This is a genomic window from Collinsella sp. TM10-22 (assembly GCF_003466125.1).
GTDB lineage: Bacteria > Actinomycetota > Coriobacteriia > Coriobacteriales > Coriobacteriaceae > Collinsella.
The window spans coordinates 57,362-111,621 of the sequence record NZ_QSOC01000001.1; the positions used below are offsets into that span (position 1 = coordinate 57,362).

48 protein-coding genes, 4 tRNA genes, 1 other RNA gene and 1 pseudogene (1 of these 54 cut by a window edge) are annotated in these 54,260 nt (G+C 62.0%); 41 read left to right on the forward strand and 13 right to left on the reverse strand.

Features of this window, described 5'->3' with window-relative positions; translation table 11 throughout:
• Nucleotides 1-90: the 5' end (the start) of an Arc family DNA binding domain-containing protein gene (locus tag DXD94_RS00265; protein WP_117734980.1), read on the reverse strand. Its footprint begins 102 nt before the window's first position; the window shows 90 of its 192 coding nt (coding positions 1-90); its start codon is at nt 88-90; its stop codon lies off the left edge, out of view.
• Nucleotides 91-154: 64 nt separating this feature from the next.
• Nucleotides 155-1,174 carry an SPFH domain-containing protein gene (locus tag DXD94_RS00270; protein ID WP_117762864.1) on the reverse strand — a complete coding sequence of 340 codons (1,020 nt, stop codon included), beginning with the start codon at nt 1,172-1,174 and terminating at the stop codon, nt 155-157.
• Between the two features lie 394 nt (nt 1,175-1,568).
• Here DXD94_RS00270 and DXD94_RS00275 point away from each other — a divergent pair, with 394 nt between their 5' ends.
• Entirely contained in the window at nt 1,569-2,819 is a 1,251-nt protein-coding gene (locus DXD94_RS00275; RefSeq protein WP_117734982.1) for an MFS transporter, read from the forward strand.
• A 1,407-nt stretch (nt 2,820-4,226) separates the two neighbouring features.
• Here the strand turns inward: DXD94_RS00275 and DXD94_RS00285 are convergent.
• From DXD94_RS00285 to trpS, 3 genes are all read right to left on the reverse strand, one after another.
• Nucleotides 4,227-4,589: an MGMT family protein gene (locus DXD94_RS00285; protein WP_195838530.1), complete on the reverse strand. Its 363-nt coding sequence runs from the start codon at nt 4,587-4,589 to the stop codon at nt 4,227-4,229.
• Between the two features lie 194 nt (nt 4,590-4,783).
• On the reverse strand, nt 4,784-5,647 hold the full coding sequence (locus DXD94_RS00290; RefSeq protein ID WP_233540280.1) for an HAD-IIB family hydrolase: 864 nt from the start codon (nt 5,645-5,647) through the stop codon (nt 4,784-4,786).
• Between the two features lie 136 nt (nt 5,648-5,783).
• Nucleotides 5,784-6,833 carry a tryptophan--tRNA ligase gene (gene trpS / locus DXD94_RS00295; RefSeq protein ID WP_117762865.1) on the reverse strand — a complete coding sequence of 350 codons (1,050 nt, stop codon included), beginning with the start codon at nt 6,831-6,833 and terminating at the stop codon, nt 5,784-5,786.
• Nucleotides 6,834-6,988: 155 nt separating this feature from the next.
• On the opposite strand from trpS, the gene DXD94_RS00300 reads away from it, so the two are divergent.
• Nucleotides 6,989-7,519, forward strand: a complete 531-nt coding sequence (locus tag DXD94_RS00300; RefSeq protein WP_158564760.1) for a hypothetical protein — start codon at nt 6,989-6,991, stop codon at nt 7,517-7,519.
• 87 nt (nt 7,520-7,606) lie between these two features.
• Here the strand turns inward: DXD94_RS00300 and DXD94_RS00305 are convergent, their stop codons facing one another.
• A complete protein-coding gene (locus DXD94_RS00305) occupies nt 7,607-8,365 on the reverse strand; it encodes an HAD family hydrolase (protein WP_117762867.1) in 759 nt (252 codons plus the stop codon).
• 315 nt (nt 8,366-8,680) lie between these two features.
• Here DXD94_RS00305 and rpsA point away from each other — a divergent pair, with 315 nt between their 5' ends.
• The 3 genes from rpsA (at nt 8,681) to DXD94_RS00320 (ending at nt 11,521) form a co-directional block, all read left to right on the forward strand.
• Nucleotides 8,681-9,847, forward strand: coding sequence for a 30S ribosomal protein S1 (gene rpsA, locus DXD94_RS00310; protein ID WP_022095232.1), 1,167 nt, complete (start codon nt 8,681-8,683; stop codon nt 9,845-9,847).
• 343 nt (nt 9,848-10,190) lie between these two features.
• An RNA gene (gene rnpB, locus DXD94_RS00315) (RNase P RNA component class A) lies at nt 10,191-10,552 on the forward strand.
• Nucleotides 10,553-10,882: 330 nt separating this feature from the next.
• Nucleotides 10,883-11,521: a YigZ family protein gene (locus DXD94_RS00320; protein WP_199407141.1), complete on the forward strand. Its 639-nt coding sequence runs from the start codon at nt 10,883-10,885 to the stop codon at nt 11,519-11,521.
• Nucleotides 11,522-11,588: 67 nt separating this feature from the next.
• Here DXD94_RS00320 and DXD94_RS00325 read toward each other — a convergent pair whose 3' ends face one another.
• Nucleotides 11,589-12,035 carry a C-GCAxxG-C-C family protein gene (locus DXD94_RS00325; RefSeq protein ID WP_117734986.1) on the reverse strand — a complete coding sequence of 149 codons (447 nt, stop codon included), beginning with the start codon at nt 12,033-12,035 and terminating at the stop codon, nt 11,589-11,591.
• 233 nt (nt 12,036-12,268) lie between these two features.
• Here DXD94_RS00325 and DXD94_RS00330 point away from each other — a divergent pair, with 233 nt between their 5' ends.
• The 4 genes and pseudogenes from DXD94_RS00330 to DXD94_RS00345 all read left to right on the forward strand — a co-directional run.
• Complete coding sequence (locus DXD94_RS00330; protein WP_117762868.1) at nt 12,269-13,552, forward strand: O-acetylhomoserine aminocarboxypropyltransferase/cysteine synthase family protein; 1,284 nt, start codon at nt 12,269-12,271, stop codon at nt 13,550-13,552.
• Between the two features lie 141 nt (nt 13,553-13,693).
• Entirely contained in the window at nt 13,694-14,998 is a 1,305-nt protein-coding gene (locus tag DXD94_RS00335) for an MFS transporter (RefSeq protein WP_117762869.1), read from the forward strand.
• A 180-nt stretch (nt 14,999-15,178) separates the two neighbouring features.
• Nucleotides 15,179-15,757, forward strand: coding sequence for a xanthine phosphoribosyltransferase (locus DXD94_RS00340; protein ID WP_117762870.1), 579 nt, complete (start codon nt 15,179-15,181; stop codon nt 15,755-15,757).
• 156 nt (nt 15,758-15,913) lie between these two features.
• Nucleotides 15,914-16,222, forward strand: a pseudogene (locus tag DXD94_RS00345) (peptide chain release factor-like protein); the annotation flags it as partial.
• Between the two features lie 21 nt (nt 16,223-16,243).
• Here DXD94_RS00345 and DXD94_RS00350 read toward each other — a convergent pair.
• Together DXD94_RS00350 and DXD94_RS00355 are read right to left on the reverse strand one after the other, a co-directional pair.
• Nucleotides 16,244-17,206, reverse strand: a complete 963-nt coding sequence (locus tag DXD94_RS00350) for a diacylglycerol kinase family protein (RefSeq protein ID WP_117762871.1) — start codon at nt 17,204-17,206, stop codon at nt 16,244-16,246.
• An 87-nt stretch (nt 17,207-17,293) separates the two neighbouring features.
• Nucleotides 17,294-18,715, reverse strand: coding sequence for a chloride channel protein (locus DXD94_RS00355; protein ID WP_117762872.1), 1,422 nt, complete (start codon nt 18,713-18,715; stop codon nt 17,294-17,296).
• Between the two features lie 217 nt (nt 18,716-18,932).
• Between DXD94_RS00355 and DXD94_RS00360 the strand changes: the two genes are divergently transcribed.
• From DXD94_RS00360 to DXD94_RS00440, 19 genes are all read left to right on the forward strand, one after another.
• A complete protein-coding gene (locus DXD94_RS00360; RefSeq protein ID WP_233505256.1) occupies nt 18,933-19,340 on the forward strand; it encodes a hypothetical protein in 408 nt (135 codons plus the stop codon).
• Between the two features lie 10 nt (nt 19,341-19,350).
• Nucleotides 19,351-19,689, forward strand: coding sequence for a molybdenum cofactor biosynthesis protein B (locus DXD94_RS09765; RefSeq protein WP_233502172.1), 339 nt, complete (start codon nt 19,351-19,353; stop codon nt 19,687-19,689).
• A gap of 5 nt (nt 19,690-19,694) precedes the next feature.
• Nucleotides 19,695-20,195 (forward strand): MBG domain-containing protein, encoded by a 501-nt coding sequence (locus DXD94_RS00370; RefSeq protein WP_117762873.1) that lies wholly within the window; start codon nt 19,695-19,697, stop codon nt 20,193-20,195.
• Nucleotides 20,196-20,313: 118 nt separating this feature from the next.
• A complete protein-coding gene (brnQ, locus tag DXD94_RS00375; RefSeq protein WP_117762874.1) occupies nt 20,314-21,672 on the forward strand; it encodes a branched-chain amino acid transport system II carrier protein in 1,359 nt (452 codons plus the stop codon).
• Nucleotides 21,673-21,763: 91 nt separating this feature from the next.
• Nucleotides 21,764-21,840 (forward strand) — tRNA-Pro (locus DXD94_RS00380).
• A gap of 6 nt (nt 21,841-21,846) precedes the next feature.
• Nucleotides 21,847-21,920: transfer RNA gene (locus DXD94_RS00385), tRNA-Gly, on the forward strand.
• A gap of 317 nt (nt 21,921-22,237) precedes the next feature.
• Nucleotides 22,238-23,074, forward strand: coding sequence for a formate/nitrite transporter family protein (locus tag DXD94_RS00390; RefSeq protein WP_117763064.1), 837 nt, complete (start codon nt 22,238-22,240; stop codon nt 23,072-23,074).
• 240 nt (nt 23,075-23,314) lie between these two features.
• On the forward strand, nt 23,315-23,827 hold the full coding sequence (locus DXD94_RS00395; RefSeq protein WP_117762875.1) for a hypothetical protein: 513 nt from the start codon (nt 23,315-23,317) through the stop codon (nt 23,825-23,827).
• A gap of 17 nt (nt 23,828-23,844) precedes the next feature.
• Nucleotides 23,845-24,336 carry a hypothetical protein gene (locus tag DXD94_RS09610; RefSeq protein WP_158564761.1) on the forward strand — a complete coding sequence of 164 codons (492 nt, stop codon included), beginning with the start codon at nt 23,845-23,847 and terminating at the stop codon, nt 24,334-24,336.
• Complete coding sequence (locus DXD94_RS09615; RefSeq protein WP_158553171.1) at nt 24,281-24,655, forward strand: SelB C-terminal domain-containing protein; 375 nt, start codon at nt 24,281-24,283, stop codon at nt 24,653-24,655. The genes DXD94_RS09610 and DXD94_RS09615 overlap by 56 nt, the downstream gene beginning before the upstream one ends.
• Before the next feature lie 63 nt (nt 24,656-24,718).
• A tRNA-Sec gene (locus tag DXD94_RS09620) sits at nt 24,719-24,805 on the forward strand.
• A 263-nt stretch (nt 24,806-25,068) separates the two neighbouring features.
• Entirely contained in the window at nt 25,069-26,424 is a 1,356-nt protein-coding gene (gene gdhA, locus DXD94_RS00405) for an NADP-specific glutamate dehydrogenase (RefSeq protein WP_117743617.1), read from the forward strand.
• A gap of 408 nt (nt 26,425-26,832) precedes the next feature.
• A complete protein-coding gene (locus DXD94_RS09690; RefSeq protein WP_233540281.1) occupies nt 26,833-27,255 on the forward strand; it encodes an FAD binding domain-containing protein in 423 nt (140 codons plus the stop codon).
• A 13-nt stretch (nt 27,256-27,268) separates the two neighbouring features.
• Nucleotides 27,269-27,352: transfer RNA gene (locus DXD94_RS00415), tRNA-Leu, on the forward strand.
• An 89-nt stretch (nt 27,353-27,441) separates the two neighbouring features.
• The gene (gene tig, locus DXD94_RS00420) at nt 27,442-28,743 is read left to right on the forward strand and encodes a trigger factor (RefSeq protein WP_233540282.1); all 1,302 of its coding nucleotides are present in this window, start codon (nt 27,442-27,444) and stop codon (nt 28,741-28,743) included.
• A 163-nt stretch (nt 28,744-28,906) separates the two neighbouring features.
• Nucleotides 28,907-29,527, forward strand: a complete 621-nt coding sequence (locus tag DXD94_RS00425) for an ATP-dependent Clp protease proteolytic subunit (protein ID WP_022095182.1) — start codon at nt 28,907-28,909, stop codon at nt 29,525-29,527.
• A 1-nt stretch (nt 29,528) separates the two neighbouring features.
• The gene (gene clpX / locus DXD94_RS00430; RefSeq protein WP_117762878.1) at nt 29,529-30,938 is read left to right on the forward strand and encodes an ATP-dependent Clp protease ATP-binding subunit ClpX; all 1,410 of its coding nucleotides are present in this window, start codon (nt 29,529-29,531) and stop codon (nt 30,936-30,938) included.
• A gap of 287 nt (nt 30,939-31,225) precedes the next feature.
• A complete protein-coding gene (locus DXD94_RS00435) occupies nt 31,226-33,922 on the forward strand; it encodes a valine--tRNA ligase (protein ID WP_117762879.1) in 2,697 nt (898 codons plus the stop codon).
• A 246-nt stretch (nt 33,923-34,168) separates the two neighbouring features.
• Nucleotides 34,169-35,512: a folylpolyglutamate synthase/dihydrofolate synthase family protein gene (locus tag DXD94_RS00440; protein ID WP_117762880.1), complete on the forward strand. Its 1,344-nt coding sequence runs from the start codon at nt 34,169-34,171 to the stop codon at nt 35,510-35,512.
• A gap of 151 nt (nt 35,513-35,663) precedes the next feature.
• Here the strand turns inward: DXD94_RS00440 and DXD94_RS00445 are convergent, their stop codons facing one another.
• The 4 genes from DXD94_RS00445 to DXD94_RS00460 all read right to left on the reverse strand — a co-directional run bounded on the left by DXD94_RS00445 (nt 35,664) and on the right by DXD94_RS00460 (nt 40,457).
• Nucleotides 35,664-36,752: a Xaa-Pro peptidase family protein gene (locus DXD94_RS00445; protein WP_199568313.1), complete on the reverse strand. Its 1,089-nt coding sequence runs from the start codon at nt 36,750-36,752 to the stop codon at nt 35,664-35,666.
• Nucleotides 36,753-37,252: 500 nt separating this feature from the next.
• On the reverse strand, nt 37,253-37,645 hold the full coding sequence (locus DXD94_RS00450) for a DUF1667 domain-containing protein (RefSeq protein WP_117762881.1): 393 nt from the start codon (nt 37,643-37,645) through the stop codon (nt 37,253-37,255).
• Between the two features lie 3 nt (nt 37,646-37,648).
• On the reverse strand, nt 37,649-39,001 hold the full coding sequence (locus DXD94_RS00455) for an NAD(P)/FAD-dependent oxidoreductase (RefSeq protein WP_233540283.1): 1,353 nt from the start codon (nt 38,999-39,001) through the stop codon (nt 37,649-37,651).
• 1 nt (nt 39,002) lies between these two features.
• The gene (locus DXD94_RS00460; protein ID WP_117762882.1) at nt 39,003-40,457 is read right to left on the reverse strand and encodes an NAD(P)/FAD-dependent oxidoreductase; all 1,455 of its coding nucleotides are present in this window, start codon (nt 40,455-40,457) and stop codon (nt 39,003-39,005) included.
• 405 nt (nt 40,458-40,862) lie between these two features.
• Here DXD94_RS00460 and DXD94_RS00465 point away from each other — a divergent pair, with 405 nt between their 5' ends.
• From DXD94_RS00465 to DXD94_RS00525, 13 genes are all read left to right on the forward strand, one after another.
• Nucleotides 40,863-41,294, forward strand: coding sequence for a zinc ribbon domain-containing protein (locus DXD94_RS00465; RefSeq protein ID WP_055251579.1), 432 nt, complete (start codon nt 40,863-40,865; stop codon nt 41,292-41,294).
• Nucleotides 41,295-41,523: 229 nt separating this feature from the next.
• The gene (thrS, locus tag DXD94_RS00470) at nt 41,524-43,287 is read left to right on the forward strand and encodes a threonine--tRNA ligase (RefSeq protein ID WP_117743626.1); all 1,764 of its coding nucleotides are present in this window, start codon (nt 41,524-41,526) and stop codon (nt 43,285-43,287) included.
• 326 nt (nt 43,288-43,613) lie between these two features.
• Nucleotides 43,614-44,204, forward strand: a complete 591-nt coding sequence (locus DXD94_RS00475; RefSeq protein ID WP_117743627.1) for a hypothetical protein — start codon at nt 43,614-43,616, stop codon at nt 44,202-44,204.
• 99 nt (nt 44,205-44,303) lie between these two features.
• Nucleotides 44,304-45,077 carry a sugar transferase gene (locus DXD94_RS00480; protein WP_233540284.1) on the forward strand — a complete coding sequence of 258 codons (774 nt, stop codon included), beginning with the start codon at nt 44,304-44,306 and terminating at the stop codon, nt 45,075-45,077.
• Nucleotides 45,078-45,080: 3 nt separating this feature from the next.
• The gene (locus DXD94_RS00485) at nt 45,081-45,725 is read left to right on the forward strand and encodes a sugar transferase (protein WP_117743629.1); all 645 of its coding nucleotides are present in this window, start codon (nt 45,081-45,083) and stop codon (nt 45,723-45,725) included.
• Nucleotides 45,722-46,495 (forward strand): glycosyltransferase family 2 protein, encoded by a 774-nt coding sequence (locus DXD94_RS00490; protein ID WP_199407145.1) that lies wholly within the window; start codon nt 45,722-45,724, stop codon nt 46,493-46,495. Before DXD94_RS00485 ends, DXD94_RS00490 begins: the two co-directional genes overlap by 4 nt.
• Nucleotides 46,496-47,815, forward strand: a complete 1,320-nt coding sequence (locus DXD94_RS00495; RefSeq protein ID WP_117762884.1) for a nucleotide sugar dehydrogenase — start codon at nt 46,496-46,498, stop codon at nt 47,813-47,815.
• Nucleotides 47,815-48,933 carry a glycosyltransferase gene (locus tag DXD94_RS00500; protein WP_117743632.1) on the forward strand — a complete coding sequence of 373 codons (1,119 nt, stop codon included), beginning with the start codon at nt 47,815-47,817 and terminating at the stop codon, nt 48,931-48,933. Before DXD94_RS00495 ends, DXD94_RS00500 begins: the two co-directional genes overlap by 1 nt.
• Nucleotides 48,930-49,454 carry a DapH/DapD/GlmU-related protein gene (locus DXD94_RS00505; RefSeq protein WP_117743633.1) on the forward strand — a complete coding sequence of 175 codons (525 nt, stop codon included), beginning with the start codon at nt 48,930-48,932 and terminating at the stop codon, nt 49,452-49,454. The genes DXD94_RS00500 and DXD94_RS00505 overlap by 4 nt, the downstream gene beginning before the upstream one ends.
• Before the next feature lie 64 nt (nt 49,455-49,518).
• The gene (locus DXD94_RS00510; RefSeq protein WP_158553172.1) at nt 49,519-50,712 is read left to right on the forward strand and encodes an O-antigen ligase; all 1,194 of its coding nucleotides are present in this window, start codon (nt 49,519-49,521) and stop codon (nt 50,710-50,712) included.
• Nucleotides 50,709-52,130, forward strand: a complete 1,422-nt coding sequence (locus DXD94_RS00515; protein WP_117743635.1) for a lipopolysaccharide biosynthesis protein — start codon at nt 50,709-50,711, stop codon at nt 52,128-52,130. The genes DXD94_RS00510 and DXD94_RS00515 overlap by 4 nt, the downstream gene beginning before the upstream one ends.
• Nucleotides 52,131-52,135: 5 nt before the next feature.
• A complete protein-coding gene (locus DXD94_RS00520; protein ID WP_199407146.1) occupies nt 52,136-52,621 on the forward strand; it encodes a DapH/DapD/GlmU-related protein in 486 nt (161 codons plus the stop codon).
• A 413-nt stretch (nt 52,622-53,034) separates the two neighbouring features.
• Nucleotides 53,035-54,180: a hypothetical protein gene (locus tag DXD94_RS00525; protein ID WP_147347109.1), complete on the forward strand. Its 1,146-nt coding sequence runs from the start codon at nt 53,035-53,037 to the stop codon at nt 54,178-54,180.
• Nucleotides 54,181-54,260 lie beyond the last annotated feature (80 nt).

The window sequence follows — 54,260 nt, forward strand, 5'->3', positions numbered from 1 at the left end:
GTTGGCGCTGCGCATCTCATCGTCCGCCCAGCGTTGGACGGCCTCCCAGATAGCGGGGTCTATACGGAGTGGATACTGCTTGCGTGCCATGACGTGCCTTCTTGTCGAATGTGCAATTTTGCACCCGTCCCCAAATTACTCATTGGTGTTGGGGTTAGTACAGCGAGCCTGCGTTGAGCACCGGGTGCGCCTCGGATTCACCGCAGAGCACCACCATGAGGTTGCTGGCCATCTGCGCCTTGCGCTCGTCGTCGAGCTCGATGGTGCCGCCGGCAGCCATCTCCTTCACGGCCATGTCGACCATGGAGACCGCGCCCTCGACGATCTTCTTGCGTGCGGCGATGACGGCCTCGGCCTGCTGGCGGCGCAGCATCGCCTGGGCGATCTCGGGGGAGTAGGCAAGATGGGTGAGGCGGGCGTCGTCGACATCCACGCCGGCGGGTGCCAGGCGCATCGCGAGCTCGCGGCGCAGGGCTTCGGAGACCTCTTCCACATTGGCGCGCAGCGTGATGGCGCCGGCGGCATCGGACTCGTCCTCCAGGTGGTCGTAGGCGTACACGCTCGCCACGTGGCGCAGCGCCGTCTCGGCCTGCATGGCGACATAGCTCTGGTAGTCGTCGACGTCGAAGAGCGCCTTGGCGGTATCGGCGACGTGCCACACCACGACGGTTGCGATCTCGATGGGGTTGCCCATTTTGTCGTTGACCTTCAGGCGCTCGCCATTCAGGGTGCGCACGCGGGTGGAGATGGTGGTGGGGTTGCCCTTGGCGGCCTTCTGCGCCGCGGCCTTGGCGGCCTTGGAATCGCTCATCTCGAGCTCGATCATCTCGCCGATCCCGGCCGATCCGCCCATGCTCTTGCTAAAGAACGGGTTGGCCCAGAAGAAGCCCTCGTCGCGGACGGTGCCCACGTACTTGCCGAACAGGATGCACACGCGCGCCTGGCCGGGCTGCAGCGAGAAGAATCCGTTGAGTGGGATGAACCACAGGCAAAACGCGAGGATGCTGAGGCCGAGCCCCCATCCGTAGACTGCGGGCGCGTCGACGCCGTCGGGCGTGCTCGCGAGCCCGATGGTGCTCCAGATAAAGAGGCCGATGATGGCGATGAGCGCCACCGCCACGGCGACGAGCATGCCGTAGCCCGACTTGGCCTTGAGTTGCTTTTCCATGCTCATTGTGAGTTCCTTTCACGACTGCGTCGGCGTTTGCGTGACGTCCCCGGCGCCGCGCTCCAGATTGCGATGGGGAGGAGGCGAGTCCCCGAGCAGTCCGTGCGGCTGCTGATTGCATTGTGATATCACATTGAGACCAAGTCAAGGAGAATCGGATGCCGTCTCTCATGGCATAAGTGGTTCGGGGCGCCCGGCATCTACGCTCCGTAGAGGTCTTCCTGTTGCATCTTGGCTCGCAAGTCCCTATAATAGCCCCACTCACGGCTGAAGGTTTACCTCGAGATTTGGAAAGGGGAGCTGCACCATGCTTGCTTCCATGAGGATTTGGCTCTAGCCACGGTCGCGTGAGCGACCGGTACTTCGCTGCATACCACCGATCGCATCAAAGGATTATTCCATGACACAACCGAATCCCTGCGCTTCTTGGAAGCGCTCGCTCGCCATCGTCTGGATCGGCGAGTTCTTCTCCGTGCTCACGAGCTCCATTCTGCAGATGGGTCTCATCTGGCACGTCACCCTCACCACCGGCTCCGCGAGCGCCCTGTCGTTCGTGAGCCTGGCGGCCTTCTTGCCCATGGCGCTCCTCGGCGCCTTCGCGGGCACCATCGTGGACCGCACGTCCATCAAGCGTCTCATGATCGGCGCCGATCTCTTCATCGCGGCCGTGAGCCTCACGCTTGTCTTCGGCTCGCTTCGGGGCGACCTCTCTGTCGCCGTTGTGGCGGCGGTGCTGTTCGTCCGTGCGCTGGGCAGCACGCTCCATACGCCCGCCTTCAACGCGCTCACACCGCTCATCGCCCCGCCCGAGGTGCTCGGCAAGCTGGCGGGCATGCTGCAGTTCATGCAGTCGGGTAGCTATATCATCGGCAACGCCATCGCCGCGGTGGTCTACCCGGCGTTTGGTCTGACCTTCATGATCGCGCTCGATGTCGCCGGCGCGGTGCTCGCGAGCATCGCGGTGGCGACCTCCGGCATCAAGACGCCGGCGCCCGAGCGCCATACGCCCGAGGAGAACGCCGAGGCGTCGCACCACGCGGTGCGGGCCTTCCTATTGGAGACGGCCAACGGGTACCGCGAGCTCAAACGCCATCACGGTCTGTTCGCCATGCTCTGGATCGGCTTCGCCTTCTCGGTCCTGTTCTCGCCCATATCCGCGCTGTTCCCGCTCATGGTGTTCGACCATTTTGGGGGTACCACTACGCAGTCGGCTATCGCGGAGATCGCGTTCTCGGTCGGCATGATCGCGGCGAGCGGCTGGATCGGGGCGACGGGTGGCCTTAAGAACCGCGCGCTTTCGTGCACGCTGGCCATCGGCCTCTTCGGAGCGGGCACGCTCGCGGGCGGCCTCGTGCCCCCTTCCGCGCTCGTTGTGTTTCTGGGGCTTACGTTCGCGATGGGGGTCTCGAGTCCGCTGTACAGCGCGCCGCAGATGGCGCTCATGCAGGAGCGCGTCGATCCCGAGTGCATGGGCCGCGTCTTCGGCCTGTACGGAGCGGTCTGCAGCTGGGCCATGCCCGTGGGGCTCGTCGCATCGACCTTGTTCGCGGACGCCATCGGCGTAAGCGCGTGTTTCGTGCTCATCGGTGCTGCAATGGTGATCCTAGCAGGCATCACCTGGGCGATCCCGAGCATCCGCAAGATTGGGTAGCGCTCTGGCGGAGTGCGTTTCGTTTCGGACGGCTCGTAGGGTCGCTGCGACGTGAAGGGTGGTCGACGGTGCGCCTGCGAGGGCGCCGTCGACCACCCTTTTGTTTAATTCGTCTGGCCCGGCGCCGATCATCATCTGTTCGCCGGGCGATTGCGATGCCGCCGCTTGCCGATACGCGGCTCCTTACGTTGTGCGCATCCCATCGTTCTGGCAGCGTTTCCTGCAGTTAATCTCCAGAGCCCGAGGCGGTGGCCCCTATGAGTAATCTGCTCGAATCCATTCTGCGCGTCGGTATGACCGTGTTCATCGTCGGCCCGCTCACTGCATGGGTCGCCCGCCGCGGCGCGCGCGAGCGCAGCGAGGCAACGGACAGCCTCGATTGCTTCACGGTGCGCATGCCCGCAGCCATCCGCACGATCATCGCCTGCTGCGCCGTCGCGTTCGAACTGCTCATGCTGGGTGTCTACGTCTGGCAGGGCGTCTCGCTGGGCGAGTGGGACCACGAACTTGTGTGGTTCGGTCATGCCATGGCGCTCGCGGGTATGGCTATCTGGGCCTTGCTGAGCATCCCGCGTATCGACGTGGACGGTGGGCGCATTCTCTCGCGTAACGCCGTCGGCATCCGCAAGGAGACGACGTTTGGCAACATCACCCGTGCAACGCTTCACGCGCAGATGATGAGGATCGACCTGTTTGAGGGCGACCGGAAGTTCTGCTCGATAAGCCTCGAGGGGGTGTGCTCGCTCAACCTCCTCGCCCGTCTGGAGGAAGAGGGCATCGAAGTCTCGGACGCCGTCGACGGTCCCATGACCAAGGCGGGCCTGTGTTGGTCTGCCATCAAGCCGTTGACGATTGTTTTCAACGGCATGGCCCTCGTCTTCTCGCTCGTCCTCGCCTTCATGGCGGTCTTCACCGACGAGGGTGCGCGTCTGCTCGTGCTCATCCCGTTCCTGTTCCTGTTCATAGGGGGGTTCCTGCCCCTGCTCATGCTCGGCATGCCGGCCCGCGGCATCCTCGAGATCGGCAGGCAGGAGCGCGCGCTCGGTTTCTCCTTCTCCGAGGAGATGGCAAGCCGAGGTGCCACGGGTACTTCGCTTGTCGATGACGATTGGTTCATCGAGATCAGCAACGCCCGCGTCGTGGCGTTTCGCCGCGATTACCTCAAGAAGATCACGGCGCACGAGAACAGCGAGAGCGGCGACCGCTGCACGGTGACCACGAGGGGTGGTCGCAAAATCAAGGTGTATGCAAGCGGGCAGCACGCTCGAGGACCTGCGCACGTGGTTCAAACAGGGTGCCAAGGTCAGAAGCACACTCGACCGCGCGGGGGACGCACTCGAGGCGACCGTTTGATTGGGTTGCCTGCCAAGGATCCAAAACGGGAAGGGGCGCTGTCGGCGCCCCTTGTCATACCAGGCCCGCTGGCCAGCGAGAGGCCTGCAGGTCGACATGTCCGTTGGCGAGGAAGGCAACGCCTTCGTCCTCGAGCAGTGTGCGCTGCGCCTCGGGCCCACCGAAGGCGAACCCCTCCGCGAGGCGTCCGTCGGCGAATACGATGCGATGACAGGGGATGGTGCCGGGTTCCGGATTGACGTGCAGGGCGTATCCCACGTATCGGGCTCGACGGGGCTCACCAACGAGCTTGGCGATCTGACCATATGTGGCAACCATGCTGCAGGGCACCTGGCGTACCATGTCGTATACGCGGTTGAAGAATCCGTCGGTGTCCCGGTCTGCCATGCCGCCCTCACTTTCAATCGATATCGCCATTGTAGTCAAGAAAGGCGCCCCACATGCGCGGGGCGCCATTCCAAAGAGGTGTTGCGCGAGGGGAGGGAAGGCGCAACGTTCGTGTCGAAGGTCTTTAATTCGCCTGTGCCTTCATTAAGTTAACTATAGCTAATTCTCTGAGACCCAAGTCGTAGACCGACAAGCACACAGCCTCTCCATAAGTTAATCAAGGGTTACAAATAGAAAGACACAGTGACATGTGGTCGTTGGGGTTCAAGGAATCGCTCGATGAGTTCGGAGAACGCACCCTCAGTCCCAGCCGTTTCAAGGACGACATCGCAATACGGCCGCACGTCGTCGGTGACATTCGCCACGCCGACGCCCAGTCCCGCCGCCTTGATCATGGAGAGGTCGTTTGCGGAATCACCAACGGCGATGACCTCGGACATCGGAATTCCCAGCATATCGGCAAGGCGCGTGAGCCCCGTCCCTTTGTCAACGCCTGCGGGCATGAGTTCGAGGTAGCGCTTGGAGGAGAAGGTGATGTCAACGCCGAGTCGCTCGGCCATCGGCGCGAGCTTGCGGCCCAATTCCTGCAGCTCATCGAAGTCCCAGTCGACGTACAGGATCTTCACGATGCCACGGCCTTCAAGGAATGAGAGGTCGGGATGGTCAGATCCGCGAAAATGAGTGACCCCGGTGATCGATTCCAGATAGTCGCGCTCCCGTGTGGGTGCGTCATTCACGAACACGTGGCCGTCGGCGACGTTGACGTGCATGCAGAGTCCGAGTTCGAGCCCCTTTGCATAGATCGCGTTCGCGCATTCGTTGGAAAGGCCGCAGGTGGTGAGCGGGGTGGGGTCTCCCACGCGGTTGATGAAGCCGCCGTTATAGGAGAGCACATAGCCGTCTTCGATCAGCTCGCGGGCCTCCCCCGAGAAGTTGTCCATGATAGAGGAATACCATCGCCCGCTCGAAGGGACGAACAGCACACCGAGCTCCCTCATGCGTTTGAGTGCTCGGAGATTGGACGCCGGGATGGCGTGGTCGGCATCGAGAAACGTCTCATCCATATCGCTGGCAACAAGTCGGTACATGCAATCCCCCATACAACGTAAAAAACGAGGCGGGCTTATTATCGCCCACCTCGTAAGACCTTGGCTATGTCGAAGGCGTGGACACGTGAAGATGGCCCATTCGCGTGTCGCGGCGCGTTTCCGCGAGCCGGATGGCTTAGTACACCATTCCCATGGCTTCGCGTACCTCGGCGAGCGTGGCCTCGGCGACCTCGTTAGCGCGGCGGTTGCCCTCGTGCAGGACGTCCTTGACGTAGTCCATATCCTGCACGAGCTCCTTGCGGCGCGCGCGGATGGGGGCGAAGTGCTCGTTCACGCTCTCGGTGACGTACTTCTTGAGCGCGCCTGCGCCGCCCATGCCGATCTCCTCGGCGATCTCGACCTCGGAGCGGCCGGTGCAGATGGCGGCGGTGGAGAGCAGGCCGGACACACCGGGACGGGCTTCGGGGTCGAACGTGATCATGCGCTCGCCGTCGGTCTGGCTCTTCTTGATGCGCTTGGCCGTCTCCTCGGCGGTCATGGAGATGTTGATGGCGTTGCCGTAGCTCTTGCTCATCTTTCGACCGTCCAAGCCGGGCAGCAGCGGCGTGTCGGACAGCAGCGCGTCGACCTCGGGGAACACCTTGCCGTAGCGGTTGTTGAACTTGCGTGCGATGGTGCGGGTGAGCTCGATGTGCGGCAGCTGGCCGCGCCCGACCGGCACCACGTTGCCCTTGCAGAACAAGATGTCGCACGCCTGGTGCACGGGGTAGGTGAGCAAAAGGCCGGTGAGCTCATGGTCGCTGGCCTCCATCTCGGCCTTGACGGTGGGGTTGCGCTGCAGCAGGGCCTCGGACACCAGCGACAGGAACGGCAACATGAGCTGGTTGGCGGCGGGCACGGCGGAGTGCGCGTAGATCATGGTCTTGTCGGGGTCGATGCCGCAGGCAAGGTAGTCCATGACCATGTTGTACACGTTGTCCTGGATGTGCTCGGTGGTGTCGCGGTCGGTGATGACCTGGTAGTCGGCGATGAGCACGTTGGTCTTGGCGCCCATGTTCTGCAGCTCAACACGGCCCTTGAGGGTACCGAAGTAGTGGCCCAGGTGCAGACGGCCGGTGGGGCGGTCGCCGGTGAGCATGGTGAACTTCTCGGGGTGCTGCGGCAGGTCGGCGCGGATCTGGTTGCTGCGCTCGAGGCTGACCTCATAGCTGAGCTCGTTGGGCATGCTGTCTCCTTTTGGGTTGAGTGCCTGGCCGGCATTGTCGGTCTTGGTTGAAGATGAAGCTACCAGAGAAACGGCGTCTCTTGCCGGAATCAACGATGGTTTTCGCCGTGTCGTCCCGCAGGGCCGTTTCCCTTCTTGGGAAGGAGCCCCTCGATATGCTCGAGCCGCTCCTCATGGGCCACGTGCGCCGCGCGCTCCTCGGCGGCGAAAGCGGGGTCTTCGGGCGTGACGGTCTCATCTCGCTCGACTCCGGTACCACCGCGACGGCGCTCCTGAGCCTGCTCGTCGACAAGCCGGTGACTATCTACACCACCAACGGCTATGCATGTCGGTTTACGGGCGAGCTTGCTGCTAAGGTGGTGGTAATTGGCGGCGACTTCAACCCCGTTACCTGCTCGCTCACCGGTCCTATGGTTGAGAGCGCGCTGCGCGAGCTGTACTTTGACCGGGCGTTTATAGGTGTCAACGCGGTGGACGAGGACCGCGGTATCATGACGCCAGGTTATCCCGAGGCTATCAAAAAACGTATCGTGATGCAGAATTCCCAGGCGAGTTACGTACTCGCCGATAGCTCCAAGTTCCACGTGTTTTCAAATGTAAAGGTGTGCGACCTGGAGGGCTTTACTGTTATTTCCGACAGGCGCGACTCCAAAATCGGCGAACGCGTCAAAATGATCACGGCCTAGGACACTGGGGCATCGCATCTTGCCCTTAAGCCGTTGCCCACGTAACGAAGCGTGGGGCAAACGTGCGCCCCATTCCTGATTTGGGGACTAGCTTAGTTCGTCGGCTATTTGGTGCTCGTAGAAGGCTTCTACTACGGCGTTAAAGTCGCGGGCGAAGTCTTCCATGGTTCCACGCCAGGTGGCTCGGCCGGGCTTTCCTTGGCCCACATAGGCGGTTTGAATGCCGCAGGCGGGGCTGGGGAAATCGCGCTTGGGATCGTTGCCCACCATAAGGACCTCGTGCGGCTCGAGCCCCATGACCTGCAGCTGCTCTAGATAATATGTGGCATCGGGCTTGCAGCGCGTGGCGTTGCCCATGTGCGTTACGAGCTCGAAGGGCGCGTCTGTCAGCTCGCCCCAGCCCATGCGGCACTCGATGGCCCCTTGAGGAAAGCTGGGGTTGGTGAAGAGCGCGCAGCGCAGCCCCGCGTCCTGTACGGCTTGAAGCGCGGCGTGCGCACCCGGCATGGCTTTTGCGTTGATCATGTCATCGTTCTTGTACGGCAGAACTTCGTGATCGTAGTAGGTAAACGCCTCGTAGATAAGTGGGTCCGAGAGGCAAATGCCGCACCGGCGCTCGACCTCGGTCTGGTAAAACTCAAGATTGGTGCGATTGTCCGTGCTGCTGCGGCGATTGGCGTTGAGGTCGACCAGGATGGTGCCGAGGCGCGCCATCGTGCCCCCGCGGCTGCGACGTCCGATATCCGCGAGCATCGACGAGACATCCTTAAAATAGCGAAGGATGAACGCGTTGAGGTTGATGCTAAGAAGCGTCTCGTCCATATCGAAAACGACTGCTTTGAGCACGCGGGCACCTTTCTCGAAAAATCGTTCCAGAATCGTATGTCTGGGATACTTTACCCCAAAGCAGTGTGCCTAGCTGCTCATCGTCAACTTGTGGAGACAGTCGTTCACAAGATTGCGAAAAAGTCTCCATACGAGTAAAAAATCGCAGTTCACGCTTGAAATCGAAGCGATTTCCCCGTAATCTATACGGACGTGATTGCATAAGCGTCACATCAGTATCTGTCGGCTCCCGAGTGTTCCTAAACGTTGTGTGCTTGTCGCACCCATCTGTAGGTCCTAGCAATCGGGGCCCCGTAGTTCGAAAGGGGTCCACCTTTGAGTGAGATTCAGAACTCGTCCATTTTCTCTCTTGACGATGTCAACGAGGAGGAGATGAACAACCTCATCGACGGTACGATTACCGACTTTGATGAGGGCGATCTCGTTAACGGCACTGTCGTTAAGATCGAGCATGACGAGGTGCTCGTTGACATCGGATTCAAGTCCGAGGGCGTTATCCCGGTCCGCGAGCTGTCCATCCGCAAGGACGCTAACCCTGCAGACATCGTTGCACTCGGTGATCCCATCGAGGCCCTGGTTCTCCAGAAGGAGGACAAGGACGGTCGTCTGGTCCTGTCCAAGAAGCGTGCCGAGTACGAGCGTGCTTGGAACCGCATCGAGGAGAAGTTCAACTCCGGCGAGAACGTCGAGGGCGAGGTTATCGAGGTTGTCAAGGGCGGCCTGATCCTCGACATCGGCCTGCGCGGCTTCCTGCCCGCTTCCCTCGTCGACCTCCGTCGCGTCAAGGACCTCACCTCCTACATGGGCACCCGCATCGAGGCCCGCGTCATCGAGATGGACCGCAACCGCAACAACGTCGTCCTCTCCCGTCGCGTCGTGCTCGAGGAGTCCCGTAAGGCCGAGCGCTCCGAGATCTTGTCCAAGCTCAAGTCTGGCATGCGTCTCCAGGGCACCGTTTCCTCCATCGTCGACTTCGGCGCCTTCGTCGACCTCGGCGGTATCGACGGCCTCATCCACATCTCCGAGCTCTCCTGGAACCACGTCAACCATCCTTCCGAGGTTGTCAAGGTCGGCCAGGAGGTCGAGGTCGAGGTTCTCGACGTCGATCTCAACCGCGAGCGCATCTCCCTGGGTCTCAAGCAGACCACCGAGGATCCGTGGCGCGCACTGGTCAAGAAGTACCCCGTCGGCGCTATCGTCGAGGGCACGGTGACCAAGCTTGTCCCGTTCGGCGCTTTCGTCGACCTGGGCGAGGGCATCGAGGGCCTGGTGCACATCTCCGAGATGGCCAACAAGCACGTCGATCAGCCTTCTCAGGTCACCCACGTGGGCGACAAGGTTCAGGTCAAGGTCATGGAGATCGACCTCGACCGTCGTCGTATCTCCCTGTCCATGAAGTCCGCTGCTGAGACTCTGGGCGTCGAGATCGAGGTTACCCCGCTGCCTTCCGAGAAGAAGGACGAGGAGACCGACGCCGAGTAAATCGGTTTGACGATCACTTGTTTTAAGGGATCCGTCCGTAATGGACGGGTCCCTTTTTGCATTTACTGCCGAGATGTTCGGTAGTGCCTGCGCGTAACGCTGCTTGGGCTATTCGCTTGCTATTGAGTTGTCGGTGCATGAAAAAACGCCGACATCCCGCCTCGGGGAGGAGGCGGGAACGCACCGAGTAGACGGAGCGGTGCGGAGCGCGGTCGCGTCTCGACTGACGACGTTGCCCATCGGCGTTCCTATTGTACTGCATGACATGGTTCTTGGTTTATCGTGTCGAGCGCTTGTGTTGTGCCGCTGCCTATGCTGACGGTGTGCTACACTCTTGCACTGCTGAGTGGGCCAGACGGTCGCGCGATGTGCTGCTTGCAGCACGCGTGAGGAAAGTCCGGGCTCCAGAGGGCGGGATGCCGGCTAACGGCCGGGCGGAGTGATCCGACGGAAAGCGCCGCAGAAAAGAAGACTCCCACCTGCGCCGCAAGGCGTAAAGGGAAAAGCTGAAACGGTGGTGTAAGAGACCACCAGCGTCGTGGCAACACGGCGGCTTGGCAAGCCCCATCCGGAGCAAGCGCGAATAGGAACGCTATGGGCCGGCCCGGTCCGCGTTCGGGTAGCGTGCGTGGAGCTGCACGGTAACGTGCAGGCAAGATAAATGACCGTTCACGACAGAACCCGGCTTATAGGCCCACTCAGCACTTTGTTGACGCTGCGAACCCGTCAGCGCGGCAATCTGCCTTTCAAGCCTTCGGGCATGACCATAAGGTCAATGCCCTCAGCTTTCAAGGCACCTTGCTCGCGCTGACGGGTTCTCGCCTTCGACGGCGTCAGCTGGCCGATTTAGCGCTCATTCGTCGGTCGCCGCCATAAGGCGTGCTCCCTCCTCTTTCGGGCCAAATCGACTCAGTTGACGCCGTCTCGCTGATTTTGCCTGGTCATCGGTGTCGCCGTTCTATTTACCGGGGTAAACGGTACGGTCTTTGCCGTATTATTGAGGCTGTTTGTTGCTTTGCTTGTTGTTGAGGGGCTTTGTTGGACAGCTATTTTACTCTGCAATCGAATATTGAGGCTTCGGGTGAGTTTGTGGACCGCAAGAGCCGGTTTATTGCCCAGCTGGTCCATATTGAGTCTGAGGATGAGGCGAATACCTTTATCGAGATGGTCCGCAAGCGTCATTACGATGCTCGACACAATGTTCCCGCTTGGATTTTGGTCGATGGACGCGAGCGTCAGAGCGACGACGGTGAACCGAGTCGAACCAGCGGCATGCCGACGCTCGAGGTGCTTCGCGGTGCTGGGCTCAAAAATGTTTGCTGCGTGGTAACGCGCTATTTTGGTGGCACGCTGCTGGGGCCTGGTGGCTTGGTGCGCGCCTATACCGCGGCGACGCAGGCGGCGGTGGCGGCGGCTCAGGAGTCCGGGCAGATCGTCGAGATGACGAGCGTCGTGCCTGTTGACGTGCGTGTGGCCTATCCGCAGTATGAGCAGGTGCTTCGCTTGGCGCAGGATTCGGGTGCCAAGGTTTCGGATACCGATTACGCGGATGCCGTGACGATTCATTTGGTGTTTAAGGCGGGGGAGCAGGAGTCGTTTTGCGCCAAGATGCGCGAGCTTATGGCCGGTCGCGAGGAGATCGAGGTCGGCGCTCCCGAATTTGCTGAGTTCTAACGGCGACGGCCGGCGTGCTTTTGGATGGATCCCAAGCGTGCCGGCCGTCGTTTTCTGTTGCTGCCGTTTACTCGGCGAGCTGCTTTAGCATATCGCAGGCGATCTCGACGGCATCGTCGATGCAGCCGGGGCAGCTGCGGAGCGGACCCTTATCCGATCCGATGCCCTTGAGCGTGCCGCAGACAGTCGTCGTGTTCTTCTCGCCAAAACGCTTGGCGATCTCGCGCGACAGCTTGTAGGTCTTGCCCTTGGACTTGGGGTTTTCCATGCCGTCGCTCATTACAAAGCCCATGATTGCCACGGCGCCCGAGATGGCGCCGCAGGTTTCGGTCATACCGCCCATGCCGGCGCCAAAGCCCTCGGTGAGGGTAAAGGCGACCTGGGGGTCGAGTCCGACGGCAGGCGCGAGCGTGCAGGCGACGGCCTGTGCGCAGTTAAAACCGCGGGCGTGGTATTCGGCAGCCTGAGCTTGGCAGGCGGCGGCGTCGAGCTGGGCAGTATCGATTTGCTTCATCGTTGTCTCCTTGATCACGGTGTACCCGCCTATGGTACCCTTGCTGGCGCACTCACTCATCGAGACCCCAGCGCATATCTTATTGTTTTTCGCCATCGAACACTTTCTTAAGATTTGGGACAAATAAACCTGATTAATTTGTCCCATAACCTATTGGCGGGATGGGTTGAGAGGGGTGCGGGGTAGCGGTATCGTGAACCGAATAAAACAAAACCCAAGTAAGGGAGTTGGATATGAGCGAGCAGACCATCGGTACGACGTGTGTTCAGGGCGGTTATCGCCCGGGTGATGCAGAGCCGCGTCAGGTGCCTATCTACCAGTCAACCACGTGGAAGTACGACACGTCCGAGCACATGGGCAAGCTGTTCGACCTGGAGGAGTCGGGCTACTTCTACAGCCGTCTGCAGAACCCCACGTGTGATCTGGTTGCCGCCAAGATCTGCGAGATGGAGGGCGGTACCGCTGCGATGCTCACGAGCTCGGGCATGGCTGCGAACTTCCTCGCGATTTTTAACGTGGCCGGCTCCGGCGATCACGTGGTCGCGAGCTCTGCTATTTACGGCGGTACGTATAACCTGCTCGCCCATACCATGGGCCGCATGGGTCTGACCTGCACGTTCGTTGCCCCCGACTGCACCGATGAGGAGTTGGAGGCAGCGTTTGAGCCCAATACCAAGCTCGTCTTTGGCGAGACCATCGCCAATCCCGCCCTCGCCGTGCTCGACATTGAGCGCTTTGCCAAGGCCGCGCATGACCATGGCGTGCCGCTGATGGTCGACAACACCTTCCCGACGCCCGTGATGTGCCGTCCCTTTGAGTGGGGCGCCGACATCGTTACGCACTCTACCACCAAGTACATGGATGGACACGCTGCCTACCTGGGCGGCGTGATCGTCGACCACGGCCAGTTTGACTGGATGGCCCATGCGGACAAGTTCCCGGGTCTCACCACGCCCGACGAGAGTTACCACGGCGTGACGTATGCCGAGAAGTTCGGTCGCGAGGGTGCCTTCATTACCAAGGCAACCGCTCAGCTCATGCGCGACCTTGGCCCCATGCAGAACCCGCAGGCGGCGTTCTTCTTGAACAGCTCGCTCGAGAGCCTGCATGTGCGCATGCCGCTTCATTGCGAGAACGGCCTAGCGGTCGCTAAGTTCCTGCAGAGCCATCCCAAGGTGCGCTTTGTGAGCTATCCGGGTCTGGAGGGCGACAAGTACTATGACCTGGCTCAGAAGTACATGCCCAACGGTACTTGTGGCGTCGTGAGCTTTGGCTTTAACGGTGGTCGTGCGGCGGCCGAGACCTTTATGAAGAGCCTTAAGCTCGCCCAGATCGCTACGCACGTGGCCGATGCGCGCACCTGCTGCTTGCATCCGGCAAACGCCACCCATCGCCAGATGAACGATGAGGAGCTCATCGCCTGTGGCATCTCCGCCGACATGGTGCGTCTGTCGTGCGGCCTCGAGGACACGGCCGATCTGATTGCCGACCTTGAGCAGGCGCTTGAGCAGTGCTAGGCTAGCGTTCGCACAAGGCGCCGATGCTGGCAGAAAGCTTCGGTGACCTTTCGTTCCGATTCCGTAGGCGGGACCCCAATCGCGACTGTTTGCAGACGATTGGGGCCCCGTTTTTGCGTTGGGCCACTCGAAAGGATGGATATGGAGAAAACTGCAGAGCAGCTGCGCCGCGAGCACATTGCCCTAGAAGGCGACACCCATGGCAAGAACAAATGGGCGATTCTGTTTACCGTGCTCATCATGACGTTTATGTCGTGTCTGGATTCGACCGTCGTGACCGTGGCGTTGCCCGTGATGCAAAAGGAGCTGGGCGTGGGCCTCGACCACATCCAGTTGGTGAGCTCGGTGTACCTGCTTGCGACATGCGTGGCTATGCTGCCGTTTGGCCGCTTGGGCGACGTGCGCGGCAAGGTGGGCGTATTCCAGCTGGGTGTAATCGTCTTTACGGTCGGATCGTTGCTGTGCGGGCTGTCGGCCTCGCTCGAGGTTCTTATTCTGGCTCGCATTGTCCAGGGCGTCGGTTGCGCGGCGGCCATGGCCAACAACATGGGCATTATTACCGAGTCGTTTCCGGCGCGCGAGCGCGGCCGCGCCATGGGCATTCTCGCGACCTTCGTGGCCCTCGGCATGATGTGTGGCCCCGTGCTGGGCGGAATGCTGGTGGCAAGCTTTCCCTGGGAGAGTATCTTCCTCATCAACCTGCCCATTGGCGTCATCTCGTTTATCGTGGGGCTTTACACGCTGCCGCATGTTAAGCCGGAGGCCGGCGAGTGCCCCATGTCCCTGATCGAGGCTGCTCGCCGCTGCTTTGCAAATTCGGCTTTCACCATCAACCTTGCCTGCATGCTCATTGTGTTCGTTGGTATTGGCGCATCCGAGTTTATTCTGCCGTTCTATTTTCAGGATGCGCATGGGTTTGGTTCCGACATTTCCGGATTGCTCTTTTTGGCGCTGCCGATGGTGAATGCCTTTATCGGCCCGCTTTCGGGTACGGTTTCGGACCGTGTTGGCTGCGAGGGTCCCACGGCGGTCGGCCTAGGCGTGTACGTATGCGGTCTTTTTGCGGTAAGCACGCTCGACGAGCACTCTTCCATCCCTGTGATCGTGTGTTGCGTCGCGTTTATGTCGTGCGGTACGTCGATTTTCCAGAGCCCCAATAACTCGCTGTATATGGGCTCGGCTCCGCGCGAAGCGCTCGGCTTTGCGGGCAGCCTGGGTAGCCTGGCGCGCTATGCGGGTATGGCAGTGGGCATTACAGCGGCATCGCATATCCTGTATGGGCAGATGAGCGTGGCGATGGGCGAGGCCGTGACCAGTATTGTTGCAGGTCGTCCGGATGTGTTCCTGTTTGGTTTTCGCTCGGTATTCTACGTGCTCATGGCTGTGGCGGCAGCGGGCTTTGCGCTCGCCATGGTGCGTTTGGTGAGGATGCGCGCCCGCCATTAGCTTGCGAAGGCGGCTATCGGCCCATTGAAAGTAGCTAAAAGAGCCCCGTCCCAAATTAGCTGGTCTTGCGGCTTTATGGTGCGCAGGGGCTTGTGGGGCGGGCGGGGGTCGGTCCGTGGTAGACTACCGAACAACGTTTATTAATCGCGCGGCATCCTTGCCGCGAGAAGGGGTTGCCTCATGCAGGAGCTTGAGGATCGTATTCGCCATGACGGCATTGTAAAGGCCGGTAACGTCCTTAAGGTTGATGCCTTCCTCAATCACCAGTGCGACGTTGAGCTGTTTGACCACATGGGCGCCGAGTGGGCCCGTCTGTTCGAGGGCGTCGAGATCAACAAGATCCTGACGATTGAGACTTCGGGCATTGGCATGGCCTGCATCGCGGCTCAGCATTTTGGCGGTGTGCCGGTGGTCTTTGCCAAGAAGGCACAGTCCATCAACCTCGACGGCGAGCAGTATGCCACGACCATCTACTCCTTTACCAAGCAAAAGGAGTACCCGGTCATCGTTGGTAAGCGTTTCCTGTCCGAGGGCGACAAGGTCCTGATCATCGACGACTTCTTGGCCAACGGCTGCGCGCTTGAGGGTCTTATCAAGATCTGCGAGGCTGCGGGTGCCGAGGTGTCCGGAATTGGCATTGCGGTGGAGAAGGGCTTCCAGGGCGGTGGCGATAAGCTCCGCGAGCGTGGCTTCCGCGTTGAGAGCCTGGCCCGTATCGCCGATATGGACTGCGAGAACGGCGAGATCACCTTCGCCTAAGCGTGCAACACAAGCGATTGGTATGCGATGTGACAAAGGGACTGTCCCTTTGTCACATTTTTTTGTATGAGGGGAGGTGTTGATATGGATGAGAACAAGATGGGATGGCGCGAGTATGCGGGCTATGCCGCGATGTCGGCTGAGGAGTTGGCGCGCGATTGCGAGGTGCAGGTGTTTCGCGCGACGGGTCCGGGCGGACAAGGCGTCAACACGACGGACTCGGCGGTGCGCATGAAGCATGTGCCCACAGGGATTACCGTGACGGCGCGCGAAAGCCGTAGTCAGTTCCAAAATCGCGCGAGCTGCCTGCGCAAGCTGCGCGCCGAGCTTGAGCGTCGCGGGCGTCCACCGCGCCGACGCGTAAAGACCAAGGTGCCCCAGCGCTCTCGCCAGCGCAGGCTCAACGATAAGCACTTCAATGCCATTAAAAAGGCCAACCGACGCAAGCCGGGCAGGGACGAGTAGTCGCTTGTTCCACTGGTCTTGCTAGCGGGTGGGGTGCCAAACTTGGAGGGCGCCGCCGAGGACGTCGACCTCGATGCGCGAGGCGACAACGGGCTCGCCATCGGCTTGGATGGGGTAATCGGGCTGCTCGAAGGTGAGCTCGGCATGGCAGCAACGGCGCATACGAACCGGCGGCAGCTTGGTGTGGTGGCCGTCCTTGGCCGAAAGAAACATGGGTAGGGCAATCGCGCGGGGGACGGGGCCGCAGGCGTAGCAGACGTCGAGTATGCCGTCGCAGGGGTCGGCATCGGGACAGATGCGATAGCCCGAGCCGTAGGTGGGGCCCAGCTGAATCGCCATGATGATCGCCCGCACGCGCTCGGCGGGCGCGCCGTCAAAGCTGACCGTCATGGGGTAGTTGCGATAGCGCAGACCAAACTGCTCAAGTCCCGAGAGGGTGTAGAGCGGAGTACCCGTCAAGCCGGTCTTTTTGCGCAACTCGGTGGTGCCCAGGCCAATAGCGGCATCGATGCCGACCGAGAGCGTCTGGCCGTAGTACTCCACCGAAGCCTCGCCGCTTCCGCTTGCGGGGTTCCATGAGCGAATACGCCCGATGTCCTGACGTTGCAGCTCAGAGGTGAGCAGCGCGCCAAAATCCTTACCGGAGAAATCGTCGATTCCGAGCGTCTGGGCAAAATCGTTGCCGGAGCCCACGGGCAGGACGGCAAGGGCGGGACGGATGTCCTCTTCCTGCGCCATGAGCCCATTGACAACCTCGTGGATCACGCCGTCGCCGCCGAGTGCGATAACCGTGCGATAGCCCTGGGCCTGTGCGGCAAGTTCCTTGGCATGCCCCATGCGCTCTGTCAGCACCAAGTCAAACTGGGACGCGCGCGCCGTCATGTCCAAAAAGCGTTGCAGGCGCTCGGCAACCTCGCGCGCCGCGCCCGACTGGGCAGCGGGGTTGGCGATGATGAGCGTGCGACCAAAATCAGTTGCGTGCATGGGGCGACTCCCGGCGTGTGGCATGACGGTGCGGTCGCGCTCAGGTCGAATTGCCCCCGATTGTGGCTGCACGGCGAATACTAACGTCTACTCTATCAGGTCGTTGTGGCGCTCGATAGCATCCGCCACCGTGCCGCCCTCGTCCACGATAAGCGAGCGGCACTTAGGGGACACAATGCGCTGGGCGGGATATACGCCGCGGTGTCCGCCAACGAGATAGCTAATAAACGAGACGATGACAAAGAAGCCCGCGGCCGTTCCATGGAACAGGTCGATAGCCATCATGCAGGTGGTGATGGGCACGTTGAGGCCGGCGCAGAAGACGCCGAGCATGCCGAGGGCCGCCATAAAGCTCGGGTCGAGTCCGGCGAGGCAGCCAATCCATCCGCCGAGCGCCGCACCGATGCCAAACAGGGGCGTGACCTCGCCGCCTTGGAAGCCCGCGCCCAGGGTAAGCGCTGTGACGACCAACTTGATGACTGCGTCCGCCAGGGTGGTGTTGCCTGCAAATCCGGCGCCGGAAAGCCACGTGGAAAGGCCGGCGTAGTCCCAGGCGTCGAGTATCGCGTAGGCCGCGAGCACCACGAGCGCGCCCACGAGTGCGCGAGCAAGGTAGTTGGTGATAAGGCGACCGTACAGGCTTTTGACGGTTCGAACCGACCAGGCAAAGAGACGTGCCGTCAGGCCAAAGATAATGCCTCCGATAACGACGATGGCAACCGTTCTGGGCGTCATGTCGGGAACGCTGGCGATGACGTTGCTCTCGTACTGGGTGCCCATAGCGAGTGACGTAAAGTAGCCGGTAAACGAGGCGACCAGGCAGTAGATGCCCGCGGTGTAGTCGATCTTGCCGATAAAGCACATCTCCATGCCAAAGAAAGCTCCGGCAAGGGGCGAACCGAATACGGCGCCAAAGGCCGATGAGATGCCGGCGAGCATGAGGTCATGGTGGTCATGCTTTTTGAGGTGGGCGAGGCTCGAGATGTTGCTGGCGATGGTGCCGCCAATCTGCACTGCGGCTCCCTCGCGACCGGCCGATCCGCCCGTTAGGTGCGTGAGCGTGGAGCAGACGAAGGTGAGGACGGCCATGCGCATATGGATGAGGCGTGTGCCCAGAGCGGAGTCGATGACCAGGTTGTTGCCACGCTTGGCGGCAAGACCGTGGTTTTTGTACACCCACGCGGTGGCCACGCCCACGACGGGGAGCAGGGCGTAGACCCACGCATGGTGCTCTCGATAATCGGTCGCGATATCCAGCGAGGCCAAAAACGCCCAGGCGGCAACGCCCATGGCGAGCGAAACGACAACGACGAGCGCGAGCAGCTTGGCACTCGCGAGCATGTTACGGGCATTGCGGCGCGTGTCGGCGGCCAAGAGCTGCTCAGAGCGGGTGAGCTGGTTGCGACCGCTGATGATCAAGTCGGCCGGAGAGAAGGTTCTGCCGTCTTTGTCCTGACGGGCGTCATCAGACTGGTCGAGTGTATTTTCACGTTTATCGATAAAAGCCATAACGTCCTCTTTTTTGTTGTGATGCATGCATTATAGGACGGCGCCCTCAGTCTCAAGGCGATTGGCAGGTTTCGGACCTGTTACGAGAGGCGCGTAGCCGACAGGTGTATTTGCCGTTGCGGGCCATGTCTTGAGCGGGCAGCGGGGGATTATACTGAACCAAACATAAAGAATCGGCGCTGCCGTTGCGCGCCGTGGCATGTAAGATCGCATCTCGATGCGTCCCGGCAAGGCCATCACGTTTGGCCTGCTTGGGGGCAAGCCGTTTTTGGGGCTTTCGGGTAATCCCGCGGCGGCGTATGCGGGCTTTGAGATGCTCGCCCGCCCCGCGATCCGCAAGATGCGCGGCTTTGCCGAGGGTACGCGTCCCGTGCAGCAGGCGATATTGACGCACGGCGTGAAGAAGCGCCAGGACCGACGCTTCTTCGATCGCGCCACGGTTTTGCGCGACCCCGAGACCGATGAGCTGCTGGTGACCGAGGCCAAGACGCAGAATTCGGCGCTACTCGGCACGATGCAGCGGGCCAACTGCCTGCTGCGTATTGACGAAGGGCCGTGTGAGCTCAAGGCGGGAGATGTCGTGGACGTTGTGCGCGTCGACCTGCCCGAGGGAACGGTGCTATAGGAGGAACGCTATGGAGTTGAAGATATCGATCGTGACGTGCTCGGATACGCGCGACCTTGCCCAGGACGAGGCAGGTGCCGCACTCGAGGAGCTTATCGAGGCGCAGGGATGGACGGTCGCCTCACATGTGGTCGTGCGCGACGACGTCAGCGAAATCGGTGATGCCATTGTGGAAGCCGCCGATGAGTGCCACGCCAATGTCGTGCTCACCTGCGGCGGAGTAACCTTACGGGCTGCTCCGCCTTTTTATGCAGCGACAGTGCGGGCCGTCTCGTGGTTATTGGTAAAAGAAAATTATCAGGCGAGAGATATTTATCATAAACATTATTCGCGCGAAAGCATAATCTAGTAACGGTGAAGGTTGACGACACCGAGCGCTTCGAGGGAGAGACGAACCCCGCGTTCACCTCGAGCCTTGAGAGGGCGGTCGATACCTCGGGCGTGAAGGTCGAGTACTCCTGCGTCGCCGATGAGAGTTCCCCGGCGGGCGAGTACCAGATCGAGGCGACGGTCACCGACCCGAACTTTGATGTCACGGTTGAGCCCGGTACGCTGACGGTGAAGAAGAAGCAGGAGCCCGGCAACCCGGACCCGGATAAGCCCGGGACGCCCGATTCCGACCAGTCGGATTCTGGGGATCCGGCAAAACCAGGTAGTTCGGCTGACTCCGCAGCCGATAAGGCAAGGGGCGATGGTGCGGAAAACCCAGGACAGAAGGCTTCGTCCAAGTCGGGCGCTCAGCAGCTCGCCGATACGGGCGATCACGCGCCATTGGCAGTCGCCGTGGCTGCGGGCGCCGTTGCGCTTATCGCAATAGCGCTCGAGCTGCTGCGTCGTCGTCGCTCGGACGCGTAACGGCTCAAAAGGGGTGGCTAGATTGAAGCTTTGCACGATTTAGTCTGCTAAAGCATATATACTTGCGGGACGGGTCTTTTGCCCGTCCCGTTTTTGTCTCGACTCGAAAGGTGGTCCCATGGCCTCATCCGCTCCCCGCGGCCTGCGCTCCGACCATGTCCTCACTGTCGGCATTGCCCTGTTCTCGATGCTCTTTGGCGCCGGCAACCTCATTATTCCGCCGCTGCTGGCGCTGCTGGCAGGTTCTGCCACGCCGGTCGTCATGCTCGGCTTTCTCATCGCCGCCATCGGCCTGCCCGTCATGGGCTTTATCGCCGTGGCACTTGCCGGAACGGCGCGCGAGCTTGCCGGCCGCGTGCACCCCAAGTTTGGCGAATTCTTTGTCGCGGCGGTGTATCTGGCCATCGGCCCGTGCTTGGCCATTCCGCGCACGAGCTCAACAGCCTTCGAGATGCTGGTGCCGCTGCTGCCCGAGGGCGTCTCGCTCGCCACGGCTCGCCTGGTGTTCGCCGTCGGATTCTTTATCGTCGCATTTGCGCTCACGCTGCGTCCCGGCGTCATCACGCGCGTGCTCGGCCGTATTACGGGCCCCGCGCTCATCGTCCTTATCGTGTTGGTCGTGGGTGCTGCCGTGGTCTCGCCGCTGGGTCCCGCTGCCGCGCCGCAGGCTCCCTATAATGCCGGCGCTGCCGTGCAGGGCTTTTTGACCGGCTACCAGACCATGGACCTGCTCGCCTCGCTCGCCTTTGGCATCATCATCGCCGAGACTATCCACGAGCTGGGCGTTACCGATGACAAGCGCGTTGCCTTCGAGATTTCGCGCTCCGGCGTGATCGCCGGTGTGCTCATGGCCATCATCTACTGCGGCCTAGCACTTGCCGGCACGCAACTCAGCACCGTGATGCCCGATGCCACCAATGGCGCCGCCATCCTCGCTCGCTCTGCCTCCATGCATTTTGGCCTTGCCGGCACGGTCGTGGTCTTTGCGATCTTCTTCCTCGCTTGCATGAACGTGTGCATCGGGCTCATCAGCTGCTGTTCGCGCTATTTCTGCGAGACGTATGTGGTCAAAGGGGGAGCGGAGGCTTCCGAGGAGGCCATGCGCCGTCCCTTTGCGGTTCTCGCCTTTGTGTTCGCGGCGTTTTCGTGCGTGCTCTCCAACGTGGGTCTCGACATGATCCTCATGTTCTCGGTGCCCATGCTCAACGCCCTGTACCCCGTCGCCATCGTGCTGGTGCTTATGGGTCTGGTGCACGGTTTTTGCGACGCGCATCCGCAGGTGTGGGTCTGGGTCGGCGGCGTTGTCGCGGTCCAGAGCGTGATCACCTCGGTCCGCGATGCGTTCTTTACGGGCGCGTGGCTGCCGTTCGATGCGCTGCCGCTGGCAGACATTGGAGCCGCGTGGGCGCCGGTTGCCGTGGTGGCGTTTGTGATCGGCCTGCTCCACAGCCGGTTTGTCGCACATTCGAGGAGCTAGGGTATCGTCACTTGCACAGGCGGGGAGTCTCCCCTATAATTTCCTTCGCTTTGGGACACGCAAGGTTTAGACCTTAGCTGCTCAACACCTTCGGGACGTGGCGCAGTTTGGTAGCGCGCCTGCTTTGGGAGCAGGATGTCGCAGGTTCAAATCCTGTCGTCCCGACCATATCTTGCGGGCGTAGTTCAATGGTAGAACCCCAGCCTTCCAAGCTGATGACGCGGGTTCGATTCCCGTCGCCCGCTCCATAAGAATTGTTTTAACGGCTTTGGTTTCCTTTGGGAATCAGAGCTGTTTTCGTTTACGCGCCGGGCGACGGGAATCGAACCCGTCAGGGTGCGGAGCTGAGAAAAAGCGTGAGCATTTTCCAGCGCAGCACGCAAGGGCCGAAGGCCCGCAGCGAAACAAGGATTTGCGAAGCAAATCCTTGGACTTCCCGTCGCCCGCTCCAAGCTATATAATCGCAGGCCAATATGCTAATTTGGCTCGCGTTTGTTTTTCCCATCTTCGCGGGACATGTTTATGACCAATGTTTGTCCCACATCGTACGAAAGTAGTGATTGCCATGGCACAAAGTAAGGCAGAATATCCCACTCCCGACTGCCTGGCGCCCGCCGCGATCGAGGCCAAGACCGAGGCTGCCGGTGTTGCCAAGGCCAGCCTGCCGGTCTCGAAGGCCTTTTTGCTCGCCATGTTCGCCGGCGCGTTTATCGCCTTCGGCGGCCTGTTCTTCACGGTCTTTCTGAGCGATCCCACGCTTGGCTGGGGCGCCCAGCGCTTCGTGGGCGGTCTTGCTTTTTGCCTGGGACTGGTGCTCGTGCTCATTTGCGGCGCGGAGCTGTTTACCGGTAACTCGCTTATGGTCTGCGCGCTTAAGAGCAAAAAGATCACGCTCGTCCAGATGCTCAAGGCTTGGGCTATTGTGTGGATCGGCAACTTTGCCGGCGCCCTGTTCGTTGTCCTTTTGATTTACATGGCAGCTATTTATAAGCTCAACGGCGAGGCCGTCGCCAACACCATGGTGAGCGTCGCCGCCGGTAAGGTTACGATCGACGCCGTTACCATCTTCTTCCGCGGCATTCTGTGCAACATCTTTGTCTGCCTGGCCGTATGGATCGGCACTGCCGGCAAGACCGTGGTCGATAAGGTCGTGGGCATTTTGCTGCCTATCGCTGCCTTTGTGGCCTGCGGTTTTGAGCACTGCGTTGCCAACATGTACTTTTTGCCCATGGGCATTTTGATGCATTCCTGCGGCTATGGAGCCGATGTCGCCGGCGCCGATGCCCTCAACGCCGCCGGGCTGGCGCTCAACCTTTCGGTCGCCACGCTGGGCAATATCGTGGGCGGCGCCCTGATCGTGGCGCTGGGCTACTGGTTTATTTACGCCAATAAAGAGGCCTAAAGGACCCAACCCATAACCGACCAAAAAGGGACAGGTTTATTTTGGCAGGTTTTGGACGAGGCTACAGCACGCTTGAGTATGACGTCGCGACCTGTGCCCGTGGGGCCGCAAAGAGCACGCCGCGCGTCTGCTGCGCAAGCTTCGCGAGGCTCAGTGCGAAGAGGCCGTGGAGCTGCAGGTTGTCGAGGGCGCCTCTACTCTCGGCGGCGGATCGCTGCCGACTGTCGAGCCCCCAACATTTTGCGTGCCGTCTGCCCTGTCGATGGGCGCCTATCCGCCGATGGCCTCAAGCGCGCCTTGGTTCAGGAGCCCGATACGCCGGTTGTGACGCGCGTGCGGCACGACCAGGTGCTGTTTGACGTTCGCACGCTTTTGCGCGACACCGACCTTGATCTCGATGTCGAGGCGTTTCTTGACGGGACCGTGTTTGCGGGTGCCTCGATAGTGCCGGTGTCCTCCAAGACGGGCGAGGGCCTGGAAGAGCTGCTTACGGCGCTCGATAACGCGGTTTGCTCGTGCTGGTCGGAGCACCTGGAGGCAGCCGCGGGCTCGGGCGCCGCGCCCCGTCTTCCCATCGACCGTTGCTTTAGCATCCGCGGCATCGGAACCGTCGTGACGGGTACGCTGCACGACGGTCCCGTTTCGGTTGGCGATGAGCTCGTTGCGCTGCCGTCGCAAACGCGCTGTCGCGTGCGCGGGGGCAGGTTCACGGGGATACCCAGTGCGCGGTTCCCGGCCAGCGCGTCGCCCTGAACCTGGTGGGCGATGGCGTGGCGGGCCTCAAGCGCGGCGAGATGCTCGGCGTCGAGGGTCGCGTGGGCCAGAAGCTGCGCTTTTTGATGCAACTGACATATGTGGGGCGCGATGGCGTGCGATCCGGCGTTCTTGCTTCGGGTACGCGCATGCACGTCATGGCGGGCACGGCCGAGGTGCTCGGCCGCATTATGCTTTTGGACGACGAGCCGCCCCTCGCGGTCGGCGAGACGCGTGTGGTGCAGGTGCGCCTGGAACGGCCGCTGCCGTTGCGCGTCGGCGATCAGGCCGTCATTCTGTCGTATTCGCCAGTTTCGCTGCTTGGTGGCGGACGCGTCCTGCTTTCGCACTGTCGCCGCGCGCGGGCCCTATCGGCGGGGGAGCGCGCGCGGCGTGTGCGCCGTCGACGGCGCCGAGGTGTTCGACCCGCATTCCGCTGCTGCGGCGATACGCATGGTGCGCGAGGCTGGCCAGCGTATCGTTGCCCTGTTGGACGAGGCGGGTCTTAATGCGCCGACGCTTCCCGAGGTGGGCGAGCAGTTGCAGCTCGATCGCGACACCATGACGCGTGCACTGCGCGAGCTTTCGCTCAACCACTCGATCGTTAAAGTCGAGCGCGACGTTGCCTTGTCCGCCGCCGCCGAGGCCCATGCGCGTGAGGTTGTTGCGACGGCTATCGAGGCTGCTGGCGGCGCCGCCACCACGAGTGTGCTGCGTGAAGCTCTGGGCGTGTCTCGCAAGCGAACCGTCAGCATCTTGGAGCACCTGGATGCCGTGCGCTTTACAGTGCTCGACAAGGAGGCCGGCGGTCTGAGATCGCTGCGCTAGCGGTTTCCGCATCGCTCTTTTCGATTGCGGCATATTCGGTTTGGTAACAATACCGCCACGCTTGGGAACGGATGGGCCCCGCGGTCCTCAAAACCGTTGCGAGGCGTGCAAAACGTCTTGGATGTGTTCGATTCACATATGTTCCCGCCAACGCATCGCGCCAAAACCACCACAAAGGTGCCTGTCCCCTTTGTGGTGGTTTCGAAACGTGCGAGAAACAGCTTTGAAACACGCGATTTGCACGTCAGGCGGTCAAAAACCCATCTACCTGCATCGTAATCAAAATGAAACATCCGCCCGCGGTCTTATTCGTAACTTTGCCGCAACAGTGCGATATTATCCATACACGATAAAGCTCGCGGCGCATAGGGTGCCGCGACCGACACTTTTCGTTTCCCATCATTGGAGGAAGCATGAGCTACACGCAGAAAGTTCTCGAAGAGCTCAAGGCCCGCTATCCCGAGCAGCCTGAGTTCATCCAGGCCGCGACCGAGATCCTCGGCACCATCCAGCCGGCGCTCGACGCCCACCCCGAGTACGAGGAGGCCGCCCTGCTTGAGCGCCTTGTCGAGCCCGAGCGCATCGTCATGTTCCGTGTTCCCTGGGTCGACGACCAGGGTAAGGTTCAGGTCAACCGCGGTTACCGCGTCGAGTTCAACTCTGCCATTGGACCCTACAAGGGCGGCCTGCGCTTTAACCCCACGGTCACCCTGGGCATGCTCAAGTTCCTGGGTCTGGAGCAGATCCTCAAGAACAGCCTGACCACCCTTCCCATGGGCGGCGGCAAGGGCGGCTCCGACTTTGACCCCAAGGGCAAGTCCAACAACGAGATCATGCACTTCTGCCAGTCCTTCATGACCGAGCTCTATCGCCACATCGGCCCCAACACCGACGTTCCCGCCGGCGACCTGGGCGTTGGCGGCCGCGAGGTTGCCTACATGTTCGGTCAGTACAAGCGCCTGACCAACGAGTGGACCGGCGTCCTCACCGGCAAGGGCCTCTCCTTTGGCGGCTCGCTCGCCCGTACCGAGGCCACCGGCTACGGCCTGGTCTACTTTGTGGACGAGTACCTCAAGAGCCGCGGCGACTCCTTCGAGGGCAAGAACGTCGTCGTTCACGGCTCCGGCAACGTCGCTATCTACGCCGTCCAGAAGGTTTCCCAGCTCGGCGGCAAGGTGCTGGCCTGCTCCGATACTCACGGCTGGGTCGAGGATCCCGACGGCATCGACTACTCCGTGCTCGAGCACGTCTACAACCAGAAGCGTTCCGGTCACGATAAGGGCGTCACGCTCGCCATGTATGTTGACGAGAAGCCCAACGCCGTGTGGCACGAGGGCGACGGCCGCGGCGTGTGGCAGCTGCCCTGCGACATCGCGCTGCCCTGTGCTCGCGAGAACACGCTGCTGCTCGAGGACGCCCAGGCGCTCGTCGCCAACGGCTGCAAGGTAGTCGGCGAGGGCGCAAACATGCCCACGACCATCGAGGCCACGACCTACTTCCAGGAGAACGGCGTCGCCTTTATGCCTGGTAAGGCTGCCAACGCCGGTGGCGTGCTCGTGTCCGGCCTGGAGATGAGCCAGAACGCCGAGCACCTGTCCTGGACCTTCGAGGAGGTCGACGGTAAGCTCGAGCAGCTCATGCGCGGCATGTTCCACAACGTGGACGACACCGCCAAGGAGTATGGCCAGGAGGGCAACTTTGTCATGGGCGCCAACATCGCCGGCTTCCTGAAGGTCGCCGACGCCATGCTCGCTCAGGGCGTCTGCTAAATCCAGCTCAACATAGCTCCGTTCAGCACCAGCTGATGCACCTAAGGCTCTCGACCATATCGGCCGGGAGCCTTTTTCTATGGTGGCGAGGGTCGTGCGCCCTCGTTTGGTACACTTAGAGGTACTGGACAAGTAAAGAGATGGGGGAGAACTTGCTCAAGTTCGGTACCTACGTCCGTGTTGGAAACGCGGCCGAAGCCTATGAGCTCTTGCAGTAAAACCGCAACAACAAGATTGTGGGCGGCGGCATCTGGATGCGCCTGGGATCGCGTCGCGTGGCGACGGCGATTGACCTTTCGGCCTGCGGACTCGATCAGATCGAGGAGACCGAGACCGAGTTTCGCATCGGCGCCATGTGCACCCTGCGCCAGCTCGAGCGCCATGCCGAGCTCAACGCGCTCGTCAACAATGTGTTTGATTGCCGTCCACGACATTGTGGGCGTGCAGCTGCGCAATACCGCCACGGTGGGTGGCAGCATCTACGGCCGCTTTGGCTTCTCGGACGTGCTCTCCGCCTTCCTCGCGCTCGATTCCTATGTTGAGCTGACGGGTGCCGGCCGCGTGCCGCTCGCCGAGTTCGTGGACATGGGTTACGTGCGCGACGTGATCGAGCACATCGTGGTCGTCAAGCACGACTACCGCGCGAGCTACGAGGCCGTACGCTTTAGCTACCCACACTTCGAATTTGGCCCCGAGCTCGAACGCCTTGGTGGGGTAGATAAAAAAGCCCCGTCCCAAATTAGCTACCCTGAGCCATCGGCAACTCGTGGTGAGGTCGTGAGCCAAAAACGTGTGCGTGCGCTTGCCGCTCGTATCTGCTATCATTCCTAGTCTGTGCGCTCATGCGGGCGTGGCGGAATTGGTAGACGCGCCAGATTTAGGTTCTGGTGGGATTCCCGTGAAGGTTCGAGTCCTTTCGCCCGCACCAACGCACTTGCGTCGGCTCCCGCCGTCGCGACTCTTTGTTGCATAAAAGGTACCAGCACCTCAGATAAGCTGGGCAGTATGAGGAGGAACGTGTTGAACATCACCGCTTCTGACGTCAAGGACGCCAAGCTCACCGCTACGGTCACCATCCCGGCCGCCGACGTCGACGCCGCGATCAAGAAGGCCTACAAGGACACCGCCAAGAAGTACCGCTTCCCGGGCTTCCGTGCCGGCAAGGCTCCCCGTCCGGTTATCGACTCCGCTCTTGGCGCCGAGGCTACCCTCGCTCAGGCCACTAACGACTTGATCGCCGCCAACGAGCCCGCCGTCCTCAACGAGCTGGACATCGTCCCCACCAAGAACGGTGACTACAAGGAGCTCGACCTCGCCAAGGATCACGAGGACTACACCTACACTGTCGAGTTCTCCCTGCGTCCTGCCGCTGAGCTCTCCTCCTTCGATGCGGTCGAGATCGAGATGCCTCCCGCGGAGGTCACCGAGTCCGAGATCAACAACCAGGTCGAGATGCTCCTCAACTACCGCGCTACCTTCGAGGACGTCGAGGGCCGCGCCGTCGAGGCTGACGACTATGTGACCGTCGACCTCAAGGCCGTCGAGAACGCTGATAACTTCGCCGCCGAGGGCCGTATGCTCATCGCCGGTAGCGACAGCAACCCCAAGGAGTTCAACGAGGCCCTGATCGGCGCTAACGTTGACGACGTCAAGACCGTCACCTGGACCGACGAGGTCGAGGAGGGCGAGGAGGCCGAGACCCACACCGTCGAGGTCACCGTCAAGGGCATCAAGGTCCGCAACACCCCCGAGCTCACCGACGAGCTCGTCAAGTCCGACTTTGGCTTCGACAGCATCGAGGCCATGCGCGACGCCATCAAGCTCGAGATCGAGCAGGACAAGGCTTCCCGCCTCCCGGCCGAGAAGGAGAACCGTTGCGTCTCCGCTCTCGCCGAGCGTCTGCAGCTCGAGGAGATGGACGCCGACTACGAGCAATCCGTCTTTGAGGAGCTTGGCCAGAACTTCCTGTCCAACCTTGCTGCCCGCGGCATGACCCTGGACACCTGGCTGCCCGCTTCCGGTCTGACCATGGAGCAGTTCATCGGCGATCTGCACAAGCAGGCCAACGACGTTGCCCGTGAGTCCCTGGCGCTCGACGCCCTCGCCCGTGAGCTCAAGATCGAGGTCACCGAGGACGACATCAACGCCGAGTTTGAGAAGGCTGGCGTCAAGGACGTCGAGGCTTCCAAGGCCGAGTTCATCGCCGATGGCCGCATGCCCGCCGTCCGCGAGTCCATCCGTCGCTCCAAGGCCGTCGATCACCTGGTCGAGAACGCCAAGGTGACCGAGGTCGACGAGACCGCCAAGGACGCCGAGTAATTCTCGCCACCTTGTCCGCGAGCGCATGCGTGTGCCCGTGATGGGGTAAAGTTATAAGCCGGTTATCCGGTTGTTTCGTACGGTGCCAGCCAATGCATAGCATGCGGGCACCGTACGTTTATCTAGAACCAATTTGGTCCGCAAGAGAGAAATGGAGATGCGTATGATCGCTAAGTTCGATTCCGCCCTCGTGCCATACGTTATCGAGCAGACGCCGCGCGGTGAGCGCAGCTACGATATCTATTCGCGCCTGCTCAACGACCGCATCATCTTCTTGGGCGAGGAGATCAACTCTGTCAGTGCCAACCTGGTCGTTGCCCAGCTGCTGCATCTTGAGAGCCAGGATGCCGAGAAGGATATCTCGCTCTACATCAATTCGCCCGGTGGCGAGGTATACTCCGGCCTGGCGATTCTTGACACCATGAACTTTATCAAGCCGCAGGTCTCCACCATCTGTGTCGGTATGGCCGCGTCTATGGCCGCCGTGCTTCTTTCGGCCGGCGCCAAGGGCAAGCGCTTCTGCTTGCCGCACTCCAAGGTCATGATTCACCAGCCCAGCGGTGGCGCCCAGGGCCAGCAGACCGAGATTGAGATCGTTGCCGAGGAGATCAAGAAGACCCGTCGCGAGCTCAACCAGATCCTGTCCGATGCCTCGGGCCAGCCCATCGAGAAGGTCCAGGCTGATACCGAGCGCGACAACTACCTGACCGCTGCCGAGGCCCTCGACTACGGTCTTATCGACCGTATCGTCACCTCGCGCGATCTCGCCGCGAAGGATGCCTAGGATGGCAGGTAACATGCAGGATAACTTCGACGAGAACGGAAACCCCATCCGCTGCTCCTTCTGCGGAAAAGAGCAGGGTCAGGTTCGCCGCCTTGTTAAGGGTCCGACCAACATCTTTATCTGCGACGAGTGCGTTGCCGCCTGCTCCGAGATTTTGGAGGAGTCGCTGGCTTCGGACTTTATGGACGCCGCCCGCAACGGCAAGCTGCCGGGCTTCCTCAACGACCACGGCCAGGCTGCGTCTCAGCCCGCTGTGGATACCGAGGCCGAGGGCTTTGAGCTCGAGGACGATATGCGTCAGGTCATTACGCGCGTGCCGACGCCGCACGAGATCTATGCCGAGCTTTCGGCCTATGTCATGGGCCAGGAAGACGCCAAGCGCGCCATGTCGGTTGCCGTGTACAACCACTACCGCCGCGTGATTGAGGGCGGCGCTGCGCTTTCGGCCTATGACGACGGCTCGGACGCGCAGCTCGACGACGATATGGACGAGGTGGAGCTCGCCAAGTCCAACATTTTGCTGCTCGGTCCCACCGGTACCGGTAAGACCCTGCTTGCCCAGACGCTCGCGCGTATTCTCGAGGTGCCGTTTGCCATCGCCGACGCCACCGCGCTCACCGAGGCCGGCTATGTGGGCGAGGACGTGGAGAACATCCTGCTCAAGCTCATCAACGCTGCCGATGGCGATATCGAGCGCGCACAGGTGGGCATCATCTATGTGGACGAGATCGACAAGATCGCCCGCAAGGCCGAGAACCTGTCCATCACCCGCGATGTTTCGGGCGAGGGCGTTCAGCAGGCACTGCTTAAGATTCTTGAGGGCACGGTGGCAAGCGTTCCGCCCACCGGCGGCCGCAAGCATCCCCAGCAGGAGCTGTTGCAGATCGACACGACCAACATCCTGTTTATCTGCGGCGGTGCCTTTGTGGGCCTGGATAAGATCATCGCCGACCGTGTTGGCAACAAGGGTGTGGGCTTTAACTCCGAGATCGCCGGCCCCACCTCGGTCGACGAGAACGACCTGCTGCGTCAGGTGCTCCCGCAGGACCTCAACGCCTTTGGCATGATCCCCGAGTTTGTGGGACGTACGCCGGTCGTCACCCAGACGCAGGCGCTCGACGAGGACGACCTGGTGTCGATCCTGACCGAGCCCAAGAACGCCGTGGTGCGCCAGTACCGCAAGATGTTCCAGCTCGAGGACGTTGAGCTTGAGTTTGAGGACGCGGCCCTGCACGAGATCGCCCGCATGGCACTTGCCCGTAAGACCGGCGCCCGCGGCCTGCGCTCCATCTGCGAGGACGTGCTGCAGCAGACGATGTTCGACCTCCCCAGTGAGGAGGGCGTTACCAAGGTCGTCGTGACCGAAGCCTCCGTAAAGGGCGAAGAGCAACCCCAGCGCATCTACGGCTAAACCAGCCAAATACGTGCTTGCAAATAGCCTCCGACCACCCGCGGTCGGAGGCTATTTTATATATACGCAATAACCCCAACTACCTGTGCTATTCTGTGTGTTTGTTTAAGCCAAAGCGAAGTCAATTCAGACTGAAGTAATCGATACCTAAGGGGAGGAATGTAGGCCCGTTTTTCGTAGATTCCGCACGAGCCGAAGACCACTTAATGTGGTCTTCGAGCGAGCCCAGGACCTGACCGAACGAAAATCGGGCCTACATTCCTCCCCGGCGGGACAGGGAGAGATATATGGAAGAGATGCCCAAGAACTACGATCCGTCGACCAACGAGCCGGCGATCCTGCAGAAGTGGCTCGACGGCGGCTACTACAAGCGCCGCGAGGGCGTGGGCGACTGTACCGTCACCATTCCGCCTCCCAACGTGACCGGCAAGCTCCACATGGGCCACGCCACCGACGACTCCATCCAGGACGCCATCATCCGTATGGCCCGCATGCGCGGCAAGTCCACGCGCTGGGTGCTGGGTACCGACCACGCCGGTATCGCCACGCAGACCAAGGTTGACAAAAAGCTCAAGAGCGAGGGCATTAGCCGCCTGGAGATTGGCCGCGACAAGTTTGTCGACGCCTGCTGGGACTGGACCCACGAGTACGGCGGCATCATCGTCGAGCAGATCAAGCGCATGGGCTGCTCCGTCGACTTTGATAACGAGCGCTTTACCATGGACGAGGACTACGCCCAGGCCGTGCGCAAGGTGTTCTGCGACTGGTACCACGACGGCCTGATCTACCGCGGCAAGCGCATCGTCAACTGGTGCCCCAACTGCACCACCGCCATCTCGGACGACGAGGCCGAGTACAAGGACGAGAAGGGCCACCTGTGGCACCTGCGCTACCCGCTGACCGAGCCGGTCAACGGCCAGGACTACATCGTCGTCGCCACCACGCGCCCCGAGACCATGCTCGGCGACACGGGCGTTGCCGTCTCCCCGAAGGACCCCGAGAAGGCCGCCTTTGTGGGCAAGACCGTCAAGCTCCCCATCGTCGACCGCGAGATCCCCATCTTTGAGGATTGGCACGTCGACGCCAACTTTGGCTCCGGCTTCGTTAAGGTCACCCCGGCCCACGACCCCAACGACTACGCCATGGGTCAGGCCCACGACCTGCCGCAGATCAATATCTTCGACGAGCACGCGGTGGTCGTCGAGGGCTACGGTGAGTTCACCGGCATGACCCGCGAGGAATGCCGTGAGGCCGTCATTAAGTGGTTTGAGGAGCATGACCTGCTCGATCACGTCGAGGACCACGACCACTCCGTCATGCACTGCTACCGTTGCGACTCCGCGCTGGAGCCGTGGCTGTCCGAGCAGTGGTTCGTGGCCGTCGACAAGCTCAAGGGACCGGCGCTTGACGCCGTCAACTCCGGCAAGGTCACCTTCCACCCCGCGCGCTGGACGCAGACCTACACTACCTGGATGGAGAACCTCAAGGACTGGTGCATCAGCCGCCAGCTGTGGTGGGGCCACCGCATCCCCGTGTTCTACTGCGAGGACTGCGGCTGGGAGGACGCCCTCACCGAGGACACCGATGTGTGCCCCAAGTGCGGCGGCCATCACGTGCATCAGGACGAGAACGTGCTGGACACCTGGTTCAGCTCGCAGCTGTGGACCTTCGCCACGCAGGGCTGGCCGCAAAAGCCGGAGCTGCTCGAGGGCCATCACCCCACGACAGCGCTCGTCACTGCACGCGACATCATCGCGCTGTGGGTTGCCCGCATGGTCATGAGCTCGCTGTACTTCCTGGACGAGGTGCCGTTTAAGGATGTCGTCATCTACCCGACGATTCTTGCCAAGGACGGCAGCCGCATGTCCAAGTCCAAGGGCAACGGCGTTGACCCCATGGACCTCATTGGCATGTACGGTGCCGACGCCATGCGCTACAACCTACTCACGCTGTGCACCAACAATCAGGACGTTAAGTTCGACGCGAACATCGATAGGAAGTCCAAGAAGCTCATCGACAGCCCGCGCACCGAGCAGGCCAAGTCGTTTGTGACCAAGATCTGGAACGCCAGCCGCTTCCTGCTCATGAACATGGAGGGCTACACGCCCGGCGAGCCCGTCGTGGAGACGCCGGCCGACGCCTGGATGTTCAGCCGTCTGGCCAAGGCCGTGAAGATGGTCACCGAGGGCATCGAGAACTACACCTTTGGCGACATGGCCCGCGGCGTGCAGCAGTTCTTCTGGAACGAGGTCTGCGACTGGTACGTCGAGGTCACTAAGGCCCGCCTGAAGGGCGAGGGCCGTCTGCAGGCTCAGCGCAACCTGATCTTTGTGCTCGATACCTCCATTCGCCTGATGCACCCGCTCATGCCGTTTGTCACCGAGGAGATTTGGGACAACATGCCGGCGAGCGTGCTCGATCTGGACGCCGAGGGCAACGTGGACCGCGCCGAGGCGCTCATGATCGCCAAGTGGCCGGAGCCCGCCGACTACGCCAAGTACGTCGACGAGCCTGCCGAGCGCGCGTTTGAGCTGTGCCGTACCGTCGTTTCCGCCGCCCGCGCCACCCGTTCGCGTTATCGCTTGAGCCCCAAGGCAGAGCTCGACGTGGTCGTGCGCGCCGGTGCCGAGGACGTCGAGAAGCTCGAGAGCCTGCGCTCGACCATCGAGCCGCTGGCCAACACCGCCTCGCTGGTCATGGGTACCGACGTTGAGAAGCCGGCCGCGAGCATCGCCGTGGTCGATAGCGGCGTCGAGGTCTTTGTGGTGCTCGAGGGCAAGGTTGACCTTTCGGCCGAGAAGGCACGCCTGGAGAAGGAGATCGCCGCGGCGCAGAAGGAGCTCGCCGGCTGCGAGAAGACCCTTGCCAACGAGGGCTTTGTGGCCAAGGCCGCGCCCGCGGTGGTCCAGAAGAAGAGGGACCGTGCGGCTGAGCTCAAGGAGATCCTGGCGGCGCTGACTGCTCAGGTTGCTGACTTCTCGTAGGCGGTACTGGGGGACGCGGTTTGGGGCATTGCTCGCTACTGCGGACTCCTATTCCGCCGTCCTAACGAACGGCGGCTGACTCGACGCTGCAAACGCCTCTGATGGCCAATCTGCCGTTCAACTTCGGGTGCATGGGCATAAGCCCTATGCGCCCTTGTTTTACGGCACCTTGGCTCATCAGAGGCGTTTTCGCTGACTATCCTCAACCTATACTGTTTTATTTTTCTATGAATGGCGGTTCTGAATATGCCTAAGCGTTCTGGCTTGTATACCGTTCCTTTTGAGTTTGATTTGCTTTCGTTTGATGAGGCTGTGGGGCTTGCTGCTGATACGGGGCGGATTTCTGGGGATGCTGGGCCTCTGCTTGAGACGGTTGTCGATATGCTCGATGAGCTGGGGCATCCGGACGAGTACTTTGATTGCATTCAGGTTGCCGGTACCAATGGCAAGACTTCGACCACGCGTTTTTCGGCTGCTATTCTTCGCGGCGAAGGGCTCAAGACCGCGCTGTATACGTCGCCGCAGCTTGTTCGCTATCCCGAGCGCATGGAGGTTGACGGGCGCGTCGTGAGTGACGAGACCTTTGCCCGTGGCGTTTCGGCGGCTGTCGAGGCGGGGCGTCGCGTGAATGCGCACCGTGTGGCGGCGGGGGAGCGCGCCTATACCATCACGCCGTTTGACCTGCTGACGGCTGCTGCGCTTGTGGTGTTTGCCGAGGCCGCGGTGGATGTTGCCGTGCTCGAGGTCGGCATGGGCGGACGTTGGGACGCCACGAGTGCGACCGATCCCGTCGCCGTTGCCATTACGGGCATTGGGCTCGATCACACGCGCATTTTGGGCGATACGCTCGAGGCCATTGCGGGGGAGAAGGCTGCGGTTATCAAACCCGGGCGCTTGGTTGTTTTGGGCGAGGGCACGCACGAGGCGAGCGTTCAGCGCGTGATGGATGCCCGTTGCCGCGAGTGCGGCATCGTGCCGCTCGTGGTGAGCCACGCCACGACTAAGGTGCCGGCGCGTGTGGGCGACACGGTGGAGTTTAGCTGCACTACGCCGCGTGCGATCTATGCGTCGAGCATGGTGAAGCCGGCGTATCAGCCGCAGAATGCAGCGTGTGCGATTATGCTGTGCGAGGGGTATCTGGGCCGCGAGCTCGACCATGACAAGCTTGATGCTTCGCTTATGGGCTGCCCCACGCCGGGCCGATTTGATGTGCTGGGAACTGATCCGCTCAAGCTGATTGACGCCTGTCATAATCCCCAGAGCTGCGAGAACTTTGTGAGCGCGCTGGACGAGATCGATCCGTGCGTGGAGAACCGCCCCACGCTGCTGTGTGCCGCGCTGGCAGACAAGGATGTGGCGGGTATCGTCGACGTGCTGATCCCGGCCTTCCCGCGTGTAGTCGTAACGCAGACCGATTCTGATCGCGCCCTACCGGCAGAGGAGCTCGCCGCTCTCGTTGATGCCGATAAGCTCGCGGGCGTGTACCCCAGCGTGCCCGAGGCCCTCGCTGCCTTCGATGCCGCGGGCGAGCCCTTCGTAGCAGCCGGCACCATCACCCTAGCCGGCGAAGTAGCCGGCCTGCTCCGTTAACCCATCCTGGAGGGTAGCTAATTTGGGACGGGGCTTTTTTAGCTACCCTACCCGGAGTCTTCGAAGCAGGAAACCACATTTGACATAGGGCAGCTAAAAAAGCCCCGTCCCAAATTAGCTACCCAAGTTTCCTCTTCAGTTGGGGATGAGCCTAGTCCAGGCGCATGGCGTCGTGGGGGTAGGCGTTGAGAATCTCGACGCCGTTCTCGGTGACCAGGGCAAGGTCCTCGATGCGGACGCCGGTGCGGCCGGGGAGGTAGATGCCCGGCTCGATGGAGAACGTCATGCCCGGCTCTACGCCCTGCTCGTTGACGAGCGAGACGTCGCCCGGCTCGTGGTCCTGCAGACCAATCGAGTGGCCCAAGCGATGCGTAAAGTACTTACCGTAGCCTGCGTCCTCAATCACGTCGCGCGCGGCGCGGTCCAGGTCGCACATGCGCACGCCCGGTACGATGAGAGCCTCGGCGGCCTCGTTGGCGCGGCGCACGATGTCGTAGATGCGTGTCGTCTCCTCGTCCGGCTCGCCCCAAAAGAACGTGCGCGTCATATCCGAGCAGTAGTTGCGGTGACGTCCGCCAATATCGAACAGCACCACGTCGCCGCGCTTGAGTACGGTGTTGTCGGGCTCGTGGTGCGGGTCGCCGGCGTTGGCGCCAAAGCTCACGATGGGCGGAAAGCTAAAGCTCTCGCAGCCATGCTTGCGATACAGGCCGAGCATCTGGTCGGCAATCTCGCGCTCTGTCACGCCTTCGTGGACGAGTTTGATCGCGTCGGCCATCACGGCGTCGTTGGCTGCCGAGGACACGCGCATGAGTTCCTGCTCGGCGGCGTCTTTGTAGGTTCGCGCGGCGGTCACGGCAAAATCACCCAGGAAAAACTCGCTGGCGGCATGGCGCTCCATGAGCGGCATCAAAAAGCCGGAACGCATGACAGTGTCGATGCCGAGCGGCTTGGTCGGATCGATCTCGCGAGCGATGGCATCGGTCACGATATCGGTATCGGTGTGGTAGGCAACGCGGGCATTGTCATACTCTGGCAGCTGGTGCAGGGCGTTGACTAGGATCACCGGCTCGGCGCCGCGCGCGAGCAGCACGCCGCAAAAACGCTCGAACATATCGGCATAAAAGCCGGTCAGGTAATAGATCGACCACGGGTCGTTTACGAGCAGCTGTGCGCCGGGGTGCTGCGCTTCGAGTGTATCGAGCACGCACGCCACACGCTGGTCATCGACATGTGCCATGAAACATCCTTTCGCTAGACTGCCACCATGGTATCCCAAGCCCGGCACATAGGGACGTTCCTTTAGCCCGGCAGTTAGGGACGTTCCTTTTATGCCGGCACTTCGGGACACTCCTTGGCATGACCAGCCTATCAAGCAGTAAAAGATGTCAAAAGAGGCCCGTCCCAAATGGGCTGGTTTCAAAAGTATGGTGGATTACGGGGCTGGACCTGTATTACTTGACCATGGGAAAAATCGCGAAATTAAAACCGCAGGTAGACGGCTTATCAAAAATCGAAAAGTGCCGGCAAGGATGGGGGTCTCCGAATTAGCCCCGTAATCCGGCATAGTTTTGAAATGGCACTAAAGTAGGCACAATCTAAATACCGATTCCAAGGATAGTTGCGGTGGAATAGTTCCTGGATGCCGGGGTTTTGGCGGAAATCAGGAACTATTTCACCGCAATTGAGGAGGGGCGGGGTGGATGGCGGGGTAGCTAAAAGAGCCCCGTCCCAAATTAGCTACTCGATGTCCATGCTGGCGATTAGGTTGATGTTGGTGTCTAGGAGGTTCTCCAGCACGACGTCTCCCATGCGGATGGGGGCGTTGACGACTAGGCCTCGGATGAGATTCATGGCTTGGGCGTGGAGTTCTAGCGGGATGGCTTCGGATGTGCGCACGGGGAGCAGGGCTTCGTCGCTGCCGGAGACGGCCACGGTCGTCGTGAGCACGCGCATAGGGCAGGTGAGCTCCTGATGTGCGAACTTATCGCCGCGCGGGCAGTTGTTGCCGGTTGCGGAGCGCACTTCCACCACGGCGCCATTGGCGTCGCGCTCCACCTTTACGGTCAGAAGGCATTCGGATGGACAGGTCGTGCAGTTGAACTGCAGCGTTTCGATCACGTTATCGCTCATAGTCTATGCCTCCTCGACGGGATCGACGGACAGGACTATCTCGTTGGCGCCCAGGTCGAGCGCTTGCTGGATGACTTTCGCCGGTAGTGGGAAACTCTCCATAACGCTCGGCTTAAACGCGCGGACCTTGCCTGCAAGCAGTTCCTCGTCGCCTGCCAGAATACGCACGCGGGCGGTATCGACCGGTCGGCGTACGCGGAAGTTGAGCTTGGTGAGCGCCACAGCCGTAATGCGTCCCGGCAGCGTGTAGCCCGCGATGCCGGCTGGGGAGACCGTGAGCTCGCAGTCCGAAACGGCGCCCGCGCCGGTCTCCAACGCCCACGCCGCCGCAGCCGCACCGGCGCGCTCGGACTCGGTTGTCACGTTGTCGGCCAGGTCGTGCACGTGCAGCACGTTGCCGCACGCAAAGATGCCCGGCACGCCCGTCTGCAGGCTCTGGTCCACCACGGCGCCGCGTGTGCGTGGGTCCAGCTCCACGCTCGCGGCAACCGAAAGCTCGTTCTCGGGAATCAGGCCCACCGAAAGCAGTAACGTGTCGCACGGAACAACGCGCTCGGTCCCCGGAATGGGCGCCAGGCGCTCGCCGACCTGACTCACCTCGACGGCTTCCACGCGATCGTGCCCAATTACACGCGTCACGGTGGTGGACAGGTGCAGCGGAATGCCAAAGTCGTCCAGACAGTTCTTCACATTGCGGCGCAGCCCGTTGGCGTACGGCATGAGCTCGTACACACCCTCGACCGAAATCCCCTCGAGCGTGCAGCGACGTGCCATGATCAGCCCGATGTCGCCCGAACCCAAAATGACGGCGCGCGAGCCGGGCTTGAGGTTTTCGATATTGATGTATCGCTGCGCCAAGCCGGCCGAAAATACGCCGGCGGGGCGGCTACCGGGAATTTTGATCTCGCTTCGGGTGCGCTCGCGGCAGCCCATGGCAAGGACGACCGCTCGCCCGGTGAGCTGTAGCATGCCGGCAGGGCTCATGAGCGTGACGGTATGGACTGCGGTGGCTCCCGTCGGCTCGCCTGAATCAATCCCAATTACCATGCTGTTCAGGAGCAGCGCAATGTCGGTTGCGTGCACCTGGTCGATAAAGCGCTGCGCGTACTCGGGACCGGTGAGCTCTTGCTTAAAGTGCGACAGGCCAAAGCCGGGGTGGATGCACTGGCGGAGGATGCCGCCCAGGTGCTGCTCGCGCTCCACGATGGCCACGCGTGCTCTGGCCTTATGAGCGGCAAGCGCGGCCGCCATGCCGGCAGGTCCGCCACCGATAACGACCACGTCGAACGCTTGCGTCTGCACTGCCGCTACGGCTTCTGCCCCTGTGCGTTCGTCGCGCATATCAAACGTCGCCATCCTAGCGCACCCCCTTCAAAGGTCCCTCGACCAGCCAGGAGCCGGCGTCCTCCAGTAATACCTCGCTGGGGTCGCAGTCCAGCTCTCGGGCAAGAATCGCCACCACACGGCTCTGGCAAAAACCGCTCTGGCACCGACCCATGCCGGCGCGGCAGCGGCGCTTGACACCCTCGACCGAAACTGCGCCCGGCTGGCGTCGGATCGCGGCCACAATCTCGGCCTCGGGCACCGTCTCGCAGCGGCAGACAATCTGTCCCCACGTGGGATCGGACTCGATGAGCTCTTCCTTGCGCGCCAGCGGTGCGCGGTCAAAGTCGTCCGGTGCGCGGCGAATTGGGTTCCAGTCTGCCCGCTCGTGCAGCTCCACGCCCGCCTTGCGCATCACACACTCCATGCGCTCGGCAATGGCCGGCGCGCTTGCCACACCCGGCGACTGAATGCCCGCCGCCTGGAAAAGCCCCGGCACCACGGCTGACTGTCCAATAAAGAAGTCGTTCGTTCCCTGAATGACCGGACGCCCGCCGGCAAATGCGCGCACCACGCGGCGCGTGTCCAGATCGGGCACCAGCTTGCGCGCGCCGGTCAGCAGCGCGTTCACATCGCTCGCATAGGTCTGCGTGTCGCCCGGCTCACGCACGGCAGCCGTGGCGGTGATCACGGTGTTGCCGTGGACCGTGCCCGTGACGATAACGCCCTTGGACAACGGCGTGGGCACGGGGTAGAGCGGCATAAGCGCACGCGGCTCCTTGTCCAGCACCACGATGTTGCCCTGACGCCAGACCATCTGGAACTCCTCGGCGCCCGCCATATGCGAGATGTCGGCGGCGCCGTTGCCCGCGGCGTTGATCAGGTAGCGGCAGCGCACGCTGCCAGCAGGGGTCGCCAGCGTAAAGCGCGCGTCGTCGCCCGAGCCTGCGACTTCAATCGCCTCCACCGGTGCGGAGCGCATAAACGTCACCCCGTTGGCCACGGCGTTCTCCAGCGCGGCGATGGCAACCTCAAACGGGTCGACAAAGCCAGTGGAGGGGCACCACAACGCGCACGTTGCATCGGCACTGGCGCGCGGCTCTAATTCGTGGATGCGGTCGGGTCCGATGATCGACAGCTCGGGCACGCCGTTGGCAAGGCCGTTGCACCGCAGCTGCTCCAGATGCGCGCGGTCCTCGTCGTTAAAGCCCAACACCATCGATCCGGTGCGACGGAACAAAAAGCCCAGCTCCTGCGCCCACGTACCGTACAGCTCACAACCACGAGCGTTGACCTGGGCCTTAACCGTGCCCGGCGCCGGATCGTAGCCAGCGTGCACCAGGCCGCCGTTGGCCTTCGACGCGCCCAGCGCAATATCGTTAGCCGCCTCGACCACGCAAATGGACAGGTCATAGCGCGCGAGCTGCCGCGCGATGGCGCATCCGGTGATGCCCGCGCCGACAATCGCGATATCAAACGTTTCTGTCACAGTGCCTCCCAGACGAGTTGACAGGCTGTCAATAAGACTATCCTACGGTCTGCACACCCTCAGTGCGGCGGCAATGCGGCGAACAGCCCCGCTGTACCCGCTAACGGCAGACGAGGGGAGACTCAGTAACGTCGATAACCTCGTCTGCCGACAGCTACGGCAACCGTTTGTCTCGACCTGTAACAGTAAGAGAGGAATTACGGTCCTACGTGTTACAGATCGAGATTGAAGTTGGGGAGGGGCCCCTGCGTCTCGATCTGTAACACCTAGACCCGGATTCCGCTTCCACCAGTTACAGATTGAGATGTTTGTGTCCGCGCCAGCCCCGCCCCTAGCCGTGGTCCCATATAAACAAACCCCGTGGTAAACTTGACCATACTGTAAATATTCCGAAAGGTACCCGTAATGTCCAAGTACATCTCCGAGCTCATGTCGCCGCAGCTCATGGGCGTCGTCTATGCCTTCGTTGGCTTTATCATCGCCCTGTATGTGCTGTCGGTCGTCTATGTGTTCATCGACGCTCGCCGCCGCGGCGCCAGCGCCTACGTGGCATGGGGCATCATCGCCCTCATCCCGTTTGTAGGCCTCATCGCCTACCTGGTCCTGCGCCCGCACTCCTATGCGTCCGACCGCGAGGAGCAGGAGCTGGACATGGCCCTGCGCGAGCGCCAACTTGCCCAGTACGGCACCTGCCCGCAGTGCGGCGCGCCCATCGAGAAGGACTTCGTCGTCTGCCCGGTGTGCGACACCCAGGTTCGCAACGTATGCCCCAGCTGCCATCGCCCGCTCGATGCGCACTGGAAGGTCTGCCCCTACTGCCGAACTCGCATTCAGTAGCGCATCCATCGCCGGGCCGGCCGCAAGCCACGGGCACCGCGCATCCCGTGCGAGCCACACGCGCAACCCGCCCCACACGATGAAGCATGCGTAGAAAATCGCCCGCCGTGCCATTAAGGTGCGGCGGGCGCTTGTATACCAAGGCAACCTGCCTATAATGATGCAAGTCAAAAACGCCGAGCGCATAGCACGCACTTGCATCAGGCATCCGAGAGGAGAAAACATACCCATGAAGGCACTCTACAATGACGGTTCGGTGGCCGAGCTCCCGCAGGACGAGGTCACGCACGTCATCCGCCACTCCGCCGCGCACATCATGGCGCAGGCCATCAAGCGCCTATACCCCCAGGCCGACTTTGCCTACGGCCCCGCGACCGACAACGGCTTCTACTACGACGTCGACCTGCCCGAGGGCGTCAAGATCAGCGAGGACGACTTCCCCGCGATCGAGGCCGAGATGAAAAAGATCGTCAAGGAGAATCTCAAGTTCACCGTGTACGAGAAGCCCCGCGCCGAGGCCATCGCCCTTATGGAGGAGCGCGGCGAGAAGTACAAGGTCGAGCACATCGGCGACCTGGACGACGACGCCCGCATCACCTTCTACCAGCAGGGCGACTACATCGACATGTGCGTCGGTCCCCACATCTGCTACACCAAGGCCCTGAAGGCCTTTAAGCTTACCGGCGTCTCGGGTGCTTACTGGAAGGGCGACAAGGACAACAAGATGCTCACCCGCATCAACGGCGTCGCCTTTGCCACCAAGGAAGAGCTCGACGAGCACATGCACATGCTGGAGGAGGCCAAGAAGCGCGACCACCGCAAGATCGGCCGCGAGATGGACCTCTTTATGATGCGCGACGAGGCCCCTGGCTTCCCGTTCTTCCTGCCCAACGGCATGATCCTTAAGAACACGCTGCTGGACTACTGGCGCGAGATCCACCACAAGGCCGGCTACGTGGAGATCTCCACGCCGCTCATCATGAACAAGCAGCTGTGGAAGACCTCGGGCCACTGGGACCACTACAAGGACAACATGTACTCCACCGTCATCGACGACGAAGAGTACTGCATTAAGCCCATGAACTGCCCGGGCGGCGTGCTGGTGTACGCCTCCAAGCCGCACTCCTATCGCGAGCTGCCCATTCGCGCCGGCGAGATTGGCCTGGTGCACCGCCACGAGCTGCGCGGCGCCCTGCACGGCCTGTTCCGTGTGCGCTGCTTTAACCAGGACGACGCCCACCTGTTTGTGCGTCCCGACCAGCTGACCGACGAGATCGTGGGCGTGGTCAACCTCATCGATTCCGTGTACCAAAAGTTTGGCTTTAAGTACCACGTTGAGCTTTCCACCCGCCCCGAGGACTCCATGGGCTCCGACGAGGACTGGGCGCGCGCTGAGGAAGGCCTGCGTACCGCTCTGGAGCAGCTGCACATGGACTACGAGGTCAACGAGGGCGACGGCGCCTTCTACGGCCCCAAGATCGACTTCCACCTGGAGGACTCGCTCGGCCGTACCTGGCAATGCGGCACCGTCCAGCTCGACTTCCAGATGCCGCTCAACTTTGACCTGGAGTATGTTGACGCTGACGGCACCAAGAAGCGCCCCATCATGCTGCATCGCGTGTGCTTTGGCTCCATCGAGCGCTTCATTGGTATTCTGATTGAGCACTTTGCGGGCAAGTTCCCCACCTGGCTGGCCCCCGTGCAGGTCAAGGCACTTCCCGTCTCTGAGAAGAGCCGCGACTACGCTCACGAGGTATGCGCCAAGTTGGAGGAGGCCGGCATTCGCGTGGTCTGCGACGATCGCGACGAGAAGATCGGCTACAAGATCCGCGAGGCCCGCAGCATCGACCGCGTGCCCTACATGCTCATCCTGGGCGAGAAGGAGGTCGAGGCCGGCAACATCTCCGTCCGCGATCGCTCCAACGAGACCGTTCAGATGAGCGTTGACGAGTTTGTTGCCAAGGTGCTCGAGGAGATCAAGACTCGCGCCTAAGGCAAACTTCACAACAATTAACAAAGGCGACCGTCCACAAAGGGCGGTCGCCTTTTTTCATGACGAAATTAGAAAAGCAGCTGGTTGAGCGGCTTTTTTTGTTGCACAAAAAGGTACAGGTTTTTATAGAGGGGTATGGAGATGTACCTACTAGCAGTACATTTTGCGTAATCTGGGCAAACGCTGATTAATTGCTCGTATAATGTCGTCAGTCGAAAGATACAAAAACCTGTACTTTTGCGACTGCGCCTAGCTGCGAGCGAGAAGCCTGTTCTAAACGCCCCTGCATTTGCGTGCATCGCAAAGCCAAAAGAGGGGGCGAGAACATGGAACAGACGGCACGGCGCCAAGAGCAGTTGCCGGGCGCTTTTAACGGCGCCACCATCAACAGCCAACACGGCCGCGTCCGCTGGTATCTGGTCCACACCCCCAACGGTAAAGAGCGTGAGACCTGCGAAAAGGTCCGCCGCATTATCCCGCACGAGCTGATGCAGGACGCTTTTGTGATGCAAAAGGAGTTCTGGTTTAAGCGGGATGGCGCCTGGTCGCTCCAAACCAAACCTATGTACAAGGAATATTTCTTCGTCGCCACGCACGATGCCGCTTCTCTCGATAGGGCCCTGGCTCAGCTGAGCTTTGGCTGCCGCATCGCCGGCAGTAGGGAGCGGGCGTACATGCCCATGCCGGACGATGCGCAGGACTGGTACCGCAGCGTGCTGGACGATGACGGCGTGGTACGCAACAGCGTCGCGCGCATAGAAGACGGCGTACTGCACATAGAACAGGGTCCCTTGGTGGGGCAAGAGGCCCGAGTTAAAAAGATCGACCGTCATAAGCGCTGGTGCCTGGTGGACGTAGGCGAAGGCGACTCCGCATTTAGGGAGCTGCTTGCGCTCGACGTGCCCAGCAAAACGTAAGGGAGACGTTGCACCGGCAAATCATTCGTTTTTTGAATTCATGGACGAGGGGTTCCTAGGGACAGGGACGTAAGTTTTATCGTGACTGCTAATAAAGAAGTGACAGAGAGCAATGCGCCCGTAGGGGCGGCGCTGATTGCTCAGGCCATGGACCGGCGTGAAGGCGCCGGTCGATATAAGGCCATGCAATCCATCATGGACTGGGACAACTCGCGCCTTGCCTACCGCGCCGTCAAGCGCGCCTTCGACATCGTGTTCAGCGGTTGTGTGCTGGCCGTCATCGCCATTCCGAGCCTGATTTTGGCTGCGGCCATCCGCCTGGAGAGCGCGGGCAACCCCTTCTATAGCCAGATCCGCGTGGGCCAGACCCGACCCGACGGCAGCCTGACTACCTTCCGCATGTGGAAGTTCCGCAGCATGTACAAGGACGCCGACGAGCGTCTCGCCGAGCTCAAGGAGCAGAACGAGATCGCCGGCGCCATGTTCAAGATGAAGGACGACCCGCGCGTCACCAGGATCGGGAGGTTCATCCGCAAGCACTCCATCGACGAGTTCCCGCAGTTCCTCAATGTGTTCCTGGGCCAGATGTCAGTCGTGGGCCCGCGCCCGCCGCTGCCGAACGAGGTCGCGGAGTACACCGAGTACGACCTGCAGCGCCTGGCCGTAAAGCCTGGGATCACCGGCTGGTGGCAGGTGACGGAGCGCAACGATACCGACTTCGACGGCATGGTCCGCCGCGATCTTGAGTACATCGCTAAGCGCGGTGTGGCCACCGACCTGAAGATCGTAGCGCTCACGGTCGTCGAAATGATAACGGGGGGGGGGTGCCTGCTAGAGGCATCTCCCGAGACTTTTTCGTTGGCGGGGTGCTAGCCCATGCCTAGGAAACCTACGGGGACCCTCTTCTACCGCATATGCAAGAGAACATTCGACATAGCTTTCAGCGCCGGATGCACCGCGGTGCTGGCGATTCCCATGGCCTGTGTCTGCGCTGCGATATGCGCGGAGTCACCGGGCTGCCCGGTCTACACGCAGGAGCGCGTGGGCAGGGGAGGCCGGGTGATCCGCGTGCTTAAGCTCCGCAGCATGGTGGCAGACGCCAGCGACGTACACAAGTACCTGAGTCCCGAGCAGCTGCACCAGTGGGAAGTTGAGCGCAAGGTCGACGATGACCCGCGCATCACCAGGGTGGGCAGGTTCATCCGTAAGTGCTCCATCGACGAGGTGCCGCAGTTCCTCAACGTGCTCAAGGGCGATTTGTCCGTTATCGGACCACGTCCCATCACACGTGATGAGCTGGAACAGCACTTCTCCGACGAGGAGAAGGAAGAGCTGTTGAGCGTTGCCCCGGGCATCACGGGCCTATGGCAGGCCACTGAGCGCAACGGCGCGACCTTTGAGAGTGGCCTGCGCCAGAAGATCGAGCTCCATTACGTGCGGAACCGTTGCTTCGGAATGGACTGGAAATGTTTTACAGGCACTTTCGGTGCCATGTTTGGAAAAAGGAGGACTGGGCGATGACCATGGATGCAAAGCCCTTGGTGAGCGTGATCATCCCGCTCTACAACTGCGAGAAGTATCTTCCCGAGGCCTTGGACTCGCTCGTCGCGCAGACGGTGCCTGACTGGGAGGCCATCCTCGTGGACGACTGCTCCGCGGACGGCTCCGCGGCGATGGCCGACGCCTACGCCGCCCGCGACCCGCGCTTCCGCGTTTTTCGACAGCCCGAGAACGGCGGCGCTGCCAAGGCCCGCAACAGAGCCCTCGAGAACGCGCGCGGCCGCTTCATCGCCTACCTCGACTCCGACGATTACTGGATGCCGGAGAAGCTCGAGCGCCAGCTCGGCTTCATGCGCGACCGCCGCATAGGCGCGTGCTTTACCTCCTACGAGACGGTGAACGAGGACGGGGATCATCGCAACTACGTCCACGTGGACGCCGAGGTGGGCTACCACCGCTTCCTCACCAAGCCGCCCACGTGCAGCCACACCGTCATGTTCGACACCGCCGTCGTGGACCGGGCGCTTCTCGTGATGCCCGACATCCGCAAAAGGCAGGACGCCGCCACATGGCTCCAGGTCATCAAGGCGGGCCACAGGCTGCACGGCCTCGACGAAGTACTCGCGGCGAACCGTAAGCGGGCGGGCTCGCTCAGTTCGAACAAGCTCTCCGCCGTCCGCAACACATGGATGCTCTACAGACAGATCGAGCGGCTGTGGCTACCGTACGCCGCCTACTGTCTGTTCTGGCAGATGTTCCACGCAACCCTCAAGAGAATAGGAAGTTTTTAAATGTTCACAACCCTTTACGAAGATCTGCTCGCAGGTGACGCCAAGCTCTCGCTCGTAGGCCTCGGCTACGTTGGCATGCCCATCGCCGTCGAGTTCGCCAAGCACGTCCCCGTCATCGGCTTCGACATCAACGAGGCCAAGGTCGAGCAGTACAAGCAGGGCCACGACTCCACCAATGAGGTAGGCGACGAGGCCCTGGCTCACACGACCGTGGACTTCACGGCCGACCCGACGCGCCTAGAGGAGGCCCGCTTCCACATCGTGGCCGTGCCCACGCCCGTGAACCAGGACAAGACGCCCGACCTAACGCCCGTCATCGGCGCGTCGGAGACGCTGGGCAAGCACCTGAAGCCCGGCAGCATCGTGGTCTACGAGTCCACCGTCTACCCGGGCGTCACCGAGGACGTCTGCGTGCCGATTCTCGAGCGTGAATCCGGCCTCAGGTGCGGAGAGGACTTCAAGGTGGGCTACAGCCCCGAACGCATCAACCCCGGCGACCGCGTGCATACCCTTACGACCATCCGCAAGGTGGTCTCGGGCATGGACGACGAGTCCGCCGAGCTCATCCGCAGGGTCTACGACATCGTGATCGCCGCTGGGACCTTCCCGGTCTCGACCATCAAGACCGCCGAGGCCGTGAAGGTCGTCGAGAACTCGCAGCGCGACATAAACATTGCCTTCATGAACGAGCTCGCGATGGTGTTCGACCGCATGGGCATCGACACCTCCGAGGTCATCGAGGGCATGAACACCAAGTGGAACGCCTTGGGCTTCCGACCGGGCCTGGTGGGCGGGCACTGCATCGGCGTCGACCCCTACTACTTCACCTACGAGGCCGAGAAGCTCGGCTACCACAGCCAGATTATCCTTTCCGGCCGCAAGGTGAACGACGGCATGGGCGGATTCGTGGCCGACGCGGCCATCCGCGAGATGGTACAGGCCGGGCTTGCCCCCGCGAAGTCGCGCGTGGCCGTGCTTGGACTCACCTTCAAGGAGGACTGTCCCGACGTGCGCAACTCCAAGGTGGACGACATTCTCGCTCGCCTGCGCCAGTACGGCATCGCGCCCCAGGTCTGCGACCCCTGGGCTGACCCGGCTGACGCCAAGGCTGCCTACGGGGTTGACCTTGTTCCCATGGAGGAGCTGCGCGACCTCGACTGCCTCATCGTCGCGGTGGCGCACCGCCAGTTCCGCGATATGAGCAGCGACGACGTGAAGGCCCTCTTCGCCGACAAGCCCGACGCCGAGAAGGTGCTCGTGGACGTGAAGAGCGTCCTGCCTAAGGCGGAGTTCGCTGGGTACCGGTACTGGAGGCTGTAGTGCGGCAGAAGACCACGACGATATGTTACTTAGCGAATGCCGACAACTACCACACCTACAAGTGGGCGTCCCAGTTTTCGCTCCGGGGCTACGGGGTTCACGTCCTCTCCCTTGAGGAGTGCCGCTCCGAAGCCATCCGCGAACTGAAAAACGTCACCGTCCACTACCTGCAAAACCCCAGCGCCCGCCAGGGTTCGGAGTTGCAGAAGCTCGGCTACCTCTCCACCGTCGGCGTGGCGCGCCGCCTCATCGAGGAGCTGGACCCCGACGTCGTGCACGCTCACTATGCCTCGAGCTACGGGCTTGTGGCGTCGCTCGCGTGCAGGCGCCCGTACTACCTCTCGGTCTGGGGCTCCGACGTCTACGATTTCCCGCGCAAGTCCCCACTGCACCGCGCCGTCGTCCGGCGCTCGCTCGCCAAGCCTGCCTGGCTCATGTCCACGAGCCGCGCTATGGCCGAGGAGTGTGCCAAGTACACGGGGCGCGACTTCGAGATAACGCCCTTTGGCGTGGACATGGGGCTCTTCTCGCCTCGCAAGCGTGAGCCCCACGAGGGCCTCGTGGTGGGCACCGTGAAGGCGCTTGAACGCAAGTACGGCATCGACACGCTGCTGCGCGGCTGCGCGCTCCTGCATGACCGCAGGCCAGACCTGGGCGTGCGCGTGCGCATCGCGGGCAAGGGCACCATGGAGGCCGAGCTGAAGGCACTCGCCACGAGGCTCGGCATGGACGGGTACCTCGACTGGCTCGGCTTCATCCCGCAGGAGGAGGCCGCGCGGGAGTGGGCGGGCCTCGACATCGCAATAGTAGAAAGCGAAAGCGAAAGCGAAAGCTTTGGCGTCTCCGCGGTCGAGGCGCAGGCGAGCGGAACCCCACTTATCATATCGGACATCCCTGGCCTTATGGAGGCCTGCGACGGCGGGCACACGGCCGTCGTCACGCCCCGGCGCGACCCGGCGGCCCTCGCCGATGCCTTGGAGGCGCTTGCCGACGACCCGGCTCGCCGCGCCCGCATGGGGGCCGAGGGCCGAGCCTACGTGGAGCGCGCCTACGAGGTGGGCGTCTGCTTCGACCGCGTGGAGGAGATTTACCGTAGGAACATGGAGGAAGCGCGATGAGGGAGAAGGTCGCGAGGGGCCTGTACTGCATGCTTGCGAAACTGCTGCCGCGCTCGCGCCGCTTCCCGCCGGCCAAGAAGCTGCGGGGCGGGGTGGCTCGATTGATGGGCTGTAAGCTGGGCCGTGACGTGAACATCGAGCACGGCGCGGAGTTCGACTCTCGCCTCGTTGTGGGCGACCGCTCGTCGGTGGGCATTGACTCGGAGTGCTTCGGGCCGGTGACCATCGGTCGCGACGTGATGATGGGGCCGGATTGCGTTGTGCTTACCCGCAATCACAGGCACGACCGCGTTGACGTGCCCATGATTGAGCAGGGCTACGAGGACTACCGCCCCGTGACCATAGAGGACGACGTGTGGATTGGTCGGCGCGTCACCATCCTGCCCGGCGTGAACGTGGGTGCGCACTCCATCCTCTCCGCTGGCGCCGTCGTGACCAAGGACGTCGAGCCGTACTCCGTCGTTGGTGGGGTTCCGGCACGGCTCATCAAGAAAAGGGGCGCGGATGCGCGGTGCTGCTGACATATCTTTTTGCGGAGCGGGCCCGAGGGGGTCGGGCCTGATCCCCTCGCGAGAAAAGGGGCGCGTGCGCGCGCTGGTGAGGGCGCGGGAGGTCGAGCGGGAGGAGAACACGATAGTCTTCCTCCTCCTCGTATGCTTGGTTTGCCTGCCGATCGCCGCGCTCTCGTCGCTCAAGACGCCCCTCTACGCCGCAATCCTTGCGCTGGACCTGCTCTTGCTCCTCGTAGCCTCGGCCGGGGCTACCAAGATGAGGCTCGACGGGGGGCTTGTCTGGACATCCGTCGGACTCTTCTGCTATCTAATCATATGCTGGCTGCTGAATGGCGGCAGCGCGGCGGAGCGCCTCGTGCAGACTGCGGTCTATCTCGCGACACTCCTGGCCTTCTCGAGCTATGAATGGACGCCCGCGCGCGTGTCAAAGGTTAAGAGGCTCTTCGCCGCCCTGCTCTTCGCTGCCCTGGTCTACTGGTTTGTGTCCGGACGGGTCACGAACTACTACGCTGCATTCTATGTCCACAGCAACGCGTTCGCCGTCGTGCTTATTTGCGCCTGCGCCCTTTCGCTACTCTCCATGGATGGGCCGAAGCCGAAGGTCTCCGACCTATGCGTCTTCGCCATGGCGCTCGTCCTGCTCCTGTTCGCGAACAGCCGCTCGGCGATGCTCGCGCTTCTCGTGGTAGTGGCCTTACCCTATCTGCTGCACGCAGTCTCCAAGAAACGGTCGTTTCTCGCAGTGGCGCGCGTTGCCTTCTTCGTCGTGCTCGTCGCGGTGCTTGCCTTCACGGTCGTCTACCCCTCGCTGATCGGCACGCAGCTGGGTTACTCCCTGGAGATGTTGTCGCGCGAGTGGCTGAACAAGAACTTTTTCTCGGGCCGCGAGGTCGTCTGGAAGATGATCTTGGACGCCGTGAAGGGGCACGAGGTGTTCGGCCTGGGGCTCTCCATGGTCCCAAGCATGGTGTACGAGACGTCCTTCTCCTCGCACAACCTCTACCTGCAGACCATCCTTCAGTCCGGCGCGGTCGGCCTCGTGTTTGTGCTCCTCCTCCTATGGCTCGTCTTGGAGCGCCTCGGGAAGGAAGGCGGCTGGCAGGCGTGCGTGGGTGCCTCCCTGCTGGTGGGCGTGCTCGTGCACGAGTGCCTCGAAGTGTCGCTCACGCAGAACAACTTCGACGTTGGATTGCTCTTCTGGGTGGTGCTGGGGATCTCGGTCTCGGCCTCCTCACTGCGAACTGCGCGCGGGGGTGACGGCTCATGAGTCGCGGGGGCCTGCTCGGCAAGATAGTCGGCTTCTCGATGGTGAGCGTCGTGAGCGCGGTGCTTTCGCTCGTCGTCGTTCCGGTGTCGACGCACCTGTACGACCAGGACGCGCTCGGCAAGATCAACTTCTTCTTCTCGGTAACCAACGTCCTGCTTACCCTGTTCTGCCTCGGGCTCGACCAGGGCTACGTGCGCTTCTACCCACTCGCAAAGGACGAGGGGCAGCGCAGGAGGCTGCTGACGTTTAGCGTCTCGGCGTGCTTGTGCGTCGTCGTGGCCGCGGGCCTCGTGGCGTGGGCGTTCGACGACTCGCTGTCGGTGTGGTTGTTCGGGGAGGTCGGCATGCCAGCGACGGCGATGATCTGCTTGGTCACGCTGTGCGTCGTCGCGCTCAGGTTCTTCTCGCTGCGCTACCGGATGGCGGAGGACGTGTGGGGCTACACCATCTTTGCCGGCGCCGTATCGGTCATCCAAAAGGGTCTTTACATCGTCTCGGCGGTCGTGTCCACGAGCTACGTAGTGGCGGTCGGCTGGGTTGCGCTCGCCTGTCTGCCGATCCTGGTGGCCGCCGCCGCGCACGAGCGCGCGCAGCTCGCCGCCCCTGACCTGCGCGGGGAGGCTTCCCTCTACTGCGACGAGGCCCGCTTCTCGCTGCCTCTCTTGGCGTCGGGGCTGGTCGCGATACTCACCAACTATGTGCCGCAGTTCGCTATCCGCTCCCTCATGGGCTTCTCCAACATCAGCGTGTTCACGGCGGCCCTCACCGTGTCACTGGCCGTCAACCTCATCCAGAGCGGCTTCAACGCCTTCTGGGCTCCCTACGTCTACCAGCATGCGCGCGACGAGCAGGGGAAAATCATGCGCGTACACGAGGCCGTGGTCATGGTGGCGGTGAGCGCCTGCATGCTGCTCGCCATGATCGTCGACCTCGCGTTCCTGCTGTTCAAGCCGAACTACGCCGCGGGGGCGCGCCTTGTACCGTTCCTAGCGCTGGGGCCTCTGTGCTACACCATCGGCGAGACGGCGGGGGTGGGCATCAACCTCAAGATGAAGTCGGGGCTGAATCTGCTGATCTCTGCCGCCACGCTCGCCTCGAGCGTGGCGCTCTCGCTGGCGCTCGTGCCCGTGCTCGGGCTGGGCGGCGGAGCCGTCTCGGTCGGGGGCGCGGCGGCCGTGGGCCTCGCGCTCAAGACGGCGATAGGCGAGCACTACTACCAGAGCATACGCGACCGCTCGTTCATGCTCAGGGGGCTTCTGCCCTACGTCGCAGTCTGCGTCGTCGCACTCGCGCTGCCCGATCGACTGGCCCTTCGGCTCGCTATCGATGCTGCGCTGCTCGTCCTCTCACTCGCGCTGTATGGCCCGTCTAGGCTGCGCGCGCTCGCAGGCTACCTCAAGTCCTTCGTCGGGAGATGATTCGCATGCTGCTTCGCGCCCTCGGCTGGCTCTTCTACAACCTCGAGAGACTCCGCATGAGGTGCCTAGGGACCTACAAGACCTCGCTGTGCCGCTGCGGGGAGAATAGTTACGTGGGGGGGGGTGTCTCGCTGAGCCATCCTGAGAACATAACAATTGGACGCAATTCCTACGTGAACGGTGGCATGCTGTGCGCCTCGCCCGGGGCTAAGATCGTCATCGGCGACGACTGCCTCGTGTCCTACGCCGTGCACCTGCGCACCGACATGCACCGCCACTCCGACCCCGACGTCCCCGTGAACCGCCAAGGGCACGACGAGGCGGACATCGTACTCGGCGACAACGTGTGGGTGGGCTACGGTGCGCAGGTCATGAGCGGGGTCACGGTGGGGTCGAACTCCATCGTGGGCGCAGGCGCGGTCATCACGCGCGACGTACCCGAGGGCGTGGTCGTCGCGGGCGTGCCTGCGAAGGTGATCAAGAAGCGATAGAGGTTCCATCTTCAATGAAACCGTACCAACGACAATCCTCGTCAGCGGGGGCACCGGGGGACGTTATGTTCGGCAGCGCCTGAACTCAAGGGCTCGGCGCTCCTCCGCTTGCGCTGCAGTCCGCTTCGCATGCTGGGTTCGTCGTTGTTGACTTAGGCAGAAGCGTGCATGGATCGCCGCTCACCTGGTTATCGCTCAAAAGCTTGGCATGTCGTTCGCTTATTTCGCTGAAAGAAACAGCAGATGAACGCTGTGTTTTTTTCGTCTGGAATTATTGATCCTTCCTTTCACCGACTGGCAAAACGATTTACACCTAATTGTGGACATCGTCCACGCGATTTCTCTTTGCCCCCTCATCGATCTCGCTAAACTAATAGTCGCTGCCACCAGGGCATTTTCTGGTGCACATTCTATTGGCTCCTGCGAAGATCGGAGCGGGTATGTTTGCCGCCGAGTCCCACACCGGCCGTCATCACATTGCGATCGTCGCTATGGCCTGCCTATGCGTCTTGCTGGGCGGGCCTTCCTGTGCCGCGGGCGCGGAGAGCCTGTTCATCGCGGGCGCGACGTACCGCGAGCCGGGCGTGTCGGGCCCCGGTTGGTCCTGGACCGATGCCGGCCATCTGGAGCTCGACGGCTACGCGGGCGATGCTATCGGCGCCGGCGGCGACCTGGTCGTGACGCTTGTGGGGCAGAACTCGGTGACGGAGTCGCATGCGCCCGATGCGGACATCACGCTGTGCGGCATGGAGGTGTGGGGCAACCTGACGCTTCGCGGTACCGGGACCCTGACGGCGACGGGCTCGCAGTGCGGGATCCACGTCTCGCAGGCGCTCGTGGTGGACGGCTGCACCGTCGATGCCCGGGCGGACGGGGCCGATATTACGGACGAGGCGGTCGCCGGCGTGATCGCAGGCGACATGGCCGTGCGCGGCGGCGGGCGCGTCGCCGCCGTCGGGACCGCGCCCGCCGCCGGCGCGCGTGCCTACGGCGTGTACCTGCAGGGAGCGGGCGCGGGAGTTGGCTCGGCCGGGTGCACGCTTTCCGTCGACGCCTCGTGGCTCGATGCGACCGGTACCGATGGCGGTGTTGCATGCACGAGCGGGTCGCTTGTGCATGCGCGCTTTGTGACGCCTGCGGGCGGGGCCTTCGGTGCCGGCGGCGTTGTGGATGCCTCCGGGGCCATGGCGCTGCATGTGGTGATCGAGCCCGAGGACACCACGGCGCCGGCGGGGGAGACCGACGACGCGGGCGAGCCGGCCGGCGGTGCCGGTCCTGCCGTCGAGCGGCCCGGTGCCGGGTCCGCGACCGATCCCGTCCTGAAGCCCGCGACTGCGCCGACCAAGACGACCACGACAACCGAAACGACGGCGACCAGGACCACGGCGCCCGCGCCATCCAGGGCCAAGACCGCCAGCGCTGCCACCGTCACGCTCCCCAGGACAGCCGACAGCAACTGGATCGCCGCCTCCTTGGCGCTACTCCTGCTGGGAACAGCGCTTGTGTTTGTTAACGTCGTGATTGCGGTTCTAGGTAGGCCAAAGCGTAAAGGTGATTGATCGAACTGCCATACACTTCTAGGTAGGGGCAATTGCAACGTGTATGACGCATAGCAGGGGCGCGCCGGCAAACGCCGGCG

Coding starts and splice junctions, on each gene's coding strand:
- brnQ (WP_117762874.1), top strand. CDS start 20,314: ATGGCCTCATCCGCTCCCCGCGGCCTGCGCTCCGACCATGTCCTCACT.
- DXD94_RS00360 (WP_233505256.1), top strand. CDS start 18,933: ATGCGTCCCGGCAAGGCCATCACGTTTGGCCTGCTTGGGGGCAAGCCG.
- DXD94_RS00275 (WP_117734982.1), top strand. CDS start 1,569: ATGACACAACCGAATCCCTGCGCTTCTTGGAAGCGCTCGCTCGCCATC.
- DXD94_RS00465 (WP_055251579.1), top strand. CDS start 40,863: ATGTCCAAGTACATCTCCGAGCTCATGTCGCCGCAGCTCATGGGCGTC.
- DXD94_RS00445 (WP_199568313.1), bottom strand. CDS start 36,752: ATGGCACATGTCGATGACCAGCGTGTGGCGTGCGTGCTCGATACACTC.
- DXD94_RS00435 (WP_117762879.1), top strand. CDS start 31,226: ATGGAAGAGATGCCCAAGAACTACGATCCGTCGACCAACGAGCCGGCG.
- DXD94_RS00325 (WP_117734986.1), bottom strand. CDS start 12,035: ATGAAGCAAATCGATACTGCCCAGCTCGACGCCGCCGCCTGCCAAGCT.
- DXD94_RS00455 (WP_233540283.1), bottom strand. CDS start 39,001: ATGGCGACGTTTGATATGCGCGACGAACGCACAGGGGCAGAAGCCGTA.
- thrS (WP_117743626.1), top strand. CDS start 41,524: ATGAAGGCACTCTACAATGACGGTTCGGTGGCCGAGCTCCCGCAGGAC.
- DXD94_RS00340 (WP_117762870.1), top strand. CDS start 15,179: ATGCAGGAGCTTGAGGATCGTATTCGCCATGACGGCATTGTAAAGGCC.
- DXD94_RS00390 (WP_117763064.1), top strand. CDS start 22,238: ATGGCACAAAGTAAGGCAGAATATCCCACTCCCGACTGCCTGGCGCCC.
- DXD94_RS00475 (WP_117743627.1), top strand. CDS start 43,614: ATGGAACAGACGGCACGGCGCCAAGAGCAGTTGCCGGGCGCTTTTAAC.
- gdhA (WP_117743617.1), top strand. CDS start 25,069: ATGAGCTACACGCAGAAAGTTCTCGAAGAGCTCAAGGCCCGCTATCCC.
- DXD94_RS00300 (WP_158564760.1), top strand. CDS start 6,989: ATGCTCGAGCCGCTCCTCATGGGCCACGTGCGCCGCGCGCTCCTCGGC.
- DXD94_RS09690 (WP_233540281.1), top strand. CDS start 26,833: ATGTGTTTGATTGCCGTCCACGACATTGTGGGCGTGCAGCTGCGCAAT.
- DXD94_RS00335 (WP_117762869.1), top strand. CDS start 13,694: ATGGAGAAAACTGCAGAGCAGCTGCGCCGCGAGCACATTGCCCTAGAA.
- trpS (WP_117762865.1), bottom strand. CDS start 6,833: ATGCCCAACGAGCTCAGCTATGAGGTCAGCCTCGAGCGCAGCAACCAG.
- DXD94_RS00330 (WP_117762868.1), top strand. CDS start 12,269: ATGAGCGAGCAGACCATCGGTACGACGTGTGTTCAGGGCGGTTATCGC.
- DXD94_RS00485 (WP_117743629.1), top strand. CDS start 45,081: ATGCCTAGGAAACCTACGGGGACCCTCTTCTACCGCATATGCAAGAGA.
- DXD94_RS00290 (WP_233540280.1), bottom strand. CDS start 5,647: ATGTACCGACTTGTTGCCAGCGATATGGATGAGACGTTTCTCGATGCC.
- DXD94_RS00490 (WP_199407145.1), top strand. CDS start 45,722: ATGACCATGGATGCAAAGCCCTTGGTGAGCGTGATCATCCCGCTCTAC.
- DXD94_RS00285 (WP_195838530.1), bottom strand. CDS start 4,589: ATGGCGATATCGATTGAAAGTGAGGGCGGCATGGCAGACCGGGACACC.
- DXD94_RS00350 (WP_117762871.1), bottom strand. CDS start 17,206: ATGCACGCAACTGATTTTGGTCGCACGCTCATCATCGCCAACCCCGCT.
- DXD94_RS09765 (WP_233502172.1), top strand. CDS start 19,351: ATGGAGTTGAAGATATCGATCGTGACGTGCTCGGATACGCGCGACCTT.
- DXD94_RS00425 (WP_022095182.1), top strand. CDS start 28,907: ATGATCGCTAAGTTCGATTCCGCCCTCGTGCCATACGTTATCGAGCAG.
- DXD94_RS00355 (WP_117762872.1), bottom strand. CDS start 18,715: ATGGCTTTTATCGATAAACGTGAAAATACACTCGACCAGTCTGATGAC.
- DXD94_RS00505 (WP_117743633.1), top strand. CDS start 48,930: ATGAGGGAGAAGGTCGCGAGGGGCCTGTACTGCATGCTTGCGAAACTG.
- DXD94_RS00440 (WP_117762880.1), top strand. CDS start 34,169: ATGCCTAAGCGTTCTGGCTTGTATACCGTTCCTTTTGAGTTTGATTTG.
- DXD94_RS00270 (WP_117762864.1), bottom strand. CDS start 1,174: ATGAGCATGGAAAAGCAACTCAAGGCCAAGTCGGGCTACGGCATGCTC.
- DXD94_RS00520 (WP_199407146.1), top strand. CDS start 52,136: ATGCTGCTTCGCGCCCTCGGCTGGCTCTTCTACAACCTCGAGAGACTC.
- DXD94_RS09615 (WP_158553171.1), top strand. CDS start 24,281: ATGGTGCGCGAGGCTGGCCAGCGTATCGTTGCCCTGTTGGACGAGGCG.
- DXD94_RS00450 (WP_117762881.1), bottom strand. CDS start 37,645: ATGAGCGATAACGTGATCGAAACGCTGCAGTTCAACTGCACGACCTGT.
- clpX (WP_117762878.1), top strand. CDS start 29,529: ATGGCAGGTAACATGCAGGATAACTTCGACGAGAACGGAAACCCCATC.
- DXD94_RS00515 (WP_117743635.1), top strand. CDS start 50,709: ATGAGTCGCGGGGGCCTGCTCGGCAAGATAGTCGGCTTCTCGATGGTG.
- DXD94_RS00495 (WP_117762884.1), top strand. CDS start 46,496: ATGTTCACAACCCTTTACGAAGATCTGCTCGCAGGTGACGCCAAGCTC.